Source organism: Coleofasciculus sp. C1-SOL-03 (genome assembly GCF_040220555.1).
In the GTDB taxonomy this organism is placed as follows: Bacteria; Cyanobacteriota; Cyanobacteriia; order Cyanobacteriales; family Coleofasciculaceae; genus Coleofasciculus.
The window spans coordinates 57,672-98,533 of record NZ_JAVJUO010000227.1 but is presented as its reverse complement, the minus strand read 5'-3'; the positions used below and the strand labels follow the sequence as shown (position 1 = coordinate 98,533).

Sequence of the window (40,862 nt, the reverse complement as noted above, 5' to 3'; positions counted from 1 at the left end):
TGGAAATGGTGCGTTACGCTTTTTGGAAATGGTGCGTTACGCTTTTTGGAAATGGTGCGTTACGCTTTTTGGAAATGGTGCGTTACGCTTTTTGGAAATGGTGCGTTACGCTTTTTGGAAATGGTGCGTTACGCTTCGCTAACGCACCCTACGCACCCTACGCACCCTACGCACCCTACGCACCCTACGCACCCTACCCGCCCCGATAAATGACGAATGACATAGGACAAATGACATAAGACAATCAGAACGAAATAATTAAACGCTGATCTTGGAACTTCGCCCCTTTCACCGCTTGACCGCTTAATTGGGGCGGAAGCCAAATATTACGCCGCTGATCGCCTGCTTCAATTGTCACCTCTGGACCATATTGGGTGAGTTTTACCTGCTTTTTGTCGAAGCCCGGTAAAAATAAACTCACTTGACGATTTGCTACATCTATGCTAATAGCCTTGGGCGCTTGCATCGCTTGTTTAAAATCAGGCAAAGCATCCATCAACGGTTGCCAGTCAGCCACCTGAGATAACTGAGGTAAAGCGCTAACCGTTAACGGGGCAAAATCAGCGGCTAACGTATCCGTGGCTGGAATTTGGTTCAACAGAACCCCTCCCACCGTCAGATTAACCTGCTGGGCGCTTCCCCAGAAATATTTAGCCGTCGCTAAAGCCGCCGTATCTCCCGTAGTCACCAAATACGCCGCCACCCGATTCGGATCAGCCACAGCCGTTTTACCCTGTTCCAGCATTTGGCTAGTTTGCTGAGTCGGTTTATTGGCAAAATCGTCCGGTGTCCAGGTCACATTAAGAATGGCACTGGTAACGGGTTGGATAAACGGAGAAATCGCTTTACCCAGATCCGACTCGGTAAAAATTTGGCGAAAGCGGCGAAAATACCAACTGAGAATTTCTGGCATCCCCAGCATCCTCAAGGTAGCTTGATCGCCGCTGCCATCGTAGATGATCACATCATACTCACCACTGGCATCGTACTCGCGAATCGCATTCAGGGCTAACGCACTATCCATCCCCGGTAAAATGCCCAATTCTTGACCATAGACATTTTTCAGCGTTGGCGATCGCAAATACTCCGCCTCTAGCTTTTTCACCTCGTCCCAACTCTGTTCCAGGAGGAGGGTAGACTGAAGCTGAACCGCTTTCAGATTCGGTTCCACCTCCGTCGGATCAGCCCTAGGGGATGTTCCCAGTAACAGTCCGAACGCCGGGGTGGGATCTTGCCCGACTAAAAGGACACGCTGACCAAGATTTGCGAATTTTTTAGCCGCCGTGATCGCAATTGTGGTGCGACCGGTGCCGCCTTTGCCTAAAAAGGTGAGAATAAAAGCCATGATTTTGTTGGACGCTGCTGGGGAAGTCGTCACTAACTGACGGGTTTGAGTTCATCTTCAAAAAACCAGGTTGCCGTGTTGTCGTCAAATTCGACGATCGCGCCGACACCGCTGCCATCTGTCATTTTAAAGTCTTTGACGATGCCCACTTTCCCTAGTTTATTCACGATATCGCCTGACACCCGGTCTCTGAGACGACAAACTTGAACTTTTTGACCAATCTCCATTATTGCTGCTAGTACTTTTAATAGGATGAACCATTCCAAAGTGTAGCGGAATCTGGGACGTTGGGTTAGATCTGGTGCTGACTTTTCCCAGAAGGTTCGTTCGTAGTCGGCACGAAGCGTGCCAGAAGCGCTAAAGCGCTGACTACATACTACAAACTTACCATCCGCTTCTGGGCTTGAGCCAAAGCGCGTCGGACTTGCTCAAATCCTGTCCCCCCGTAACTATTGCGGGCAGAAGGTTCGTTCGTAGTCGGCACGAAGCGTGCCAGAAGCGCTAAAGCGCTGACTACAAACCTACCATCCGCTCCTGGGCTTGAGCCAAAGCGCGTCGGACTTGCTCAAATCCTGTCCCCCCGTAACTATTGCGGGCAGAAACCACCTGATTGGGTGCGATCGCCTCGTAAATATCCTCTTCAAAGGCAGGATGGATTTCTTTCCACTCTGGCACCGTTAAGTCTTTGAGCAGTTTACCCGCCCCTAGACAGGTTCTCACCACTTTACCCACCAAGTTATAGGCTTCTCGGAAGGGAACCCCTTTACTTGCCAAATAATCCGCCACATCGGTAGCGTTGGAGAAATCTTCTGCCACGGCTGAGGCGAGACGCGGAGGACAAAACTCTAACCCCTCCCGCAACAGAATTGTCATGGCTTCCAGACACCCTTTGACTGTTTTCACGCTGTCAAATAGTGCCTCTTTATCCTCCTGCAAATCCTTGTTATACGCCAACGGCAATCCCTTCATCAGCACCAACATGGCTTGCAGATGCCCAAACACCCGTCCCGTTTTCCCCCGTACCAATTCCGGCACATCCGGGTTTTTCTTTTGCGGCATAATACTCGAACCCGTCGAGCAATTGTCCTTGAGGGTAACAAAGCCAAACTCCTGAGACGCCCAGAGAATAATTTCTTCTGACAATCGGCTCAAGTGAACCATAATCAGACTCGCCGCTGTCAAAAACTCAATGGCAAAGTCGCGATCGCTCACTCCATCTAAACTATTACGATAGAGATCACCAAAGTCTAGCAATGAGGCGCTGTAGTGCCGATCAATCGGGAATGTTGTCCCCGCTAGCGCCCCACACCCCAAAGGAGAAATATTCACCCGCTGGTAAATTTCCCCCAATCGTAGCCAATCCCGTTCCACCATTTCCCAATACGCCAACAAATGATGGGCTAAACTCAACGGCTGGGCGCGTTGGAGATGGGTGTAGCCGGGGATTAAGGTTTCGACATGGGATTCAGCCAGAGTCAGCAAAACTCCTTGCATCTGTCGTAACTGAGTCCGAATTTGGCGAATTTGATCCCGCAAATAGAGTCGGGTATCTGTGCCCACTTGGTCATTTCGCGATCGCGCCGTGTGTAGCTTTTTCCCCACATCCCCTACAAGTTCCGTGAGGCGTCGTTCCACGGCAAAATGAACGTCCTCGGCGTCAATACCGGGATTAAATTGTCCCTGGCGGTATTCTGAACGAATTTGTTCTAACCCGTTCACCAGTTGTTCCGCTTCAGCGGCTGAAATAATCCCAGTATGGGCAAGCATCTTCGCATGAGCCACCGAACCCGTCAGATCATACTCAATCAGCTCGATATCAAACCCAATACTGGCATTGAACTGTGCGATCGCCGGATGTAGTGCCGATTCAAATCGCTGACTCCACGTTGTTTGTTCCGTCACAATACCGATTCACCCATGACAAAGGACATAAGACAAAGGACAAATTACCCAAACGAACTCATCCCCCGAAAAATATAACCGATCACTAGACCAATCAAAAATGCCCAGACTTGACCTGATTCAATGAAATTATTAAACGCCTGTTGCATTTGACCCAAAACATCCGGATCTTCCACTTGCTGGGCTAACACCAGTCCATCGGTTAGCCATGGACTCACCAGGTCAATCAGGGGATGGAGACTATGGACAACAGAGGTTAGAACTTGCACTTCCATAACAGCCATAGCAAAGATTCCCTTCCATTCAATAGGTTACTCGGTAGATTTTACCTGTAACACGACCAAGGTCATATCATCTCCATTACGATTTTTTCCCCCCATAAACTCTCCCACCCGCTCAAACAGGTAATCTAGGATGGGTTGGGAGCCTTGGCGATGTTCACACGCCCACCTAAAGGCTTCGATCAGATTTTCCTCATCAAAGCGATCGCCATGTTGATTGGCGACATCGGTAAATCCATCGGTGTAATAGATAATCGTGTCTCCCACATCAAGCTGGATTTGAGCATCTTCATACTCAGAATCTGCCTCTAAGCCAATCAGCATCCCATCGGTATCCAGACGCTGGATGGAATGGGTAGACGCTTTCCATAAGAAAGGGGGATTATGGGCAGCATTACTATAGGATAAAATCCGGGTTTGAGGATCATACTCCGAATAAAACAGGGTGACAAATCGATTGGAATTTTCCAAATCAGCATACATCACCCGATTCAAATGTTCCAGGATGCAGGCAGGGGAGTGACGGTTTAGCACTTCTGCTCGCAGCATACCCCGCGTCATGGTCATAATTAAGCCAGCAGGAACACCTTTACCCATGACATCACCAATGACCACACTCCAGGGTACAGAGGCTTTGTGCTGATCCAGCGCTTGATTCTCACCGGGTTGGGTTGGACGAAGCTGATCGTAGTTGGTGGGAATAAAATCATAATAGTCTCCACCGACTCGACTTGCCGTCTGACACTGCGCCGCCAGTTCAATTCCTTTAATCGACGGACATTGACGGGGGAGGAGGCGTAATTGGATTTCCGCGCCAATTTCTAACTCTCGATCTAAACGTTCTTTTTTGCGAAGTTCTACCGTCAATTCATCATTGGCGATCGCGACGGCGGTTTGATCGGCAACTAACCGCACTAACTTTTGTCGAGTTGGCGTCCAGCTATAATTCAGGTCATCAGTAAACACATACAAGCGCCCGCGTTCGACATTTTTAATCAAAATCGGTGTGCCAAATAACCGAATATCTGTGTCTAAATCGCGATTAACCTGATCGTCAAACGATGCCCAGATCGCGTCTAACTGTTCTGGACTCATTGTCACTTTTCCATCTTCATTGGCTTGAGCCGCGATCGCCTGACTTGCCTGTTCGAGTGCTTGACGTAAGATTTGACACCCTTGATTGTCTTGGCAATGAATTTGTTCTAAGCGGATTTTACCGTTTGGCTTCAATAAAACCAATGCACCTCCCTCTGTATCGGTGACTCGTGCTGACATCAAGGGAATTAATTCTAAAAATTGATTCAAATTGTTGAAGCTGCGTAGGGCAAATCCCAGTGAGCTTAACAAATCTTGGATTTTATGTTGTTCTCGGTGTAGGCAAGCCACAAGTTCTTTCAGGGCGGAAACGGGTGTTCTGTCAGAAGCCGCGATATAGGGTGTGCCATTCGCTGAATTAGGAGGTTGGCTCTTAAAGGGGCGTGCTGTCATCACATCAGGGTTGGGGAGCATCACGTTTAACTGAAACTATAGTCCAATCGCAGGTAGTCTCTATACTTATGGTTTTAAAGTAGCTATGGAAACACTTTTGACCATCCACGCTTCCATCAGTAAGTGGGAAACATCCGGACAGCTTGCTTGCAGGCATGAATAGGACAATATAACCAGCGTGGGACAATCCCGGTGACATCCTATCTTAGACCTGTTAGTCTTGGGAACTGTTTTGAAGTCTGTTCCGGTTATTGTATAAGTATTTGACTGATTTTAGGTGTCAATCATAGCGCCAATTGAATATTCTGCCAACGTCCATCCGGGGGATTGGCTAAACGCTGTCTGTTTTTAATCGCCCATCAAGTGTCCAAAATCCCGATTAGCTCTTAGAGAGTTCCCTATTTTTCTATCGATTGGAAAATAAACGCTACATTTCCCCTTTTTCATCGAATTCGATAATCAGGAAATAATGATGAACTTAGAATATACAAATTCAATGAACCTTTAATCGTCAAAATCTTTATGTTTAAGGGGTTCGGGTTTGTGCAGCAAGCCCTAATTAGGACTTGCTGCACGAGTGTGGAAGGTATGCCAGGTAAGGGTTTTAACCTATTTTTTGACCCAAAAAGTGCAAGGTTTTTACACTACTGCTCTCCAAACCCTGGGATTGCAAGCCGACCTAAGCGCCGAATTTTACCTTAACAGAGGGTTGAAACCATTGCCCATTGCCTATTCCCTATTCCCTCTCCCCACCGCAAGACTTATTCAGCAGACCCTAATTAGTTCAACAGTTCTACATCATGACGGAAGGCAATTAAGGCATGAGCGTTCCGCATTTCAGCTAAGGTTTGGAAGATTTCGTCAGAGACGTCTGGCGAGACAACGCTTTTCATCTCAATATTGGTGTTATACCCGACAATATCTCCCATGCGTCTGCCATGACCCCCTTCACCGAGGACATCGTTGATGGTATATCCAGTTACCCCTTTGCTTTTGAGCAGTTTAATTAACCGCTCTTTCAGCACAGATTCACTGATGATCGTGATTAAGACAGCGGGTTTGACGGGAATGGCTTCAGTAGACATAATAAACTCCTAACAATATTCGTTTAGGGAAGGATGACAGGCAAAGGATAACTCAATTCCTGTACCAATTCGAGATTTTCCGGAAAAGTTCACCGTCTTAATCCTCGGTTTTGCAATCGGCGGGTTGTTTTGATCCAGTCTCGCAGTCGCTGTCGCAGATTCTCGATATTCGGCGTTTGTTTACCATAACGCCAGCGTACATAAGCCTGGGAAATTTCATCAATCACAGCGGCTGAGTCCGAGGATTGCTGCTGACGCATAACCTTAGCATATTCTAACGGCGTCTGGGCGGGGTGTTTAATATAGCCTTTTGCCCTTAAAACCTTTAACATTTGCTGGTAAAGCCGTTCCATGGGCGGTAATTTCCCTAACCAGCGACGGTAACGCCAGGTTTGCCACTGTACCCAACCTAACCAACCGACGAATCCCAGCGCGATCGCGAAAATTAATCCGCCAAACAATCCCATCCAACCACTGGAGAAGATCACCCACAGTCGCACGATGAGGCGCAGTAGCGAACCCACTACCAGATTCCACAATTCGCCGATAAAATTACTGACGGGTGAAGGTAGCCACCCCGCTACCCACTGCCAAAACTGACGCAAAACACTAAAGGTTGCCGTATCTTCCACACTTTGAGGGACTAATTCATGTCCGGGAATGGGGTCAAAGGCAAACCAGCCATAGTTGGGGAAATAAACTTCCGTCATGGCATAAGCATCGGTATTTTTGACCACATATAAGCCCGTGAAGGGATTAAACTGACCCGTACCAAATCCTACGACTAACCGCGCCGGAATCCCAATCGAACGCAGCATGATGGTTAACGCCGTGGAAAAGTGATCTGGATAACCGCCTTCGTGTTTAAATAGAAACGCTTCGACTAAATCCTCGTCTTCTTGTAAATAGGGAAGTTCCAAGGGATTATCGGGAATTCGATACCGTTGTTTCAGCGCTTGAGCTAAATACAGCGCCTTCTCGTAGGCGGAGGTGAGGGGGTTGGGGGAGGTGGCTAAAAGTTGTTCGGTTTTTTCACGTACCTTATCGGCGATGTCCGGTGGCACATCCAGATAGTATTTCTGGATATTATCGGGATAAGTTTCCGGGACTTGTTGGAGTCGGGTGCGATCGCGCACGGGAACTTCAGAGATTACCGTATAAGTTAATCCTTCCAGTAAAGCAAGGGGCGATCGCAAACTACCTTCTGTGTCAATTCCTACTTCCCTGGTGGGAAAATAGAGTCGCTTCGGATAACTTAGGGCGGGAATAATATTCGGCAGTTCCGATACGGCGGTATAACTTTGAATCACCGTTTTCGTCCGACCCAGATTAAAGCTAGTGGGATAGAGTTGAAATCGATAAGACCAAGGGGGACGACTCACCTCTACCACCTGATCTTCGCGAGACAATTCCCATCCCTGCCCTGTATACTGATCAAACGCCTGTACCCGCCAAAAGCCAGGGGCTTGGGAACGCACCCGCAAGACGACTTTTGGTTTTAGGGCGCCTCGGAGATTCTGGTTAATCTGAGTACCAAAGCCATAGTAAAACGTTTCATCCATTTCACCCGGACCTCGACTAGGAGAGGTTCCCTCACCACCAGAACCCTCCCCTTCACCCTCACTCACGTATCCGGGATTATTCACCCCCCGATTATTCCCCTCAAACGAGCGCTCATCCAAATCCATAGGCGCACTCACGGGAAAGGTTTGCAGTTGATAACCGGGAAATCGAGGCATTAGGGCGAAAATCCCTAAACCCAGGGCGATAACAACTAATAAAAATATGCTTAACCGTCGTAGTGACAGCGGCGAAGAACGTTTAGCCTTCTTCCTAGACGTTTTCCGTTTTGGCGTTGGCGATAAACCGATACGGGATTGGTAATCGAGAATCAGTGTGGGTAAAGCAATGGCTAAAAATATCAACAGTAGCGGTGCAAACGCTAAGGTTTGGCTCAGGGTTCCTGCTACCCCCAACAAAATCAGCCCGATTACCATCGAATAGCCTAAATCCTTGCGCCGGGGCAAGTCAAAGCTGTGGAGAACTTGGACTTGAATCAATAATTCTGCGAGAACGAGGCGGGTATCATTGAGGCTGGCTAATAAATTATTAAAGAATACCCCCATAGCGATTAGCATCCCAATCGCCAAAAAGAACTTAACCGCAATGTTGCGATGGCGGCGACGATACCAACTCCAGGTTGCTCCCACGATAGAGAGGGGTACAGCCCAGACACTCATCTGGGTTTCAGCAGCAATATCGGTGGCGATAATTCCCACAATCACTAGCCCCTGGACTAGGACTCGTAATCCGACCGAGTCTTCGGTTTGAGGCAGTGGCATTGTGCCAAGACGCTGCCACACCTGATTTAGACCAGGTAGACGCCGGATTCGCTGCATCCCTGAAGGGTTCGACATAACAATTGACTCTCTTGTGTGCGAGATGGCTGTTAGCTTAAATTCACGGGTTCAATCTATTGTATCTAAGTCCACAGTCGGGAGTGAGAGAAGCTCCCAAGTCTAACAGCTAGCACTTAACCCTTACCCCTTACATCGTTGGGTAAATCGCAAAAACCAAGGGGTTTTGGTCTGAGTCTTGGAACCGAATTTCCAAGGGATAGGTTTGATTCGGTGGCAAATCAAAGGCTTCAACACTCAGGTAGCCGGAATAGGTGCGTTCTGATACGGCTGAACCTTCAGGTGTCCGCAAGGTCAAACTGCCAGGTTCGGGCAGATGGGTGATCACCCGCAGGGTGGGAACACCTTCTTGGATCTGGTACTCAGCTTGGACGGTGACAACACCGACAGCGGTTTGCCATTGGCGTTCAACCGGAGGCTGGTTGGGTGAAATGGATACCGTTAACGTGCTGATAATCTCTTTAGCCGCTAACAATGCCAGAATCATTTGTTGCTCTGGGGTTGCCTCATCATAGGGTGGAGAGGGGAGTTGCTTGAGCAACAGTTGCGGTTGTTCAGGGTCACGACCCGATCCGGAAGACAACAGTACCATTTGCGCTTGATTATTCAGCAACTGGAATTGGGCGGGGAATAAGTTTTCCACAGCCTTGACCATTTTCCGCCCCAATTGATAGGGGGAGTAGACAGATTCCGAACAAGCGTTAAACAGGGTAACTAAAACGTTTTCGGGGATGGGGACAGGTAGCGGTAAGTTCAAGAGTTGGGGTGTCCATACCTGAACCGATGGAACCCCATTGGGGGCTACACTGTCTGAGATATCAGACTCGTATTCATGAATATTCGTCTCCCAGGGGAATAAGGGGGGATGACGCTCAATTTCAACTTGCAGTTTGCGCTTAATTAGCGCCTCAAAACGATTTTGCACGATCGGCATATCTCCCAAGTTGTAGGGGCGGGATGTACCGCCCGGTTCAATGTCCTCACGAGTAGGAATGTCTTGTGAACCCACTCGCGTGTGGTCATTAGCGGTTTCGCCAGTTATAGTGGGTGCAATATTCACGTCTTCAACATCCAGTGGATCTAACTCATCAAATTGAAAATTTGCTGCTTCTAACTCATCGATAGGGTCTAACCCGTCGGGTTGCCCAGGGATTGATGATGTAGCAGCAGGAACGGACTCTTGTAGCAGCCAAGCCATTAGGCGGCTGTATAGGGTGTCCGAGTTATTGTTTATGTCACTATTCATCTTCAGATGCACCTGATCCGGATACTGAACGATTGCGAATATCCCAGGCAATTTCCAGCAATTTAAACCATCGCTTGTCAACCTGAGTCACTGTACAACCTAGGGCTTGGGCTATTTCTTGGGTGGGATGACCCTGCTGCTTGTGATACAGCAATTCCCGCTGTTGGGGATCAATTTTGTTCTGAAATAGCTGCCACTGGTAGGGGGTTAACCCCAGATTTTTTTCTAAATCGGCTTCTAACCATTGATGAACCAGTTCCCAACGGTGAGAAAGGGCAAACCGAATTAAATGATACTTAAATCGTTGCTGTAAGTAATCCCTCTGACGGGGGGTTAATCCTAATATCTCCTCAATTTCGCTGGTCGGCAAGTCTTGTAGGCGCAGGGTGAAGTAGTCGGCACAATCATGTTGTTGTCGATCTTCGAGATAGGCGAACAATTCTTCAACCACCTTATCCCGCAGGTTGGCTTCTAGGGGTTCAGGTTCAGACGCCACCATCACCTCTCGCACCTGCTGAATCGCGGCATCATTCCAGGTATTTTCTGAATCGGGAGTCCCCCCTTCAGCGGCGGTATCCATGTCTACCGAGGTTTCTGGGGGTTGCTGTTGAGAAAAGGTTTGCGCCCGCAGGATCAGCAGTTGCTGGGATCGCCGTCCGGGTAAAGGAATCCGGCGCTTGGCATAGCGTTCGGTAAACGCCATGTACTCCGACAACTCCAGAAGCGATCGCGGACGATAATTCTCGTCAATGGATGTCTCACGCCGAAAGGCATTTAAGGATTCGACATAAAATCCCTGTAAGAAATCTTCAATCAGGGTAACGCGGGCTTGATAGCTCGCGGGGGTTTGAGATGGGGTAATGTAACGGTATACGATCGCACTCAATGTACTCTGGAGATCGATTCGTCCCCGATGAGATCCAAGGCGGTAATACTTTAAGACTTGTTTGAGGCGATGGTTGGCTAGGGTCTTTGCCCAGCTTTCAACATCTCCAGACGTCTTAATTCGATGGCTTTCATTACAAATTCGAGTAACTTCATTCGCTAAACGCGCTGCTACATCCCGGCAATTCTGCTCGGATGCAGTCGTAGACTGCCGGAGTTCGTTAAATAGCAGTTGAAAAATAGCCTCCACGCCCTGGCAGACTTCCCTCATGATGTTCATTCTTTCACAAAGACCCTAACACACATACGCAACAACCGTTTTAATCTGGGTTTAGACTCATACATAGCAGTAAGAGGTACTCGAAAAGAGGATCACTTGATGGATTTAACCCAACAAATTCAAGCTCTGATTGACAATGCCCCGGCTGACGGGACGACGCCGAAAATGGTTGAGGCGATTGCCCCCGTCCTAACCACGCTTGCCAGTCAGTTACACCACTCGGACTATCATATTCTCCAAACCCTCGATCAAGGTTGGGTGGTAACGACCCTGAGTAATCGTGCCCAGCCTGAGGTCGAAAAAAATGTTGTCTATGCTTTTCCTACACTCAAAGACGCGGCTGATTTTCAGTCCAATTGGGACCCTCAAATCATCGCGATGCCCGTGCCAGTCACTCACATTTTGTTCCAGATGTTAGCCCTGGACACGGTAAATAGCACCGTTTTCTTTGATACACCTGGTAATTTAACAGCCGGAACTGAGGTGCGTCGAGAGGATCTGCAACGCTTGGTGCAAACTCAGCTCCAGCATACTCACTCAGCACCTCGGTCATATCCTAGCAACCTCCCCCCAGATATTGCTTAATTTAAATTAACCTACAGCCGCTAAAATTCTAGAGACTTGAGGGGAGAGCGATCAACAAACCGCCCATTCGGTGCTGGAGGTTTCTCGAACCTTAACCGTTGAGGTTAGCTTCAACGCTGCTGTTTTTTGGGAAAACCCTAGCTTTTCTATTGTAAGCGGTTAGATCCAGTGTCAACGCCTGTAATTCATATCACAGAGGATAACCATGTCTGAATGTCCTGTTTGTCAAACCCAATATATCCCAGGCAATGTGCATCGTTGCTCTGTCTGTGGGTGGGATTTAACCCCCTATCCACCTGCCTTGGCGCAGTCTGTCCCCTCAGAATTTTGGCAGCAGCAGTCCACTCAATTAGATTGGGCGAGGCAGATGTGGGCAAAATGGTCATTTTCCCAACGGGTTTGGCAGACACTTTCTCCCCTAAAAGAACATTTAGCCCAGATTCAACAGCAGCTTCAGGACGCCCAACAGGAACGGCAGGATTTACGGGAGCAACTGCAACAATTGCTGCCGCAACTGGATCAGCCCTTACCTACACTAAACACTGAAAGTTACCAAGAGTCAACACCACTACCTCCCCTGGAAGTCGCCGTTTTAAATTATGAATTAATTGAACATCAATTCACGCTCAATGATTTTTCTGACTCGGTATTATCGGCTGCCATTAGTCCAGATGGCAAAACCTTAGTCAGCGGCGGTTATGACAACCTGATTAAATTGTGGGATCTGCAAACTCGAGAGATCATTCACACCCTTTCTGGACATACCGACTCCGTTGTTTCTGTTGCCATTAGTCCGGATGGTAAAACCTTAGTGAGTGGCAGTGCGGATAATACCCTGAAAATGTGGAATTTAAACACTGGCACCGAAATAATGACGGCTGATGAACATTTGGATTCCGTCTTATCCGTGGCGATTAGCCCAAACCGCAAAACCGTAGCCAGTGCCAGTTCTGACGGTACCATTAAGCTGTGGGATTTGGTCACCGGCTATGAGATTCGCACGTTATTTGGTCATACAGACGCCGTATTGTCAGTGGCGATTAGTCCAGATGGACAAAATTTAGTTAGTGGCAGTTCCGATGATACGATTAAAGTTTGGAATCTGAAAACCGGCAAAGAAATCCGCACCTTAACTGGGCATAGAAATTCAGTTTTGTCGGTGGCAATTAATCCCGATGGACAAACGGTCGTGAGTGGCGGATATGATGATACGATTAAAGTGTGGAATCTGAAAACCGGCGAAGAAATCCGTACGATTATAGGTCATGACGATTCTGTCTTATCGGTTGCTGTCAGTCCAGCGGGGCAAATGTTAGTTAGTGGCAGTTCTGACAATACCGTTAAGGTTTGGCATCTGAAAACGGGCGAAGAAATCCACACCTTAAGGGGTCATTCTAGCTCAGTTATTTCCGTGGCGTTGAGCCGAGATGGTAAAACAATCGCCAGTTGCAGTTCTGATAAAACGATCAAGGTTTGGCACGTTTTGAGTTGATGTCATTTGTTATTTGTCATTGGTCATTGGTCATTGGTCATTGGTAAGAGGCTAACTTTACCTAACGTAATATCGTTCAGTTTATTCTCACCATGACTGGATAAGCGTTTTAGTCCATTTTAATGGACTTAAGCTATTAGCCCGGAGTTTGAACTCCGGGCGGATGTGGGGACTGACTGAAAAATCTAAAATTCTCTCTAAAATCAATTTAGAAAATCTTATAATTGGTAGAATACTCTAATGATCATCTCCTTTTAACACGCTGACCTGCATCACTTTTGTGAAAGACTTGAATCACATTTCAAGTTGAACGATATCACAGACGCTACAGCTTATCATCACGGTATTCTTTGACAAGACCATTTATGCTAGGTAACGTAGAGTTCTGACTTGTCCTATGCAAGTCCCCGTTAGACTTTTACCCGGCGCGATCGCCGATTTATTCGCCCAAGTTAGTATGTGTGGGAAAATTACTCTGGCAGACCGATATGGACTCATGGCAGCTTTATTGGAGGACAGTCTTACCGAAGAAGAAAGAAATTCCATCGATAGGTTACTCCATTCCCTCTGTCGTGGACGTATGCAGATCGTGAATGAAATTTCGCGAATTTCTTGATAGTTCTTACTCCCACTTAATCGACTCGCCAAGATACATGTCTTAGAAAATTTAAAATGGCTCGCATCACCTGTGGAGACGTTCCTTAGTGTTAAGGGGCGTCTCTTCATTTATAGCAGATGGCAGAAGGCAGGAGGCAGATGGCAGAAGGCTCCAAGGGAAAAGATTGACTGGTCAAGGTTTCAGCGTTGGGCTTTGTCCTAATCGCCTTGGCGACTGCTATAAACTTGAGTAATTTGTGATATGTCTCACTAAAATAAACAGACTTTAATCACATCTTTATACTTTTATAGTTACAGTAAACTCCGGAGTTAGTCACAGTCATGAGGAGACTTGAATTACATAAAGATTCGACCATTGTCACTAATAAATTAAAATATCAATCACTTGATAAACCGAGTAAATATCTCATAGTAAAAGGGTTGAATTTATGCGGAGTAACATGAAACTTCAAGTGCAACTTCTACCGGGCGCGATCGCGGATTTATTTGCTCAAGTCAGTTGTTCAGGCAAGATTACGCTGGCTGATCGATATGGACTGATGGCAGCCATCTTAGAAGACTCGATCACACAGGAAGAAAGAGAGTCCATTGATAGACTGCTGCGGGCGTTTCGCAAGGGACGAATGCAAATCGTTAATGAAATTTCCGCCGAACCGTTTTGTGCTTGTGCTGAGGTATCTTTATCAGGAACTAACTTAACGTTGAAACATTAGACGTCATCCACTGACGAGTGCCAAAAAATTGACAAGAGTGGGCGGCAACTTTTGCTGAAGCAACGAGGGCATCAGTAAAGGTCTGTTCGAGGATAAAGTGACAAAACGCCCCATGAAACACATCACCAGCTCCCAATGTATCAACCGCATCAATACAAGGTACTGATAATTGACCCGATGTTTCCTCACAGAAATACTCAATCGGTTTTTCTCCGTGGGTAATCGCAATATGGGGAATTCCAGCGGCGCGAAGATAAGCGATCGCCTCTGGGTGAGTGTCACAATTTGGCGGATAAAAATTCGCCGAGCAAACGGCATAATCGACAAAGGACAAAAGATTCTCTAATCCAGATTTCCAACTCCCCCCATCCAGGACAACTGGAATCTGACGGGATTTTGCTGATTGCGCGATCGCACGACTCACTTCGATTTGATGACCATCAATCATCACAATCGTAATATCTCGGTCAATATCCGGCGGTAGTTGCTCGATCCCCGCTTGCATCTTCGCCGCATTAATCGAAACCACTGCGCGATCGCCCGTCCCTTGGGTGACAATAATTGAAGAAATCGGAGGGGGACTGGTTGCTGTCGGATCTAAATCAGCCAGCGTTACCCCTTGATCGTGCAAATCAGAACGGATCAGGGGTGTAATCGGGTGAGTTCCCACCACGCCGAGGATTGTCGCGTCATCGCCTAAATAACTAAACGTGACCGCCGCGTTTGTAGCTGGACCCCCAGCCGCCACGGTATAGTCAGAAGCGGCAATTTTTTCATTTTGACTAGGTAGCTTAGGGCTAAGGTACACTAGGTCTAATGTGACCATGCCAACGAAAAGCCCATTGTGTGTCATGGATTGTCTGTTGAGAACGATTGAGTAACGAGATGATCATACTGGACTTTAAGTAGGTGGGAGCAATGAAAAATAACGGCGGGGATCGTCATTTATCCTTTACTAGGGCTTTAGGGAGCTTTACATAAATTAATATAATTGAGCTTATTTTTACCAACCGATTTAAACTAATTTTTGCGCTTTAAAGAAGCTTACTTAAAATCACTATTACTTTGAACACACTGTTCCAGATAGATTTGGGCAACACAATCGCCCATATTTTCTTTGACACACTGGTTGAAAAGAGATTTAGCTTTCTCAACTGACCCTTGATAGTAGTGAATCAGAGCGGCTTCAAAAATCGGCTTTGTTGCTAATTTTGCTTGTTTTTGGACGGGGGGATCAGCCTCAAACACCTCAAATATTCCCACTTTTTGAACTTTCCCCCGCACTTGCACCTGACCAATTAAACGCAGATCATAGTTCATCGGTTCTTCGAGTTGAGCCAAGGTGTTATGGGAAATTAGCAGTGGAGTGTGATAGATTTTGGTTAACTGTTGGAGGCGCGAACCGAGATTAACTGTATCACCAATAACTGTAGTATCGATGCGAGAACCACCACCCACTGTTCCTAGCATTAAATCTCCGGTATTGATGCCAATGCCAATCTCAATAGGTTGTCGCTTGAGTTGTTGTCGGCTTAAGTTATAGTCAGCGAGAATTTTTAACATCTTTACTCCTGCCTTGATTGCACGATCAGCACTCCCTTCAAAGAGTGCCATGATTTCATCCCCAATATATTTATCAATAAAACCACCATTTTCAACAATTGCAGGTTCCATACGTCGAAGATAGCCATTGATAAACTTAAATGTATCCTCTGGGTTCATTTGCTCCGAACGAGTAGTGAATCCACGGATATCAGCAAACAAAACCGACATTTTTTTCTCAATGGATTCTCCTAGTTTAATTTCGGTAATATTTTTGCGGGCTAGAGAGTGTAAAAATTGACGAGGAACAAACTGGGAAAATGCTTCATTGAGCTGGAATAACTCTTGGGTAAACCGCTCTCGTTTCGCTTCTGCTTTTTTGCGATCGCTGATATCATAGAATGCAGCAATTGCCTCGAATATCTGACCTGTATCATCCCGCAGGGGAGTGGTTAAGACTTCTAAGGGAACGATCTTATCGGGATGATGAATTTCCAGATCTTCAGCATGAACGATTTCTCCTTCTAGAGAACGCACTATGGGCAATTGCTCGGTAGGATATAATGTGTTACTTCCCACCTGATAAACCTTGAAATCCGTGGAGAGTTGATCCGTCTTTGTCTTCAGTAAAATGTCTAGTTTTAGTAATTCCTTGACTTTATGATTAGCATAAGTCATGTTTCCCGTGGTGTTATGAACTGTTACACCAATTGGCATTGCTTCTAAAATCTGATTCAGGCGACGCTCATTTTCTCGCAGTTGAGCATTCTGTTGTTCCAGTTGTTTGATATGCTTATACTTATTGAGCGCTTCTTTAATCGTTAGATTAAGATCAGTGGCATCCCAGGGTTTAGCAATATAGCGATAAAGGTTAGCTGAATTGACAGCATTGCCCACAGCATCGACCTCCGCTTGACCCGTGAGCATAATTTTTAATATATTGGGATACTGGACATGAATCTGAATGAGAAGTTCGTCGCCTCTCATTCCTGGCATCAGATGATCAGAAACAACGGCAGCAATTTCGATGCTTTCTGCATATAATTCTTTAATAATTTCTAGGGCTTCTTCACCACTTTCAGCCACTTCAATCTGGTAATCTTGACCAAAGTTCCGTTGTAACTCTTCGGCGAGACCTTCCAACACCATTGGTTCGTCATCGACTAAAAGAATTGCTAGTTCGTTCATACCGACTCTAGTGCTGTTGTAATAATTTTGAGTAACTCTTCTTTCCGCCAGGGTTTATGAATGCAGCAGTATAAATTAGCTTCCCGCTTTGCCCGCTCAATCGCTTTCTCATCCGCTTGCCCGGTTAACATAATGGTTGTAATATCACCAAATTGTTGATGGACTTTCACTAACAATTCATCCCCCCGCATTCCCGGCATTAGCCAGTCAGAAACAATTACCACAATCTTGACTCCCTCTTGATTAAGTTCTTCAATAATTTCTAGGGCTTCCTCTGCACTTTCAGCCGCCTCATACATAAATTGTTCGCCAAAATGACGACTAATTTGTTCTTGGAGGCTTTCCAGAATCACGGTTTCATCATCAACACATAAAATTGCGACTTCATTCATAGTTTTAGACGGGTTGAGCGAAAGGTTTAATATTGTTAGTCAAGTTTCTGGTTGGTTTACTGTAGCGGCAGAGTCAGCGTGAAAGTGGTACTGCCAGGAACAGAATCAAAGGTTATCGTCCCCTGATGTTTGGCTACAATCTTCTGCACAATATCTAAACCTAAACCACTACCTTCCCCAGCTACTTTGGTGGTGAAGAACGGCTGAAATATTTTATCCTGAATATCTAAGGGAATACCAGCACCAGAATCTGTAAATTCAACAACAATTCCTTGATTGTGTTGACCCACGCTGATGCGAAGTGTCCCTTTGCTATCCATGGCTTGAACAGCATTGTGAATTAAGTTCGTCCACACCTGCACCAATTCATCAGGATAGCAAGCAATTTCTGGAACAGGTTGATACTGATGAACATCCCCGCCACAAATAATGCCTCTGGTTTGATAGTTTTCGCCTCCAATTGGGAGGCGACCTGAAGTGCCAACTGACCAAACTTTACTCCCGCATCCACATTTCGTAAAAGATTACAAGTAATGACACCATAGGCAGCATAAGCTAAAGCTGAAACCGAGATATTTCCATATTGAATGGATAATTTAACGGATAAGACAACCAATAAGAGAAACAAGGGAGAACCGGATACATAAGCAACAGGTATGATGCTATTGGCAATCTGAATAATGGCGATTTTTTCTTTATCCGTCATCATCGGCAGATTAACTAAGTCTTCAATTTCTCGATTTCCAATCAGTTGGTTAATCTCTGCAACGGCTTGTTGAATATTGCTTTCTGTGGGGGCTTCGGGAAAAGTTACACCTAATTGTTGCAAGACTTCTTGAGCAATTACAATAGCTTCACTTAGTTTATTGTGGGAAGCATTTGATAAGATTTTCAGTCGATAAACATGGACTTGATCGAGTAAAGAATGTGCCTGTGTAATAACCGCCCTAACAAACTGTTCCATCGCCTTAAAGTCACCACAAAGAGAAGCTAATTCAGCCGCTATGTCATAGAGATATAGAGTCATGTCATATTGCCGTTGCCAAGGGTTTTCGCCTAGCAAAAATAATCCAGTGGTGGCATATTCGCGACCTGCTTGATAGGCTGTGCTACTTCTCGCTTTGCGACAGGCGATGAGATTTAATTGGGCTAATTTATCTCGTTCTTTTTGTTCGGTAATGAAAGCTGTTCCATAGTTTAACTGATTGACTAACTCAAAAATGTAGTCCTCTCGCGTTTCTGGAGGTATCTTTTGGAGCAACAGTTGTCCGATGTGATAATGAGTAATTTGTTTTTGGTTGTCAGGAATCAAAGCATAAGCAGCTTGCTGAACGCGATCGTGTAAAAAACGATAACAAACGGATACGGTATCCGTTTGTTGTTCGCCTACTTTATCCTCCTGAAAAAACTTATAGTTTTCAGTCACAGGAAAAACTAAGCCTTCTTGTAATGCGCCCCAAATATCTGCGGCAACCTTGTCCTGGGACTTTTCACATACTACTGCTAATGTCTCTAGATCAAATTGATTACCAATACAGGCAGATAGTTTTAATATTTCCTGTGTCGCCTCTGGCAATTTCCGCAATCGCTCCCCCATGAATGCCACCACATCATCTGTGAGGGCTAACAGTCTTACCTGTGCCAAATTGCACTGCCAGTATCCTAGTTTTGCTTCAAAGGTAATCCAACCATCCTCATGCAACCCTTTCAAAAACTGAGTGGCAAAGAATGGGTTTCCCCGCGTCTTTTGATAGACCAATTGGGATAAGGGGGTCGCAATTTCTGTTGAACATAGCAATGTATCGGCAACCAAACGAGTGATATCCTCTTCGACCAATGCAGTTAGCGTTAAAGTATCAATATTCGCCCCTTTTTTACTGATATCATTCAAGGTTAACATTAAAGGATGCGCGGCGAATACTTCATTATCTCGATAGGCTCCCAACACTAATAAATATCCTGTCTCTGACTCATCCATCAACAACTTCAGTAGGTTCAATGAAGCGGAATCTGCCCACTGTAAGTCATCGAGAAAAATAACTAAGGGATGTTTTTTTGTCGTAAAAACGCGCACAAATTTTCCAAATAGGAGATTAAAGCGATTTTGGGCAGCACTACCTGACAGTTCAGGGATAGGAGGCTGTTTGCCAATGATCTGTTCTAATTCCGGAATCACCTCAATGATTACTTGACCGTTTTCTCCCAGCGCTTCCAGAATTTTTGCCTTCCAATTAGCTAACTCTGCATCAGATTCACCGAGCAATTGCCCCATCAAATCTCGGAAGGCTTGCACGAAAGCTGAGAAGGGAATGTTGCGATTGAATTGGTCAAATTTCCCCTTAATGAAATAGCCCCGTTGCTTAACGACGGGTTTATGAACTTCATTAACGACAGCTGTCTTGCCAATCCCGGAAAACCCAGCCACGAGCATTATTTCTGTTGCTCCATCAGCCACTCGCTCAAAGACATCTAGCAAGGTTTGAACTTCGTTTTCTCGCCCGTATAGCTTTTCGGGGATCAGGAAGCGATCGCAGATATCTCGCTCCCCTAATTTAAAGGAGATTATACCTCCCGTAGCTTGCCACTGTTGGAGACATTGCTCTAAATCATATTTCAAACCCAAGGCACTTTGATAGCGATCTTCAGCATTTTTTGCCATCAATTTAATGACGATATCGGAAATAATCGGAGGAATTTCTTCCCCATTCCCGAATCCTTCAGGTATTCGGGCAATATGAGCATGGACTAACTCCATTGGATCACTGGTGTCAAAGGGTAGCTTTCCCGTTAGAAGTTCAAAGAAAGTGACACCGAGAGAATAGAAATCTGTGCGGTAGTCAATCCCCCGGTTCATGCGTCCCGTTTGTTCAGGAGAAATGTAGGCAAGGGTTCCTTCTAAGCCGTTAGGATTGGTTAACGTTTGCTGTTCTTTGGGCAGTAAACTGGAAAATTGTGGATTGGATTAAACCCTCTTCCCTTCTGCCTTCTGCCTCCTGCATAAAAGCCTTTTCCCCACCACAAGACTCCCTGTAGCAGACCCTAAGTAGTCAGCTAGACATTAGATGATCTTCCATTCAGGGAATTCGTTGCACAGGTAAACCCGCTGGTCCCAAACCCTCAAATATCAAAACCTCACAGGATGGCAAACCTGGAGTCGTATAATCACAAGTATAGGTAGCTAAGGGTTCGGCTCGATCATTGAAGACTCGGACATTATAGTTATAGTCTCTAGCAACCGTGCCAAAATGATTAATAAAGCTGTATCGTTCTAAATAATTAAGCAGTGTCCACGGTTGACGGCTAACCACCAAATCCACCCGCTGCTCATCTTGGTAAGCCAGCCAATTCACGAGGAGTTTACCACCGAACTTATCAAACTGATCTTCTGCCCACCAAAGGCTGGGAATTGTAATATGTTGCTGGGAGATGGTATTGGCTGTAATGATATTGGCAGGTAGGACAGCCTCAGGTTCTAGGAGTTCTGTTTCCAGGGGGACTAAGGACGGTATTGGTGCAGAAGTACGTTGCGCCGTTGCTGTTGGTGAGAGCAACAGCGGGGATGAAATGGCGATGAGCCAAATTTTAAATTGCCCTAATTGACTGAACACTGATTGAGTTATCATCCCTTCTCTCCTAGTTAACTCTCTTCCTGAATTATCCTTATCCTATCGTTAGCTAAATCAGCTCTCGTCTTTCCAGACATAAAAAAAAGAACCCCGGAGTTTTTCCTGGCTCAAACTCTACCAAAAAATCTATATCGCTCTCTGGTGTAAAATCATCTCTTAGTACCGAACCAAATAAAGACAGTTTTTGGATACCGTTGGCTAGTTCAACTCTTGTCAATTAGGCTAAGTAGGTTGGTGGAAATAAACTTAACTAGATTAAGTTATGTAAACAAGCCTCAAACCCTTACTGTTCCCTGTTCCCTGTTCCCTGTTCCCTGTTCCCTAATCTCCACCGTTAACTTTAATTGTGTCCACCTACTTAGGTGATCGCTACTGCTAATTTACCCCCACAGCCGACGTCGAGGAGATCCATTGAGACGTTGATGAGTGTCGGCTAGCAAACCAGGAATATCCAGTTGTTCCGGACAACGGGGTAAACAGTCACCACAGCTTGTACACCGATTCCCTTTCACCCCAGCAAACCAGTGACCCGCATTTTCAAACATGCCATAGCGGTATTTGCCGTAATCTGTCATATCATAAGCTACTGCCAAATTCCGCAGCCTTAATACTTCTGGAATATTAATCATTTCCGGACAAGGCAAACATTGGTAACATTGGCTACAGCGCTCCGCCCCTAAAGCCCTCTCAGCTTGGACTTCTAACCGAGAAAATACTTCTATTTCCTGGGAAGTCAGCGAGTCATCTCGATCCGCCACGGCTAATGGTGCGTCTAATTGCTGTGGATTAGCTGGTCCGATACTCAGGGTGGTAATTCGGCGATCGCTCAATAAAAAGCGATAGTTCAACTCTAGAGGTGAGAAGGGATAGCAGAGTTCGATGAGTTTCGCCGGAGGAGTGTAGAGTCGTCCACCCTTATCAGCCGGAGAGATGATAAACACACCCATATCCTTCTGGTGTGCTAATTCTACGGCTGGGGAATGGCGCTGAAAGACATAGTAATAATGTAGGTTGATAAATTCAAATAAATTGGTCTGGATTGCCGCTACTATCACCTCTAGGGGTGCATGAGTGGAAAAGCCGACGTGTCTAATCCGACCCTCGGCTAAGGCGTCTTGTATCGCCTGCATACACCCACTAGGGGACTCCACCCAGGTCAGATGTTCCCAGGTGTTGATCCCATGAATCGCTAAGCAATCCAGATAGTCTAACTGTAGACGCTCTAAGGATTCATTGATCCACTGATCCATGACCTGAGGATCAGGGGTTGGGGGTAGCTTAGTGGTAATCGTGAGTTGTTCTCGTGGTACGGATAATGTTTTGAGGATAGTCCCCAAATACTGCTCACTCTTACCATAACTACGGGCGGTTTCGAGGTGATTAATCCCCTTGGCGATCGCATACTGTACAGTTTCATGCGCCTCTGACTCACACGCCAAGCAGCGCATGGTTCCTAGGGAAAACACAGATAATCTCAAATTCGTTTTCCCAAACCGTCGATAGCGCATTTTTTATCTATGAACCGATCCCGAAATTTGACGGAGTAAATGTTGGACGACTCCTAAGCTTCACCACCCGTTTTAAATCCTTTATGCTGGGAAAAGTCGTCCGGTCGGATGTTGGAGACAAATTCCCTAAACGCTCGTCGTTCCTCTTCATCCGCATCTCGATCAACGGGTATTGATGCATCCGCGATCACTTCTTCCATCACCCAGATTGGACTATCGGTACGAAGCGCGATCGAGATCGCATCGCTGGGTCTAGCATCAATTTCTTTTTTGGCTTCACCCTGACGAACACAGAGGATCGCATAGAAGGTATTATCTTGGAGTGAGTGGATAATAATCCGCTCCAGCTTCATCTCCCATGTTTCCATGAGACCCACGAACAGATCATGTGTCAGAGGGCGGGGAGCTTTTTGGCGTTCCAAAGCGCTGATAATTGCTTTTGCCTGATCTTGTCCAATGTAAATCGGCAGAGCGCGTCGCTCTTGTGAGTCTTTCAGCAGCACGATTGGGCTACGGGTGACAGCATCTAATGCAATTCCAGCAACTTTCATTTCAATCATTAGCTTAGCCTCTAGAATACAGTCGGCGTTGAGGGCATCAAAGCGAAGCAGTAAAGCCACATTGGATGGATTGAAACTAGAACAAGTATACTAGCTTCCCTTTACTTCACCGATTAACCCCAGAATCAGTCCTCTATCATCGAATTGGGCATAGATCAAAAAGATTATCTTCTCCAAGTATGCCCCAGTCTCAGGACGTTTGTTTCGGGACTTTATGAAAAAAACACATAACCGTTCATCCTTGTCCCCAATAGCTCTCTAGTGGTTAATCTCCCTCGCTTTGGTGAACTGCCACCTCCTTGCTTTGTCTCCTAACCTTAAGATAGACTCGTTTTGATAAGCTATGAAGTAAGTGCTTCAAGTGCTTAAATTGTCACTTTGGCTTGATGTACATCACGGTCTTCGGGTAGTACCAATCCTTAAACACGAATTAGTTGAGAAGAGTTCCTCAGTTCGATTTACCCTCCACTCCCCCCACAATCATTTTATCACGGAGCCTCTATAATCGGTGATCTGAGACCAGCTACTTTGATGACATCGTGTTTACAGGATTAATTCAAGCCCTAGGAACCTTGCAACCACTCGGCGGCGATCGCTTTCAATTGTCTTGTCTTCCTGACAAAGCCGCCGTGATTCTACAGGATCTTGCCATTGGTGATAGTGTAGCCGTTGATGGAATATGCTTAACTGTTGAGGAAATCTTGTCCCAAGGTTTTGTAGCAACAGCTTCAGATGAAACCTTGAGCCGTACTACTTTGGGGCAACGGCATCAAGCAACAACTTATGTAAATTTGGAAACATCGGTACGAGTAGGCAGTAAACTAGGGGGACACTTTGTCACAGGTCACATTGATGGCATTGGTTCTCTTCAGGATTCTGTAAAAACAGCAAATTCCTGGATTATGTGTTTTACTGCACCAGCATCTTTACAAACGTCATGGCAACGTCATGTTGCTCGTTTTCTGGTGCCAAAGGGAAGTATTGCGGTCAATGGCGTCAGTTTGACCATTGCTGAGTGTGATCCGCAGGGGAGTTGGTTTAAGGTGGCAGTTATTCCCCACAGTTATGCACAAACCAATTTGAGTTATTTGCAGCCTGGGCAATGGGTGAACTTAGAAAGCGATATTTTAGGCAAGTATGTTGAGAAATTGTTAGGGTATCAAGTTCCCAGCGCGAATTCTTTACCGATGAAGGATATTTCCCCCGAATTTCTCGCCGAGCATGGGTATTTGTGAATTAGGATATTCTTGCTGTCTGTTCCCTGTTCCCTGTTCCCTGTTTCCTGACCCAAAAATCCCCCGTCGCCTTAAACGGGGGATTCGCTCAAATGGGTGTTACCCAGTCAACGATTAAGCAGTTACGGTCTGCTTAGTAACAGCCGCTAACTCGCCTTTAGCATACTTAGCCGCAAACTCATCCAATGTGATTTGCTTAATCTTGCTCGCATTACCTGCCGTACCGAATTGCTGATAACGATCCGAGCAAACCTGCTTCATGTACTTAATAGAAGGCTTCATGAAATGGCGCGGGTCAAAGTTTTTGGGATCTTTGGCAGCCGCTTCACGGATTGCTGCCGTGATCGCCAAACGATTGTCGGTGTCAATGTTAACCTTACGCACACCGCTCTTAATGCCCTTTTGAATTTCTTCTACAGGCACACCGTAAGTTTCCGGAATTGCACCACCATACTGGTTGATCATGTCAAGCCACTCTTGGGGTACAGAGGAAGAACCGTGCATGACCAAATGGGTATTCGGTAGACGATTATGGATTTCCTCAATCCGGCTGATGGCAAGAATTTCACCCGTGGGCTTACGGGTAAACTTGTAAGCACCGTGGCTCGTGCCAATCGCTACAGCGAGAGCATCAACTTGGGTGCGCTCAACAAACTCAACCGCTTGATCCGGGTCAGTCAACAATTGTTCACGAGACAGCTTGCCTTCTGCACCGTGACCATCTTCCTTGTCACCCATACCCGTTTCCAAAGAACCGAGACAACCCAGTTCTCCTTCAACGCTGACACCGACAGAGTGAGCAACTTTTACCACTTCAGCCGTGACATTGACGTTGTACTCGAAGCTGGCTGGAGTTTTGGCATCTTCCTCCAGTGAACCGTCCATCATCACACTGGTAAAACCATTGCGGATAGCCGAGTAGCAAGTCGCAGGACCATTACCATGGTCTTGGTGCATAGCAATGGGAATATGGGGGTAGGTTTCTACTGCCGCTGTGACTAAATGGCGCAGGAAGTTCTCACCTGCATATTTGCGAGCACCGCGAGAGGCTTGTAGGATCACGGGGCTATCCGCCTCATCAGCAGCCTGCATAATTGCCAGGATCTGCTCCATGTTGTTTACGTTATATGCTGGAATGCCATAGCCATTCTCTGCCGCATGATCCAAAAGCAGCCGCATGGGTACGAGCGCCATAAAAAAGTCCTCCTAACTTTAGGTGTTTTGTCAGCTAGTCGTTTTTAGAAACTTAATTCTTAGAATAATCTTAAGATATTTTTCAGTTTATAGGAAATTATCTGGTCAAGATTCTAAAATTAGTCTTCTTTATCAGCTTTATCGCTTCTGGTTATAAAAAAGTGGATACGAGAAAATGGGTCGCCTGGGATTCGAACCCAAGACCAATCGGTTAAAAGCCGAGTGCTCTACCGCTGAGCTAGCGACCCATAATGATCAGGCGTTTTTACGCGCCGTTTTCTACAATAACAGAAATCACCGAAAATGTAGAGGATTTTTCAAAAAAAAGTGACGTTGAGCTGTACTGAAGTCTCCAAACTCTCTCCAGGAGACAATTTGGTGAGATTGTTTCCTGTGTTTAAGGCATTGCGGGGAGCGCTCCAGGGTTCCAAACAGTAGTAGTCTTTGCCCTTAACCGTCCAGAAGACTAGAGTTGAGTAGGGTTCACCGTAGGTCAGGGTTAGCTTGAAGCGCCGTTGCTGGTCTGTCACCGTTGCCGATTGATCCGTGACCGGGCGAAAGGCGATATCAATTTCATCCTCACTCCAATCAAAGCCACCCGTGAAGGAGGAAACTTGTCCGGTTAGCTGATCCTGATACTCCGAAGCCGGAATCTCGAACTGGAGTTGGGTTTTATCGACACTCAAAAAGTATGGATGCAATCCTGTGGCAAAGGGCATAACCTCCGCCGACTGATTGGTATAGCGCTGGTGAATTGTCAAGGTATTGCCCTGAAGTTGGTACGTGAAGGTGAGTTGCCAGTCGAAGGGATATACAGCGCGAGTTTGGTCGTTACTAGTCAGGACTAGGGTGAGGCTAACTAAGTCATTGGTCACTCGTTCTGTGACCTGCCAGGGTAAATCGCGGGCGAAACCATGTTGTTTGAGCGGATAGGGTTTGCCTTTATGGGTGTAGGTATTGTCCGGTAAGTTGCCGCAGATGGGAAACAGAATCGGGATACCCCCCCGTACACTCAAGGTCGGATCTCGAAACCGTTCGGCATCAAAGTAGAGAATGTCCTGACCTTGAACACTCCAGTGAGAAATCAGACCGCCGCGTTCGGGAACGACTTCCAACCGAGACTGAGTGTCTTGGGCAGTGAGGATATAGGTTGAGTATTGCTCCTGTTTCAGGGCGATCGCAAACATGGCTGGTGTTGATTTCCTTAGTAGTTAAGCGGCTGGAGTTAGCGGCACGACTAACTTTAACAAAATCTTCTCAACAAAATGGTGCTAATTTTACAAATTCTTAACAAAAAGCCTATAGGATAGTACATAAGCAGTGTAATTTTAGGGTTCAGAGGTGCCTACAGGCAATAAGTTGGTGGGAGAGTGACACACATCACTCTAAATTATGCTGAGAATCACACCAAGCAACCGACAGTTATCAACGTCTTCAACCCGAAGATCGTCGATACTGTTAAGGGTATCCCTATGATTACAACTGCTTGGTTACCATGATTCTTCGCACTCTTGTCCAATCGGCTCTTAAAACCGGCTGCCTCAGCGTTGCTTCTGAGGGGTTAATTCGCCAAATTCTGGAAATAAAAGGATACCAAACATCAGACCTTGAGGCTTTGACTGTTCTTTATGAGGCGGTGAAGTCAGGTCAAATTGAGCGGGAGGCTCATGATACTCGTTTTCTGTCATTTCCTGAGCTGCACAGGCAAAGTGCAATAACAGGTGTGTAAACTCCCTAGCTTCAACGAGACTCAGTACAGAGTGATTCAGTAACCAAGGGTTTGATCTGACTTTTCAGGGAAAGTTTTGCAATCGGCTGGGCTGCAAGCCAATTAAGGGAATCGTCGGTTCACGAAATTATGGATTTAACTTCAACTTGTTCTCATGAAAATGAAAAAGTACCCCAGTGATAAATGGGGTGACAAAAGCGAATTTGGTATCACACTGTAGATTTTTATTTTAGTGTGCTAGTAGAATGAGACTCAATTTCCTATGAATCACCGATTCAATGTGCTAACATGCTACCAAAGGGTTAATTCCTAGCAAGTCTCATTTGCCCAGCAACAAAAAGCTGGCAAGTCAGCGGTGGACGTAAACCCTTAGCAAAAGCCTTAAAAAGTAGGTTGTTGCATGTTCCTCAGTGTAAGACGCAGGAAGCGTTGCTAACAAGTGACGCCAAATGCAACCTGTACTGCACCCCTAGGGTAAGTGTAGGATAATGTCACTGTTTAACCTTCAAATACCTACAGAGTACCTATCAACCAGGATATATAACCTGGATCACAGTGCGCTAGTCTCAATGGCGAAATACACGGTTTCCTTTCCTCGGTTTGGCTATTTACCAATGCCAATCCCTCGAATATCGGTTATAAGCTCACAGGTGAAATTGCTCTCCACCTTTACCTTGAGCCGAATTATAGCCAATGTTATCTCGATTCCGTTGAAGAACTCAAGGTTTTTTTTGTCTCGTGAAAAATACCCTGAATTGATGCTCCAAATTCCGGTTAAATGTCAGCTAAAGTTTTCTGCATTAACTGTGAAATCTAAGGATAGTAGGGATTTCGCCGTTGACGAGGGAAAACTGAGTCAAGTTATCCGACGTTAAGCTTGGATAAAAACTGTCCCTGAATTATCCTAAAAACCGGGGCGACTTGCTCCCAGACGTATTGGAAGAGTTATCTGCTTAGGAGAAGCCAAATATGCTACACCGCAAGATTTATCAACTGTGTTGCGATGGTCGTGAGGTCTGTATTTTCTTGCGGGATCAGCAACGTTGGATTGAACGCGCTCATATTGTTGATATTGAAGGGGATTTAGTCACCATTCGCTACGAAACCGATGAAGAAGACGAAATTTGCTCCTGGGAGGAAATGGTGCGCTTAGAAAGTATCGGTTCAGTGACTCAAAAACTGGCTTCTGTGACGCGAGGAAATTTTGACCCGCTCGTGTCTGACGATTGTCCAGAAGCCGAACAAATTCACCCACGCTTCCCTGAGTCTAATCAAGAGTAAAAAATTAGGTGTCATTGGTCATTGGTCATTGGTCATTGGTCATTTGTCATTTGTCATTTGTTTCCCCTCCGCTCCTTTGCTCTTATAGAAGGGCGGATTTAATGTAGGGGATATCCTCTAAGTTTCTGCGGGAGGTGTGATCGGTTCAAACACTGGACAATATCCTTCCGGTGTAACTTTAAACGAGTAGAGGGGAGAGGCAGAATTCCAGCAGCGCTGACCCCGTTGATGGCGACAGTTGGCACAACACTCAATATTAGCAGGCATCTTTACCGAACTGCTCTGATTGAGCAGTTCACGTTGGGATAAGCCACGTAACACCAGTTCCTCTCCTTGCCAACGCGCTTCTACTAAACCGGTATCCGCAAAATCTTGCCAGCGCGGATCAGCTGCAATTGCTTCGGGTAAGGTAATGGTCACCACCGTACCCAACTCAGTTAACTCTCCTTCATAATTGGTTTCTGGTGGTGGTGCGGGTTGGATAAATGTCTCGCCAATTGGCAGTTCAATCAGAGTTCCTGCTGATGGGGTATGGAGATGATAGCGGTTTTGTAACTCTTCCAATCCAGCTAAGTCAGCCAGGTACGTAGGAGAGCCATGAACAAAAATAATATGTTGAGGACGAAGATTATGGATTAACTGAGTGGTTCCTAAACAATCACTATGCTCGGTTAACCGATACGTTTCGACCTCTGTAATGTTCAAGTCAGGGGTGGGAGGGGGATATCTCAGGCGTTCGGGTTGCAGCACTGTCCAGGATGTGGGGTTAGGATGACAGTAAACCCTCAAGTCAGCGGTTTCGTCCGTTAGAACAATGCTGGTGTTTTGAGCGATCGCACTTCGTTGCTGCTGATCTAAGCGACGCACACGCGGTTTCACCCGTTCATCCCAAAATAAGGGTTGATGGCGAGCAAAGTTTTGTACCGATGGGGGAAGGTGAGGTAGGAGTTCTAAGTAGGCGTCGCATCCCTGGGCAACTGTACCATCTACCCAAATATCCAGATCGCGTCCCGTAAACTGGTGATGACTCCGCAGCAGCATTAAGATTTCTTGACCCAAACCCAAGGTGGGTACTGGTAGCAAAATAGAGCGATTTGCCGCCAATGCTTGATCAATCCGTTCCACGAGTTGATTCTCTTGTTGGCGTCGATGGGCGTGTCGCGCCGTACCATAACTCCCTTCGATAATCAAGACATCTAGCTTTGTACCTCGTAAGGCTTCAATAGACAACCCTTCAACCAACCGCGAATTTGATATAAAAAAGTCACCTGTATACAGGAGCCGATAGGTGCGATTCGGACTCGTATAGGTTAATAAAAATGCGGCGGCTCCCGGTAGATGTCCCGCCGGAAACAATTGCACGCTTAATCCTTCGCGGAATTCAATCGGCGATCGCCAAGGAAGTGCTTGACAGAATCCGGGAATCTCCTTTGCCGATAAATGCGTCCAGTTCAGGGGTAAGAGTTGAGTGGTTACTTCACTGGCGTAAATTGGTAATTGGGGAAAGGCTTGGTGCAGTGCTAGCAACCCCTGGGCATGATCGCTATGGGCGTGGCTACATAAAACCACATCCGCCGAAAAATTAGCTTCAGCTTTTAGCGGCGAAATGTCTTCTAACCCACAATCGAGTAGGATGCGGTGGGGTCCCATTTGCACCAGCAAACAAACTCCCTCTGCACCATGACCAACACCATAGGCAAAACAGGCTAATTGATCATCCTCACCCGAGGATGTCACTGGGCGTTGATTGCTCATGAACTTTGAGAAGACAGTTCTGTGCTTTGCCAGTTGCTTGACAACTGACTCACTTGAAGAACCCTATACATCGACAATGCTTCTAAACCTGATTCATCGACATTTTCAGCCTTGCTTTTGCGGTTCAATTCCTAGTGATAACCTGATTTTATGGACGAGTCTATTGACGGTATATCAGTAACATGCTACTGCTCAATTAACATGTAGCCAATATCTGGGCTAGCTTATCCCAGCTTAGTGGGCTGAACCGTTGCCGTGATAGTTGTCTGAATCATAGAACCCGTTCTTCGTGCCAAAAATGAGAGCGGATATGGTAAAAAGAATGGTTAAGACCACTAAAATCAGTTTGATATCCATCTAGACTTTACTTGCTTTTATCTGAAAAACAGGATCTGAAACTCTACTGAATACTATTGACCGATCAGCATTTTGGTCTGTTCAGTATATATAGCCAGTTTACCACGAAATTTCAGGTCATCATGAATGGCTGACACCCAAACTCAAGATGGTCTAAACCCAGCTAGTGAGAAGACTCGAACTTACGATTGGCTGATTATGTACTCAGTAGGTGATCAAGTTGATCACGGGTAAGGCTAGAGAATAGGTTGATGATGCCAGCGTCAAAGTCAGCATCAACTTTAACCGTAACCATTTGGCTACAGGAGTTTCGAGGGTTGAAGCTGGTGACAAGATTTGAACTTGCGACCGGCTGATTACAAATCAGCTGCTCTACCACTGAGCTACACCAGCAACTTTGTTTAGCATAACAAATTATATCAGCAGTAGGGAAGGCTTGACACTCTCCAGCAAGAGGAGGCGATTGAAATCGCTGTTACACTTGCCAAAGTCCGCCTGCGCGGACTGGGTTATATAGCGCTACGCGCTAGGCTTTCTTGCAATAGGCAATGGGCTTTCTTTGAAGAAAAACACTTACCTGACAAGGGATTGAGCGATTTAAATTTTTCTTCTTTTGTCCTAACGTGTGTGCGTAGTGCTATAGCAGTAGACACATCGATTAGGACTTTCGGCACCATTGTAGAGACGTTGCATGCAACGTCTCTACTTCATGACATCGGGAACTGCTGTAACGGGGGTAGTGTTCCCCGGATTTGGTCTCACAACCGGATGTCAAACGTTGAGTAGTACGGGTTTTGGCAATAACCGGGCTAGAATCTGCTTGAGTACCATTACCGTCCAATCCACATCGGCTGCTGTGGTTTGTCGTCCCAAGGTCAAGCGAATGCCTCTCAATGCCTCTGACTCACTGTAGCCCATCGCCAATAAAATTGGACTAGGATTGAGTTTGCCACTATCACAGGCAGAACCCGCACTAATGCCTATTCCTGCCAGATTAAGCTGACGCACCATTGTTTTACCTGTTACTCCCTGCAATTGGGAGGCTGGGATATTGGTGAGGCAAAAACTAACATGATGCGGTAAGCGATGTTGTCGCGAACCTGTGGGTTTTAAGTAAGGGATGTTGCTGAGTTGATTAAATAAGCGATCGCGCAACCCAATTAACCGAGGTGTTTCCGTTGCTAGTTCGGCTGTTGCTAATTCGGCGGCGACACCAAATCCCGCGATCGCAGGAACAGCCTGTGTCCCTGAACGCTTTTGCCTTTCTTGTCCCCCACCCCACAACAATGGCACGAATTCAACCCCAGGACGGACATACAGCGCTCCCGATCCTTGAGGTCCATAAATCTTGTGACTGGAGATTGACAGCAAATCCACAGGCAACTGTCGTACATCAATGGGCAATCGTCCCGCCACCTGTACGGCATCCGTATGGAAAAGTATCCCATGCTCCTGGGCAATTTGTGCCAATGCTTCAATGGGTTGCAGTGTCCCCACTTCACTTTGACCATAGATGACGGATACTAATACCGTATTCGGTTGCAGGGCATCTTCCAAGTCGCGGGGATTCACTCGCCCCTCACTATCCACAGGCAATCGAGTCACTTGCCATCCCCAGGTTTCCAACCAGCGCACAGGTTGAGCGATCGCGGAATGTTCTACGCTAGAAATTACAATATGCTGAGGCGTCCTGTAATTTTGGGCAATCCCCATAATGGCTAGATTATCCGCCTCTGTGCCACCTGAGGTAAAAATCAGCGCATCGGCTGGCGCATTAATTAAGCCCGCCACTTGCATTCTCGACTGTTCCACGACAGTAGCAGACCGTTGTCCCCACTCATGTAAGCTAGAAGGATTACCCCACTGCTGAGTCAATACCCCTTCCATCGCCGTGATCGCTTCTGGGCGGGGGGGTGTCGTGGCACTGTAATCGAGATAGATTTGCATGGTTATAGTGTCATTTGTCTTTCGTCTTATGTCCTTGGTCTTATGTCCTTGGTCAGGGAATCGGGAACAAGGAACAGTTAACAGGTAAGGTAGAGTTTTGACTTAACTTCCCCATCTTCCAGACGTGCCATGGCACGTCTCTACATTTCCCCAGCTCCCGCTACTTACCGGGTTTGTCCACATTGTAGTCCTCGTGAGACAAGACCGCGTAGGGAACCAACAAACTGCCGTAGTCATGACAAATCATCCGATAGTTACGGGTAACCGGGATACTGACAATCCAGCGATTGTGGCGTAGTCGCTTCCCGCCAAACTCTCGGTAGTTCTTTTGTTCTTCCAATCCAGCAATAATCGCACGGGCTTTGACCACCACATGGGTGGGCAAATCCTTTAAGTCAATGGGATCGTTGTCAAACGTGGACTCCCATGCTTGCTTTTGTTGCTTTTTAGCTTCCCGTGCCTTGTTTTCTTGTTCACATCGGTGGCAGGTTTGACCATACCCCTTATGACCGCACGGAAATGTCTTTTTTCGTCTCGCCATAAAACGGTGGGATGGGTTCAAACCCTGGACGTGACCATGTTATCTTCCTGGTAGTGATTTCCCGCATTCAGGTTGTGGAAAACGTGATTTAAGTTGTTCATGTATTTTTATGTTAATTCAATCGGGACAAATCCTTGAGCTTTATTTTAAATTGACTTAGGAAAACACCGAGCAGCCGTTCTAGGCAGATGGTTCCAAGTCCTAGGGTTGTAACCTTTCTGTCTCCTTGGCTTCCCTGGCTTCTCTGGCTTGTCTCAACTTATCAAGTATTGACCTCCGACTCGGTTTATGTACCCGTAGATGATAAAAAAGAATCACACCCATAAGTGAATCTAAGTGGATTCAATGACTCAATCCTACTGGTATCAAGCTATCATCTGGCTCATTGTACTCACTCTGTCTGCTTGTCAACCTCCTCTTGATCAAGTTCATCGTCCACCTCCCTTACCCCAAGATCCCTTTGTTCAGGTCTACTTTAACCATTCCCCCTCGACAACCTACAAGGAACCCTATCGCTCAGTGACTCGACCGGGGGATAATTTAGAACGGATTATTGTCCAAGCGATCGCGACGGCTCAATCCACTGTCGATGTTGCTGTCCAAGAGTTACGCTTGCCGCAAATTGCTCAAGCCTTGGTCAAACGCCATCAAGCGGGGGTTAGGGTCAGGGTGATCCTGGAAAATACCTACAACCGCCCTTGGAGTGAAATATCGCCGACAGAAATTGCTAAACTTCCGTATCGGGAACGCGATCGCGCCCAAGAGAATTTACGGTTAATTGACCGTAATAACGATGGCAAACTGACCCCTGCTGAAATTAATCAACGGGATGCTCTAGTTATCTTACGCAATGCTGGTGTCCCGATCCTAGACGATACGGCTGATGGCTCTCAAGGTAGCGGCTTAATGCACCACAAGTTTGTTGTTGTGGATGGATACACGGTGATGGTGACCTCCGCTAACTTTACCACCAGCGACATTCATGGCGATTTTCAAGCACCCGATAGTCGGGGTAATGCCAACAATCTGCTCAAAATTGAGAGTGTGGAATTAGCCAATTCCTTTACCGCAGAATTTAACCAGATGTGGGGAGATGGACCCGGTGGCGCACCCGACAGTCGGTTTGGTGTCAAAAAGTCACAACGCCCTGCCCAACAGGTGACACTCGGAGATACTATTCTGGTGGTCAGGTTTTCGCCTACGTCACCAACTCAACCCTGGAGTCAAAGCAGTAATGGTTTTATTAACCAACTCCTGCAAAGCGCGACCCAAACCATTGACCTGGCGTTATTTGTTTTTTCTGAACAGCGACTGGCAGATCGGTTACAAACTGCCCATGAACAGGGCGTCCACGTTCAGGCGTTAATTGACCCCAGTTTTGCCTATCGCTACTACAGCGAAGGACTAGATTTATTAGGTGTGGCGCTGAGTCATCAATGTCGCTATGAAGCCCGTAATCGCCCTTGGCACGATCCAATCGCCACAGTTGGTGTTCCCCAGTTGCCATCAGGGGATCTGTTACATCATAAGTTTGGGGTAGTAGATGGAAAAATGGTGATTACTGGGTCTCATAATTGGTCAGCCTCAGCCAATACTCAAAACGACGAGACGCTGTTGGTGATTAATAGTCCTCTCGTCGCCGCTCATTTTGAACGTGAATTTGAACGTCTCTACAAAAATGCCATACTGGGGGTTCCGGTGGCGGTTCAGCGCAGGATTCAGAACCAGCAGCAATCCTGTCCCCAGATTACTCAGGCAAACGATCCCAACGCCCCAAGTTTTAGGGGGATCGTCAACCTCAACACCGCCACCCAGGAGGAACTGGAAACGCTACCCGGAATCGGACCGAAGCTGGCTGAGCGAATTATTACGGCGCGATCGCAAAAGCCCTTCACGTCATTGGCTGACCTTGACCGGGTTTCCGGTATCGGACCTCATCTACTCCAGCAGTTAGATGGACGAGTGACCTGGTAATCCTTACATTCACCCGGATGGAGGAAGCCAAAAGACAAGCTTTAATACCGCTTAACGACTTGCGCCATTTTACGCTGATCCTCACGCCGCCTAATCGTCTCGCGCTTGTCGTATAATTTTTTCCCTTTACACAGACCCAGGCTCACTTTCACCAAGCCTCGCTTCAAATACAGTTTCAACGGTATTAACGTTAACCCCTGTTGTTCTACCTTACCCACAAGTTTGCTGATTTCTTGCTTATGCAGCAACAGTTTACGGGTGCGAACTGGGTCATGATTGAAGTAGAGGCTGCTACTGGTATACGGTGAGACATGTACATTCAGCAGCCAAGCCTCACCATTACGAATCAGGGCGTACCCATCTCGCAAATTGACCCGACCCTCGCGAATGGACTTAACTTCTGTCCCTTTTAGTTCGATGCCCGCTTCGTAAGACTCTAGAATATGATAGCGGAAGCGGGCTTGCCGATTATCGGCAACAACTTTGAATCCTTTACTTTGATCACTCATACTAATCACCTTAGCGTCTGATACTGGAAATTGTGGCGTTAGACAATCACGCCAGGAAACCCTGAGAATGTAAATTTTTGTTAAAAGCTTGACAATTTCCGGCAAAACCGTAACAATAGATACAGAACAAAGAAATCGTTCATCTCTCTAGCCATCAATCAATTAGCCGTGAACGATGATTAGGGAGACGGAAGTAGGGACAACTCCCGAAGGAACGCGCCTCATCTCACTACAGTTGCATTACGAGGCGAAGACCATGAAACTTACTTATCGCGGTAACAAATACGAATACAATCCCCCTACGGTAGAAACGGTCGAATCAAATGCTGCGGGTAAGTATCGGGGTTGGGACTGGCGATTCCGCAATTTGAAAAATCCGCCAGTGTTACAACCACGAGTCAACCTGCAATATCGCGGCGTTCGTTATCAAACACCAGGGACTGTTGCTAATCAGGGTGTTGCGTCAGAAAAAGCACCCGCTTTAGTGTCCAGTCAAGATAAAGCTCGTTCGCGGATGAGCAAGCAGCAACGAGTCCTGAAAAACCGTCAGCTTTCGATGTTGTACCGTTCAGCTACAGAAGTTGGATTAGCAACTCGTTAACGGCTGATCGAATTCCAACGGATTATCAAGTAGAGGCGTTATATGCAACGTCTCTACTTTTGGCGGTTGGCTTTAAAGCTTAATCTCTAAGATATTCCAGTTATTTAAAAATACAATAAATACCCAAGCCGTAAATGTAATCAGAGTGTAATACCTTCGTCTAAAGGTTGACCACTCCTTACACTTCAACGAAAGTATAGCCAAAACAGGCAACACCAGGGATAAAGTTGTGGTTATGACAGGAATGCCCAGTAATACCTCAACAATAAATGGCATTCCATAAGCAAACTCAGTTAAATCAATCAGGGTTAATGCCAGAAGCAATCCGATAACAAATCCCAAGTTTAACGTGCAGACTAGACTGGGCAAAACTAGCGCCAGATGCACTGGCTGTTGAGATTGTCTTTTGTCAGCCAATAGCCATCCGAGCAATTGCTGGCGTCGAGGATTTCTCAGATTCTCCCAGATGCCGATCAGGATTCCTGCAAGAAAGACGGTGAGACACAATCCCAAGAGACTGAGTTGAACTATTGTAGTTTTATACCAAGGAATCTTCTCAAAAGCGTATTTTCCTAAAAACAGATAAGTTATTTTACCACGTTTATTTTCGCGAAAGGCTACCTGCCTAAAGGGAATCAGTCGGAATCTAATCGGGGATCGATCAATGGGTTCAAATAACAGAGAGTCTACTGCTACTAACTGCCTAGTTCCCAGAGATAATCCGCCATTAGCGTTGGCTGTTATCTTTAAATCAAAGGTCTTTAGGGGAGAATCTGGTAATAATAAGCCTAATTTTTCAATACTCTGATGAGGATAGCGAATATATCTATAGTTTCCGGTGAAATCACGAGTCGATTTTTTGGTAAAACCTGGTGTATCTAAGGGAGTCGCACTATTACTCCAATAAGCGCTAACTTCCTCAGCTTCTGCTGCCCAGATGCCAATGCCCTTGTCTCTATAGGCTTCCCTGAATTGAGCCGTATTCAGCGAAAGGATGTTTTCTGATTGTGGGTAATAATGGTTGAGGAATTCATTGAGCAGTTGATCATGCAGTTGATTTTTGTCATTATTGTAGGCAGAAAAAAAGCCAATATTTTGCTCTGGAATTAAAACAAATCGGCTTTTAAACCCAGAAATATGACCGTCATGTTCGAGAAGTCGTAAGCCGTTCTGAAACCGTTCGTAAAAGCCAAAAGCTTGACCCGGCAATTGGGGATGGTGAGTAAACTGTTGCCGATGCATCTGTTGGGCTGTTGCATCCTGTAAAATACGGCTATTGCCATAGCGACCATTCTGGAGATGTGCGATCGCGAACTTAGCCATATCTGTAGCCGTGGCATTTAAACCACCAGAGGGTGTATCGTTCGTGTAGAGAATTGGTAATTGCTGATAACCATCATTTTTGTAGCCATATCCCACGGCTAAGTTAGCGAGGATTGACGGTTTAAATAGAAAACTGCTGTGTCGCATTCCCAAGGGTTCGAGAATATTTTCATCGATATAATAGGCATAAGGCAGTTTAGAGATAATTTCCACAAGATAACCTGCCAAAGCAAATCCCTGGTTACTGTATCGTATAATTTGCCCTGGGGGTAAGGTGCAAGGGGGTAAATGCTGGGCGAGATAGTCGTTTAACGGTGTAATGTCTGATAAACGGCGAGCAGCAATTCCAATAAAGTTTTCGTCAATTCCGCTAGTGTGGGTTAATAAGTTGGCAACGGTAACAGGTTGAGAATAAGGGGTCTTAAGTTTGAAGTTCTGGAGATAGTGGTTAACGTCATCGTTAAGATTCAGTTGTCCTTGTTCTACCAGTTGCATGACAGCCGTGGCGGTCAATAATTTGGACACAGAACCAACCCGAAAGACTGTTTTTTCTGGCAGCACAGGGATTTGTTTTTCTAAATCAGCATAGCCGTAGCCTTTAGCCAAAAAGATTTTGCCATCTTTAACTAACACAAATGCTGCACCGGGAATATGTTCTGCCTGCATAGAACGAGTGAAGAAGTTATCTAAAAAGACTTCTAGTTCTTGAGGATCAGTAATTCCCGATTGCGGCAATTGGTTTAGGGGGGAGGACGGTTTTTGGGCAGTTTGTGCAACTGATGTATATGTCGGAGTTGTTAACTTTGTCCCGACGTAAGCAGAATCGGGTATTGCCAGGACAACAGAAAGGATGATAACTAGAAGTATTCTCCAGAGGCGTTTGAGAAAGGTGGAGAATAGCCTTTTGAACACGACTGTATCTCTATAATAATAAGGGACTAGCAGATAGGATAGCAGAGACAAGCCAGAGATCGCCAAGCGAGTAAGTCGTCGGATTCCCTGTTCCCTAATCTCAACCGTTAACTTTAATTGTGTCCACCCACTTATTACTACACTGATGCTCTAGTTTTACCCCGTTTCTCTGTTCCCTGGTTCGTCTTCCCTATTCTTCCCCTGAGTCCTTTTTTCCTATTATCCCCAAAACTATCATGGAGTAACGTATAGAAACAGGGAATAATAAATAGCGTTAATCCCGTTGCTAGGGACAACCCGGAAAATACAACCACACCTAACGGTTGTAAAAACTCTGACCCTTTGCCAATTCCTAAGGCTAAAGGAAACAATCCTAAAACCGTGGTAATTGTGGTCATCAAAATCGGTCGTAACCGTTGCGGTGCGGCTTGCAAAATGGCGGTTTTGCGGTCAACCTTTTCCCGGTAATAAATTTGATTGGCAAACTCCACCATCACGATCGCGTTATTCACCACAATCCCTACCAGGAGTACCGCCCCCACCAGAACCGTTGCGCCCATGGCGGTTTGGGTGACATAGAGTCCCAATATTCCCCCAGCTAAGGCGAGGGGTACGGTGAGCATAATCACTAAGGGGTCAATTAGGGAATTATACTGTACCGCCATCACCACAAACACCATAAACGCGGCTAATCCTCCCAATATTTTCAGAGAATTTTGGAGTTGCTGATTGGTTTCACTGGCGGAACTGGGTAAAATAGAAACCCCATCGGGTAAATCTAATTCAGCTAATATCGCATTGGTTTCCGCTAACGCCTCACTCAAGGTTGCACCCTCATTCAGAGTTCCTGCAATTAAGAACACCTGGCGCTGATTAATCCGCTGAATTTCACCCGGCGCTTGTCCTTGATCAATCGCCGCCACATCACCCAAATAAATTTGGCGATTATTAGTCGTAAATAGGGGTAACTCTTTAATCTGAGACACCCGCTGAATCGCCGCTTGATCAAGCTGTACCCGCACATCCACCAAGCGATCGCCTCGTTGTAACTGTGTCGATACCGAACCTGCGATCGCGGTTTGGATGGTATCCCCAATTTCCTGGGCGGTTAACCCCAATTGGGCGACTCGTTCCCAGTCGGGACGAATCTGTATTTCGGGTTGGCGATTATCCGCATCCGGGCGAAATCGGGCTAAGGTTGCGCGTTCATCTAACGCCTTTAACACTTGACGCCCCCCTGCTTCTAATTGCTGCGTGTTGGTTCCTTGTAAGCCAATATCTAAATCCGCCCCACGAACGGGTGAATTACTTAAAATAATCCCTCGTACTGAACCGGGGCTGAGGCGCAGACGAGTTTGGACTAAATTTAAGGTCTGCAATTCCTGATTGACTGTCTCAATAAATGGCTCAACATTACTATCCAATTTCAGCGCAATTGTACTGGTTCCTCGTAACAAGTTTTCTGAGGTATTTCCGCCAAACAAAAATCCGCCGGATGTGGTAAATGCATACTCGGTTTCTGGTTGCGCTAAGAGAATATCATCCACCGCCATCATCACTTGGCGATTTTGTTCTAGGGTGGTTCCTGGTGGAAATTGGGCAAACATGCGGGCTTGTCCGGTATCAATTCGGGGGAGAATTTCTTGGGGGATTTGACTGGCTAAGGCTAAACTTCCGCCGCCCAGAATGAACACAGCCAGGGCGATGACTAAAATACGATACCGCAGCACCCGCGCTAGGAACCCTTGATAACCCAAGGTTGCAGCTTCAAAGCGACGATTAAAAGCCTGTAATAGCCAAAATCGATTTAAACCACTGGATCGAGGAATGGCTAATAAGCGAGACGACAGCATGGGGACGACTGTCAACGCCACCACTAACGACGCAGCGACAGCAAAACTAATCGTTAAAATTAATTCACTAAACAGGAGGGAGAAAAAGCCACCAATGAGTAAAAATGGGAGGACAGCAACTAAATTTGTACTGGTGGAAGCAATCAGCGCTGATTCAACCTCTTGGGAACATTGTTCGGCTTGGGAAATGATGGCTTGAGGCGGGGCGGGTTGAGTGAGGTTATCGGTTTTTTCGCCATTTTTATCGGTTAAATCTGTCCCTACACCTGGATTGTCAGATACACCCGCCGCGATGGTTTCTAGCATAACAATCGCATTATCCACGACAATCCCCACACCTAACGCCAATCCGCCTAAACTAAACACATTTAGGGATAAGCCAAATAACTGCATTAAAATCACGGCGGCTAGGGTGGCTAGGGGAATGGCGATGACAATAATTAAGGTTTGTCGTAATGAACCCAAAAATAACAGCACCGCAAAGGCGGCTAAGGTAGC

General features: G+C 46.2%; 33 protein-coding genes, 2 tRNA genes, 2 pseudogenes and 1 riboswitch (1 of these 38 only partly in view). Of the genes and pseudogenes, 9 read left to right on the top strand and 28 right to left on the bottom strand.

Going from position 1 to position 40,862, the window contains the following annotated elements:
- Positions 1–244: 244 nt before the first annotated feature.
- The 9 genes from RIE73_RS34675 to hetZ form a co-directional block, all read right to left on the bottom strand.
- Entirely contained in the window at positions 245–1,345 is a 1,101-nt protein-coding gene (locus RIE73_RS34675; protein WP_446405481.1) for a Get3/ArsA fold putative tail anchor-mediating ATPase NosAFP, read from the bottom strand.
- 32 nt (positions 1,346–1,377) lie between these two features.
- Positions 1,378–1,572, bottom strand: coding sequence for a cytochrome b6f subunit PetP (petP, locus tag RIE73_RS34670; protein ID WP_446372796.1), 195 nt, complete (start codon positions 1,570–1,572; stop codon positions 1,378–1,380).
- 286 nt (positions 1,573–1,858) lie between these two features.
- A complete protein-coding gene (argH, locus tag RIE73_RS34665) occupies positions 1,859–3,247 on the bottom strand; it encodes an argininosuccinate lyase (protein ID WP_446405480.1) in 1,389 nt (462 codons plus the stop codon).
- A gap of 44 nt (positions 3,248–3,291) precedes the next feature.
- On the bottom strand, positions 3,292–3,531 hold the full coding sequence (locus RIE73_RS34660) for a hypothetical protein (RefSeq protein ID WP_446405479.1): 240 nt from the start codon (positions 3,529–3,531) through the stop codon (positions 3,292–3,294).
- 27 nt (positions 3,532–3,558) lie between these two features.
- Complete coding sequence (locus RIE73_RS34655) at positions 3,559–5,016, bottom strand: PP2C family protein-serine/threonine phosphatase (RefSeq protein WP_446405487.1); 1,458 nt, start codon at positions 5,014–5,016, stop codon at positions 3,559–3,561.
- 779 nt (positions 5,017–5,795) lie between these two features.
- Positions 5,796–6,101: a P-II family nitrogen regulator gene (locus RIE73_RS34650; protein WP_446405478.1), complete on the bottom strand. Its 306-nt coding sequence runs from the start codon at positions 6,099–6,101 to the stop codon at positions 5,796–5,798.
- A gap of 89 nt (positions 6,102–6,190) precedes the next feature.
- A complete protein-coding gene (locus RIE73_RS34645) occupies positions 6,191–8,518 on the bottom strand; it encodes a transglutaminase TgpA family protein (RefSeq protein WP_446405477.1) in 2,328 nt (775 codons plus the stop codon).
- A 130-nt stretch (positions 8,519–8,648) separates the two neighbouring features.
- Positions 8,649–9,764, bottom strand: coding sequence for a hypothetical protein (locus RIE73_RS34640; RefSeq protein ID WP_446405476.1), 1,116 nt, complete (start codon positions 9,762–9,764; stop codon positions 8,649–8,651).
- Positions 9,757–10,920, bottom strand: coding sequence for a heterocyst differentiation protein HetZ (hetZ, locus tag RIE73_RS34635; RefSeq protein ID WP_446405475.1), 1,164 nt, complete (start codon positions 10,918–10,920; stop codon positions 9,757–9,759). The genes RIE73_RS34640 and hetZ overlap by 8 nt, the downstream gene beginning before the upstream one ends.
- A 108-nt stretch (positions 10,921–11,028) precedes the next feature.
- Here hetZ and RIE73_RS34630 point away from each other — a divergent pair, with 108 nt between their 5' ends.
- The 4 genes from RIE73_RS34630 (at position 11,029) to RIE73_RS34615 (ending at position 14,337) form a co-directional block, all read left to right on the top strand.
- Positions 11,029–11,514 (top strand): hypothetical protein, encoded by a 486-nt coding sequence (locus RIE73_RS34630; RefSeq protein ID WP_446405474.1) that lies wholly within the window; start codon positions 11,029–11,031, stop codon positions 11,512–11,514.
- 205 nt (positions 11,515–11,719) lie between these two features.
- Positions 11,720–13,006 carry a WD40 repeat domain-containing protein gene (locus RIE73_RS34625; RefSeq protein WP_446405473.1) on the top strand — a complete coding sequence of 429 codons (1,287 nt, stop codon included), beginning with the start codon at positions 11,720–11,722 and terminating at the stop codon, positions 13,004–13,006.
- A 397-nt stretch (positions 13,007–13,403) separates the two neighbouring features.
- Positions 13,404–13,622 carry a hypothetical protein gene (locus tag RIE73_RS34620; RefSeq protein WP_446405472.1) on the top strand — a complete coding sequence of 73 codons (219 nt, stop codon included), beginning with the start codon at positions 13,404–13,406 and terminating at the stop codon, positions 13,620–13,622.
- A 442-nt stretch (positions 13,623–14,064) separates the two neighbouring features.
- Complete coding sequence (locus tag RIE73_RS34615; RefSeq protein WP_446405471.1) at positions 14,065–14,337, top strand: hypothetical protein; 273 nt, start codon at positions 14,065–14,067, stop codon at positions 14,335–14,337.
- On the opposite strand, the gene RIE73_RS34610 is transcribed toward RIE73_RS34615, so the two are convergent.
- From RIE73_RS34610 to RIE73_RS34570, 9 genes and pseudogenes are all read right to left on the bottom strand, one after another.
- Positions 14,315–15,190: a sugar kinase gene (locus tag RIE73_RS34610; RefSeq protein WP_446405470.1), complete on the bottom strand. Its 876-nt coding sequence runs from the start codon at positions 15,188–15,190 to the stop codon at positions 14,315–14,317. The genes RIE73_RS34615 and RIE73_RS34610 overlap by 23 nt on opposite strands.
- A 191-nt stretch (positions 15,191–15,381) precedes the next feature.
- Positions 15,382–17,067 carry an adenylate/guanylate cyclase domain-containing protein gene (locus RIE73_RS34605; RefSeq protein ID WP_446405469.1) on the bottom strand — a complete coding sequence of 562 codons (1,686 nt, stop codon included), beginning with the start codon at positions 17,065–17,067 and terminating at the stop codon, positions 15,382–15,384.
- Positions 17,064–17,459, bottom strand: coding sequence for a response regulator (locus tag RIE73_RS34600; protein ID WP_446405468.1), 396 nt, complete (start codon positions 17,457–17,459; stop codon positions 17,064–17,066). Before RIE73_RS34600 ends, RIE73_RS34605 begins: the two co-directional genes overlap by 4 nt.
- A gap of 56 nt (positions 17,460–17,515) precedes the next feature.
- Positions 17,516–17,815: an ATP-binding protein gene (locus RIE73_RS34595; RefSeq protein ID WP_446405467.1), complete on the bottom strand. Its 300-nt coding sequence runs from the start codon at positions 17,813–17,815 to the stop codon at positions 17,516–17,518.
- Positions 17,800–20,406, bottom strand: a pseudogene (locus tag RIE73_RS34590) (ATP-binding protein); the annotation flags it as partial. The pseudogene RIE73_RS34590 and the gene RIE73_RS34595, both read right to left, overlap by 16 nt.
- A gap of 127 nt (positions 20,407–20,533) precedes the next feature.
- Complete coding sequence (locus RIE73_RS34585; protein ID WP_446405466.1) at positions 20,534–21,082, bottom strand: hypothetical protein; 549 nt, start codon at positions 21,080–21,082, stop codon at positions 20,534–20,536.
- A gap of 58 nt (positions 21,083–21,140) precedes the next feature.
- Positions 21,141–21,302, bottom strand: a pseudogene (locus tag RIE73_RS34580) (nucleotidyltransferase family protein); the annotation flags it as partial.
- A gap of 163 nt (positions 21,303–21,465) precedes the next feature.
- Positions 21,466–22,593, bottom strand: coding sequence for an aldo/keto reductase (locus RIE73_RS34575; protein ID WP_446405465.1), 1,128 nt, complete (start codon positions 22,591–22,593; stop codon positions 21,466–21,468).
- A gap of 53 nt (positions 22,594–22,646) precedes the next feature.
- On the bottom strand, positions 22,647–23,153 hold the full coding sequence (locus tag RIE73_RS34570) for a bifunctional nuclease family protein (RefSeq protein ID WP_446405486.1): 507 nt from the start codon (positions 23,151–23,153) through the stop codon (positions 22,647–22,649).
- Between the two features lie 539 nt (positions 23,154–23,692).
- Between RIE73_RS34570 and ribE the strand changes: the two genes are divergently transcribed.
- On the top strand, positions 23,693–24,388 hold the full coding sequence (gene ribE, locus RIE73_RS34565) for a riboflavin synthase (RefSeq protein WP_446405464.1): 696 nt from the start codon (positions 23,693–23,695) through the stop codon (positions 24,386–24,388).
- A gap of 114 nt (positions 24,389–24,502) precedes the next feature.
- Here ribE and fba read toward each other — a convergent pair whose 3' ends face one another.
- The 3 genes from fba to RIE73_RS34550 all read right to left on the bottom strand — a co-directional run bounded on the left by fba (position 24,503) and on the right by RIE73_RS34550 (position 26,769).
- Entirely contained in the window at positions 24,503–25,582 is a 1,080-nt protein-coding gene (gene fba, locus RIE73_RS34560; protein ID WP_446405463.1) for a class II fructose-bisphosphate aldolase, read from the bottom strand.
- A gap of 176 nt (positions 25,583–25,758) precedes the next feature.
- Positions 25,759–25,830, bottom strand: a tRNA-Lys gene (locus tag RIE73_RS34555).
- Positions 25,831–25,899: 69 nt separating this feature from the next.
- Positions 25,900–26,769, bottom strand: a complete 870-nt coding sequence (locus RIE73_RS34550; RefSeq protein ID WP_446405462.1) for an aldose epimerase family protein — start codon at positions 26,767–26,769, stop codon at positions 25,900–25,902.
- Between the two features lie 308 nt (positions 26,770–27,077).
- Here RIE73_RS34550 and RIE73_RS34545 point away from each other — a divergent pair, with 308 nt between their 5' ends.
- Together RIE73_RS34545 and RIE73_RS34540 are read left to right on the top strand one after the other, a co-directional pair.
- Positions 27,078–27,311 (top strand): hypothetical protein, encoded by a 234-nt coding sequence (locus RIE73_RS34545; protein ID WP_446405485.1) that lies wholly within the window; start codon positions 27,078–27,080, stop codon positions 27,309–27,311.
- A 969-nt stretch (positions 27,312–28,280) separates the two neighbouring features.
- The gene (locus RIE73_RS34540; RefSeq protein WP_006103541.1) at positions 28,281–28,592 is read left to right on the top strand and encodes a DUF6679 family protein; all 312 of its coding nucleotides are present in this window, start codon (positions 28,281–28,283) and stop codon (positions 28,590–28,592) included.
- A gap of 117 nt (positions 28,593–28,709) precedes the next feature.
- Here the strand turns inward: RIE73_RS34540 and RIE73_RS34535 are convergent, their stop codons facing one another.
- The 4 genes from RIE73_RS34535 to RIE73_RS34520 all read right to left on the bottom strand — a co-directional run bounded on the left by RIE73_RS34535 (position 28,710) and on the right by RIE73_RS34520 (position 33,192).
- The gene (locus RIE73_RS34535; protein ID WP_446405461.1) at positions 28,710–30,347 is read right to left on the bottom strand and encodes an MBL fold metallo-hydrolase; all 1,638 of its coding nucleotides are present in this window, start codon (positions 30,345–30,347) and stop codon (positions 28,710–28,712) included.
- Positions 30,348–31,025: 678 nt separating this feature from the next.
- Positions 31,026–31,097 (bottom strand) — tRNA-Thr (locus RIE73_RS34530).
- A gap of 378 nt (positions 31,098–31,475) precedes the next feature.
- Positions 31,476–32,651, bottom strand: a complete 1,176-nt coding sequence (locus tag RIE73_RS34525) for a cysteine desulfurase family protein (RefSeq protein WP_446405460.1) — start codon at positions 32,649–32,651, stop codon at positions 31,476–31,478.
- A 160-nt stretch (positions 32,652–32,811) separates the two neighbouring features.
- A complete protein-coding gene (locus RIE73_RS34520; protein WP_446405459.1) occupies positions 32,812–33,192 on the bottom strand; it encodes a DUF7682 family zinc-binding protein in 381 nt (126 codons plus the stop codon).
- 345 nt (positions 33,193–33,537) lie between these two features.
- Between RIE73_RS34520 and RIE73_RS34515 the strand changes: the two genes are divergently transcribed.
- Positions 33,538–35,166, top strand: coding sequence for a phospholipase D-like domain-containing protein (locus RIE73_RS34515; protein ID WP_446405458.1), 1,629 nt, complete (start codon positions 33,538–33,540; stop codon positions 35,164–35,166).
- 41 nt (positions 35,167–35,207) lie between these two features.
- On the opposite strand, the gene smpB is transcribed toward RIE73_RS34515, so the two are convergent.
- The gene (smpB, locus tag RIE73_RS34510) at positions 35,208–35,675 is read right to left on the bottom strand and encodes an SsrA-binding protein SmpB (protein WP_446405457.1); all 468 of its coding nucleotides are present in this window, start codon (positions 35,673–35,675) and stop codon (positions 35,208–35,210) included.
- 134 nt (positions 35,676–35,809) lie between these two features.
- Positions 35,810–35,896, top strand: a riboswitch (Glutamine riboswitch).
- 35 nt (positions 35,897–35,931) lie between these two features.
- Between smpB and RIE73_RS34505 the strand changes: the two genes are divergently transcribed.
- Positions 35,932–36,276, top strand: coding sequence for a DUF4278 domain-containing protein (locus tag RIE73_RS34505; RefSeq protein ID WP_446405456.1), 345 nt, complete (start codon positions 35,932–35,934; stop codon positions 36,274–36,276).
- Between the two features lie 72 nt (positions 36,277–36,348).
- Here RIE73_RS34505 and RIE73_RS34500 read toward each other — a convergent pair whose 3' ends face one another.
- Together RIE73_RS34500 and RIE73_RS34495 are read right to left on the bottom strand one after the other, a co-directional pair.
- Positions 36,349–38,511, bottom strand: a complete 2,163-nt coding sequence (locus tag RIE73_RS34500; protein ID WP_446405455.1) for a serine hydrolase — start codon at positions 38,509–38,511, stop codon at positions 36,349–36,351.
- A 137-nt stretch (positions 38,512–38,648) separates the two neighbouring features.
- Positions 38,649–40,862: the 3' portion of an efflux RND transporter permease subunit gene (locus tag RIE73_RS34495; RefSeq protein WP_446405454.1), read on the bottom strand. It continues 1,059 nt past the right edge of the window; 2,214 of the gene's 3,273 nt are visible here — the last part of the coding sequence; its start codon lies beyond the right edge, outside the window; it ends in the stop codon at positions 38,649–38,651.

Coding starts and splice junctions, on each gene's coding strand:
- RIE73_RS34675 (WP_446405481.1), bottom strand. CDS start 1,345: ATGGCTTTTATTCTCACCTTTTTAGGCAAAGGCGGCACCGGTCGCACC.
- petP (WP_446372796.1), bottom strand. CDS start 1,572: ATGGAGATTGGTCAAAAAGTTCAAGTTTGTCGTCTCAGAGACCGGGTG.
- RIE73_RS34660 (WP_446405479.1), bottom strand. CDS start 3,531: ATGGCTGTTATGGAAGTGCAAGTTCTAACCTCTGTTGTCCATAGTCTC.
- RIE73_RS34655 (WP_446405487.1), bottom strand. CDS start 5,016: ATGACAGCACGCCCCTTTAAGAGCCAACCTCCTAATTCAGCGAATGGC.
- RIE73_RS34650 (WP_446405478.1), bottom strand. CDS start 6,101: ATGTCTACTGAAGCCATTCCCGTCAAACCCGCTGTCTTAATCACGATC.
- RIE73_RS34645 (WP_446405477.1), bottom strand. CDS start 8,518: ATGTCGAACCCTTCAGGGATGCAGCGAATCCGGCGTCTACCTGGTCTA.
- RIE73_RS34640 (WP_446405476.1), bottom strand. CDS start 9,764: ATGAATAGTGACATAAACAATAACTCGGACACCCTATACAGCCGCCTA.
- hetZ (WP_446405475.1), bottom strand. CDS start 10,920: ATGAGGGAAGTCTGCCAGGGCGTGGAGGCTATTTTTCAACTGCTATTT.
- RIE73_RS34630 (WP_446405474.1), top strand. CDS start 11,029: ATGGATTTAACCCAACAAATTCAAGCTCTGATTGACAATGCCCCGGCT.
- RIE73_RS34625 (WP_446405473.1), top strand. CDS start 11,720: ATGTCTGAATGTCCTGTTTGTCAAACCCAATATATCCCAGGCAATGTG.
- RIE73_RS34620 (WP_446405472.1), top strand. CDS start 13,404: ATGCAAGTCCCCGTTAGACTTTTACCCGGCGCGATCGCCGATTTATTC.
- RIE73_RS34615 (WP_446405471.1), top strand. CDS start 14,065: ATGAAACTTCAAGTGCAACTTCTACCGGGCGCGATCGCGGATTTATTT.
- RIE73_RS34610 (WP_446405470.1), bottom strand. CDS start 15,190: ATGACACACAATGGGCTTTTCGTTGGCATGGTCACATTAGACCTAGTG.
- RIE73_RS34605 (WP_446405469.1), bottom strand. CDS start 17,067: ATGAACGAACTAGCAATTCTTTTAGTCGATGACGAACCAATGGTGTTG.
- RIE73_RS34600 (WP_446405468.1), bottom strand. CDS start 17,459: ATGAATGAAGTCGCAATTTTATGTGTTGATGATGAAACCGTGATTCTG.
- RIE73_RS34585 (WP_446405466.1), bottom strand. CDS start 21,082: ATGATAACTCAATCAGTGTTCAGTCAATTAGGGCAATTTAAAATTTGG.
- RIE73_RS34575 (WP_446405465.1), bottom strand. CDS start 22,593: ATGCGCTATCGACGGTTTGGGAAAACGAATTTGAGATTATCTGTGTTT.
- RIE73_RS34570 (WP_446405486.1), bottom strand. CDS start 23,153: ATGATTGAAATGAAAGTTGCTGGAATTGCATTAGATGCTGTCACCCGT.
- fba (WP_446405463.1), bottom strand. CDS start 25,582: ATGGCGCTCGTACCCATGCGGCTGCTTTTGGATCATGCGGCAGAGAAT.
- RIE73_RS34550 (WP_446405462.1), bottom strand. CDS start 26,769: ATGTTTGCGATCGCCCTGAAACAGGAGCAATACTCAACCTATATCCTC.
- RIE73_RS34545 (WP_446405485.1), top strand. CDS start 27,078: ATGATTCTTCGCACTCTTGTCCAATCGGCTCTTAAAACCGGCTGCCTC.
- RIE73_RS34540 (WP_006103541.1), top strand. CDS start 28,281: ATGCTACACCGCAAGATTTATCAACTGTGTTGCGATGGTCGTGAGGTC.
- RIE73_RS34535 (WP_446405461.1), bottom strand. CDS start 30,347: ATGAGCAATCAACGCCCAGTGACATCCTCGGGTGAGGATGATCAATTA.
- RIE73_RS34525 (WP_446405460.1), bottom strand. CDS start 32,651: ATGCAAATCTATCTCGATTACAGTGCCACGACACCCCCCCGCCCAGAA.
- RIE73_RS34520 (WP_446405459.1), bottom strand. CDS start 33,192: ATGGCGAGACGAAAAAAGACATTTCCGTGCGGTCATAAGGGGTATGGT.
- RIE73_RS34515 (WP_446405458.1), top strand. CDS start 33,538: ATGACTCAATCCTACTGGTATCAAGCTATCATCTGGCTCATTGTACTC.
- smpB (WP_446405457.1), bottom strand. CDS start 35,675: ATGAGTGATCAAAGTAAAGGATTCAAAGTTGTTGCCGATAATCGGCAA.
- RIE73_RS34505 (WP_446405456.1), top strand. CDS start 35,932: ATGAAACTTACTTATCGCGGTAACAAATACGAATACAATCCCCCTACG.